The organism is Mycobacterium asiaticum DSM 44297, assembly GCF_000613245.1.
GTDB classification, from domain to species: Bacteria; Actinomycetota; Actinomycetes; order Mycobacteriales; family Mycobacteriaceae; genus Mycobacterium; species Mycobacterium asiaticum.
The window spans coordinates 949,560-1,006,774 of record NZ_HG964937.1 but is presented as its reverse complement, the minus strand read 5'-3'; the positions used below and the strand labels follow the sequence as shown (position 1 = coordinate 1,006,774).

At 66.2% G+C, this 57,215-nt stretch carries 53 protein-coding genes, 1 tRNA gene and 2 pseudogenes (2 of these 56 cut by a window edge); 29 read left to right on the top strand and 27 right to left on the bottom strand.

The window, feature by feature from the left end:
- The 6 genes from BN972_RS15065 to BN972_RS15040 form a co-directional block, all read right to left on the bottom strand.
- A protein-coding gene (locus BN972_RS15065; protein ID WP_036359298.1) for a MarR family winged helix-turn-helix transcriptional regulator crosses the window boundary here: on the bottom strand, positions 1-95 show its 5' portion. Its footprint begins 400 nt before the window's first position; 95 of the gene's 495 nt are visible here — the first part of the coding sequence; the start codon lies at positions 93-95; its stop codon lies off the left edge, out of view.
- 257 nt (positions 96-352) lie between these two features.
- The gene (locus tag BN972_RS15060; protein WP_036359295.1) at positions 353-613 is read right to left on the bottom strand and encodes a hypothetical protein; all 261 of its coding nucleotides are present in this window, start codon (positions 611-613) and stop codon (positions 353-355) included.
- A 546-nt stretch (positions 614-1,159) separates the two neighbouring features.
- Positions 1,160-1,234 (bottom strand) — tRNA-Val (locus BN972_RS15055).
- Between the two features lie 49 nt (positions 1,235-1,283).
- Positions 1,284-1,745, bottom strand: coding sequence for a peroxiredoxin (locus BN972_RS15050; protein WP_036359291.1), 462 nt, complete (start codon positions 1,743-1,745; stop codon positions 1,284-1,286).
- Positions 1,745-2,155 carry a DUF3052 domain-containing protein gene (locus tag BN972_RS15045; protein WP_036359286.1) on the bottom strand — a complete coding sequence of 137 codons (411 nt, stop codon included), beginning with the start codon at positions 2,153-2,155 and terminating at the stop codon, positions 1,745-1,747. Before BN972_RS15045 ends, BN972_RS15050 begins: the two co-directional genes overlap by 1 nt.
- Positions 2,156-2,231: 76 nt before the next feature.
- Positions 2,232-2,732, bottom strand: a complete 501-nt coding sequence (locus BN972_RS15040) for a hypothetical protein (protein WP_036359283.1) — start codon at positions 2,730-2,732, stop codon at positions 2,232-2,234.
- Positions 2,733-2,948: 216 nt separating this feature from the next.
- On the opposite strand from BN972_RS15040, the gene aceE reads away from it, so the two are divergent.
- The 8 genes from aceE (at position 2,949) to BN972_RS14995 (ending at position 13,987) form a co-directional block, all read left to right on the top strand.
- The gene (gene aceE / locus BN972_RS15035) at positions 2,949-5,741 is read left to right on the top strand and encodes a pyruvate dehydrogenase (acetyl-transferring), homodimeric type (protein WP_036359280.1); all 2,793 of its coding nucleotides are present in this window, start codon (positions 2,949-2,951) and stop codon (positions 5,739-5,741) included.
- A 183-nt stretch (positions 5,742-5,924) separates the two neighbouring features.
- On the top strand, positions 5,925-7,256 hold the full coding sequence (locus tag BN972_RS15030; protein ID WP_036359277.1) for a PucR family transcriptional regulator: 1,332 nt from the start codon (positions 5,925-5,927) through the stop codon (positions 7,254-7,256).
- Positions 7,257-7,393: 137 nt separating this feature from the next.
- Positions 7,394-8,302 carry an ACP S-malonyltransferase gene (locus BN972_RS15025; protein ID WP_036359274.1) on the top strand — a complete coding sequence of 303 codons (909 nt, stop codon included), beginning with the start codon at positions 7,394-7,396 and terminating at the stop codon, positions 8,300-8,302.
- Between the two features lie 75 nt (positions 8,303-8,377).
- A complete protein-coding gene (gene acpM, locus BN972_RS15020; RefSeq protein ID WP_036359271.1) occupies positions 8,378-8,725 on the top strand; it encodes a meromycolate extension acyl carrier protein AcpM in 348 nt (115 codons plus the stop codon).
- On the top strand, positions 8,722-9,972 hold the full coding sequence (gene kasA, locus BN972_RS15015) for a 3-oxoacyl-ACP synthase KasA (RefSeq protein WP_036359268.1): 1,251 nt from the start codon (positions 8,722-8,724) through the stop codon (positions 9,970-9,972). Before acpM ends, kasA begins: the two co-directional genes overlap by 4 nt.
- Positions 9,973-10,050: 78 nt before the next feature.
- Complete coding sequence (kasB, locus tag BN972_RS15010; RefSeq protein ID WP_036359265.1) at positions 10,051-11,304, top strand: 3-oxoacyl-ACP synthase KasB; 1,254 nt, start codon at positions 10,051-10,053, stop codon at positions 11,302-11,304.
- Between the two features lie 74 nt (positions 11,305-11,378).
- Complete coding sequence (locus BN972_RS15005; protein WP_036359262.1) at positions 11,379-12,800, top strand: acyl-CoA carboxylase subunit beta; 1,422 nt, start codon at positions 11,379-11,381, stop codon at positions 12,798-12,800.
- A gap of 638 nt (positions 12,801-13,438) precedes the next feature.
- Positions 13,439-13,987 (top strand): TetR/AcrR family transcriptional regulator, encoded by a 549-nt coding sequence (locus BN972_RS14995; protein WP_036359259.1) that lies wholly within the window; start codon positions 13,439-13,441, stop codon positions 13,985-13,987.
- Positions 13,988-14,051: 64 nt separating this feature from the next.
- On the opposite strand, the gene BN972_RS14990 is transcribed toward BN972_RS14995, so the two are convergent.
- From BN972_RS14990 to BN972_RS14980, 3 genes are all read right to left on the bottom strand, one after another.
- Entirely contained in the window at positions 14,052-15,380 is a 1,329-nt protein-coding gene (locus BN972_RS14990; protein ID WP_036359257.1) for an MFS transporter, read from the bottom strand.
- A 125-nt stretch (positions 15,381-15,505) separates the two neighbouring features.
- Positions 15,506-17,044, bottom strand: a complete 1,539-nt coding sequence (locus tag BN972_RS14985) for a glycerol-3-phosphate dehydrogenase/oxidase (protein ID WP_099051092.1) — start codon at positions 17,042-17,044, stop codon at positions 15,506-15,508.
- Positions 17,044-17,616: a TetR/AcrR family transcriptional regulator gene (locus tag BN972_RS14980; RefSeq protein ID WP_036359253.1), complete on the bottom strand. Its 573-nt coding sequence runs from the start codon at positions 17,614-17,616 to the stop codon at positions 17,044-17,046. The genes BN972_RS14985 and BN972_RS14980 overlap by 1 nt, the downstream gene beginning before the upstream one ends.
- Positions 17,617-17,663: 47 nt before the next feature.
- Between BN972_RS14980 and BN972_RS14975 the strand changes: the two genes are divergently transcribed.
- The 5 genes from BN972_RS14975 to BN972_RS27755 all read left to right on the top strand — a co-directional run bounded on the left by BN972_RS14975 (position 17,664) and on the right by BN972_RS27755 (position 24,766).
- The gene (locus BN972_RS14975; protein WP_099051136.1) at positions 17,664-19,244 is read left to right on the top strand and encodes an FAD-binding oxidoreductase; all 1,581 of its coding nucleotides are present in this window, start codon (positions 17,664-17,666) and stop codon (positions 19,242-19,244) included.
- Positions 19,241-20,182, top strand: coding sequence for a diacylglycerol kinase (locus tag BN972_RS14970; RefSeq protein ID WP_036359248.1), 942 nt, complete (start codon positions 19,241-19,243; stop codon positions 20,180-20,182). Before BN972_RS14975 ends, BN972_RS14970 begins: the two co-directional genes overlap by 4 nt.
- A gap of 152 nt (positions 20,183-20,334) precedes the next feature.
- The gene (locus BN972_RS14965; protein ID WP_080696853.1) at positions 20,335-22,032 is read left to right on the top strand and encodes a PE family protein; all 1,698 of its coding nucleotides are present in this window, start codon (positions 20,335-20,337) and stop codon (positions 22,030-22,032) included.
- Between the two features lie 89 nt (positions 22,033-22,121).
- Complete coding sequence (locus BN972_RS14960) at positions 22,122-22,640, top strand: Rv2253 family sensor-like surface protein (RefSeq protein WP_036359242.1); 519 nt, start codon at positions 22,122-22,124, stop codon at positions 22,638-22,640.
- A gap of 152 nt (positions 22,641-22,792) precedes the next feature.
- Positions 22,793-24,766, top strand: coding sequence for a PE domain-containing protein (locus BN972_RS27755; protein ID WP_051545481.1), 1,974 nt, complete (start codon positions 22,793-22,795; stop codon positions 24,764-24,766).
- A 66-nt stretch (positions 24,767-24,832) separates the two neighbouring features.
- Here the strand turns inward: BN972_RS27755 and BN972_RS14945 are convergent, their stop codons facing one another.
- From BN972_RS14945 to BN972_RS14935, 3 genes are all read right to left on the bottom strand, one after another.
- Positions 24,833-25,345, bottom strand: a complete 513-nt coding sequence (locus BN972_RS14945; RefSeq protein WP_036360928.1) for a DUF3145 domain-containing protein — start codon at positions 25,343-25,345, stop codon at positions 24,833-24,835.
- A gap of 144 nt (positions 25,346-25,489) precedes the next feature.
- Positions 25,490-26,305 (bottom strand): serine hydrolase domain-containing protein, encoded by an 816-nt coding sequence (locus BN972_RS14940; protein ID WP_036359239.1) that lies wholly within the window; start codon positions 26,303-26,305, stop codon positions 25,490-25,492.
- The gene (locus BN972_RS14935; protein ID WP_036359236.1) at positions 26,305-27,375 is read right to left on the bottom strand and encodes a class I SAM-dependent methyltransferase; all 1,071 of its coding nucleotides are present in this window, start codon (positions 27,373-27,375) and stop codon (positions 26,305-26,307) included. Before BN972_RS14935 ends, BN972_RS14940 begins: the two co-directional genes overlap by 1 nt.
- A gap of 61 nt (positions 27,376-27,436) precedes the next feature.
- Here BN972_RS14935 and BN972_RS14930 point away from each other — a divergent pair, with 61 nt between their 5' ends.
- Positions 27,437-28,534, top strand: coding sequence for an S-(hydroxymethyl)mycothiol dehydrogenase (locus BN972_RS14930; RefSeq protein ID WP_036359233.1), 1,098 nt, complete (start codon positions 27,437-27,439; stop codon positions 28,532-28,534).
- Positions 28,534-29,157, top strand: a complete 624-nt coding sequence (locus BN972_RS14925) for an MBL fold metallo-hydrolase (protein WP_036359230.1) — start codon at positions 28,534-28,536, stop codon at positions 29,155-29,157. The genes BN972_RS14930 and BN972_RS14925 overlap by 1 nt, the downstream gene beginning before the upstream one ends.
- A 13-nt stretch (positions 29,158-29,170) precedes the next feature.
- Here BN972_RS14925 and BN972_RS14920 read toward each other — a convergent pair whose 3' ends face one another.
- Positions 29,171-29,902 (bottom strand): SHOCT domain-containing protein, encoded by a 732-nt coding sequence (locus BN972_RS14920; RefSeq protein WP_036359227.1) that lies wholly within the window; start codon positions 29,900-29,902, stop codon positions 29,171-29,173.
- Between the two features lie 139 nt (positions 29,903-30,041).
- Here BN972_RS14920 and BN972_RS14915 point away from each other — a divergent pair, with 139 nt between their 5' ends.
- The 3 genes from BN972_RS14915 (at position 30,042) to BN972_RS30460 (ending at position 32,936) form a co-directional block, all read left to right on the top strand.
- Complete coding sequence (locus BN972_RS14915) at positions 30,042-30,995, top strand: SDR family oxidoreductase (RefSeq protein ID WP_036359224.1); 954 nt, start codon at positions 30,042-30,044, stop codon at positions 30,993-30,995.
- 7 nt (positions 30,996-31,002) lie between these two features.
- Positions 31,003-32,103 carry a class I SAM-dependent methyltransferase gene (locus BN972_RS14910; RefSeq protein WP_036359221.1) on the top strand — a complete coding sequence of 367 codons (1,101 nt, stop codon included), beginning with the start codon at positions 31,003-31,005 and terminating at the stop codon, positions 32,101-32,103.
- Positions 32,104-32,183: 80 nt separating this feature from the next.
- The gene (locus BN972_RS30460) at positions 32,184-32,936 is read left to right on the top strand and encodes a hypothetical protein (RefSeq protein ID WP_036359219.1); all 753 of its coding nucleotides are present in this window, start codon (positions 32,184-32,186) and stop codon (positions 32,934-32,936) included.
- A 5-nt stretch (positions 32,937-32,941) separates the two neighbouring features.
- Here BN972_RS30460 and BN972_RS14900 read toward each other — a convergent pair whose 3' ends face one another.
- Entirely contained in the window at positions 32,942-34,819 is a 1,878-nt protein-coding gene (locus BN972_RS14900) for an Hsp70 family protein (protein ID WP_036359216.1), read from the bottom strand.
- A 134-nt stretch (positions 34,820-34,953) separates the two neighbouring features.
- Positions 34,954-36,049, bottom strand: a pseudogene (locus BN972_RS14895) (NAD(P)H-dependent amine dehydrogenase family protein).
- A 95-nt stretch (positions 36,050-36,144) separates the two neighbouring features.
- Here BN972_RS14895 and BN972_RS14890 point away from each other — a divergent pair.
- Positions 36,145-36,495, top strand: coding sequence for an MmpS family transport accessory protein (locus tag BN972_RS14890; protein ID WP_036359214.1), 351 nt, complete (start codon positions 36,145-36,147; stop codon positions 36,493-36,495).
- A gap of 29 nt (positions 36,496-36,524) precedes the next feature.
- Positions 36,525-37,835: a cytochrome P450 gene (locus tag BN972_RS14885; protein WP_036359211.1), complete on the top strand. Its 1,311-nt coding sequence runs from the start codon at positions 36,525-36,527 to the stop codon at positions 37,833-37,835.
- Positions 37,836-37,884: 49 nt separating this feature from the next.
- Here the strand turns inward: BN972_RS14885 and BN972_RS14880 are convergent, their stop codons facing one another.
- Entirely contained in the window at positions 37,885-38,577 is a 693-nt protein-coding gene (locus BN972_RS14880; RefSeq protein ID WP_235192462.1) for a class I SAM-dependent methyltransferase, read from the bottom strand.
- Between BN972_RS14880 and BN972_RS14875 the strand changes: the two genes are divergently transcribed.
- On the top strand, positions 38,507-39,802 hold the full coding sequence (locus BN972_RS14875) for an MFS transporter (RefSeq protein WP_051545479.1): 1,296 nt from the start codon (positions 38,507-38,509) through the stop codon (positions 39,800-39,802). The genes BN972_RS14880 and BN972_RS14875 overlap by 71 nt on opposite strands.
- Before the next feature lie 81 nt (positions 39,803-39,883).
- Here BN972_RS14875 and BN972_RS14870 read toward each other — a convergent pair whose 3' ends face one another.
- The 5 genes from BN972_RS14870 to BN972_RS14850 all read right to left on the bottom strand — a co-directional run bounded on the left by BN972_RS14870 (position 39,884) and on the right by BN972_RS14850 (position 44,667).
- Entirely contained in the window at positions 39,884-40,609 is a 726-nt protein-coding gene (locus tag BN972_RS14870) for a potassium channel family protein (protein WP_036360925.1), read from the bottom strand.
- 4 nt (positions 40,610-40,613) lie between these two features.
- Positions 40,614-41,315, bottom strand: coding sequence for a haloacid dehalogenase type II (locus BN972_RS14865; protein ID WP_036359205.1), 702 nt, complete (start codon positions 41,313-41,315; stop codon positions 40,614-40,616).
- A 218-nt stretch (positions 41,316-41,533) separates the two neighbouring features.
- A complete protein-coding gene (locus BN972_RS14860) occupies positions 41,534-43,009 on the bottom strand; it encodes a protein kinase domain-containing protein (RefSeq protein ID WP_455709860.1) in 1,476 nt (491 codons plus the stop codon).
- Positions 43,010-43,055: 46 nt separating this feature from the next.
- Positions 43,056-43,988: a serine hydrolase gene (locus tag BN972_RS14855; protein ID WP_142277136.1), complete on the bottom strand. Its 933-nt coding sequence runs from the start codon at positions 43,986-43,988 to the stop codon at positions 43,056-43,058.
- Complete coding sequence (locus BN972_RS14850; RefSeq protein WP_036359200.1) at positions 43,918-44,667, bottom strand: Rv3717 family N-acetylmuramoyl-L-alanine amidase; 750 nt, start codon at positions 44,665-44,667, stop codon at positions 43,918-43,920. Before BN972_RS14850 ends, BN972_RS14855 begins: the two co-directional genes overlap by 71 nt.
- 152 nt (positions 44,668-44,819) lie before the next feature.
- On the opposite strand from BN972_RS14850, the gene BN972_RS14845 reads away from it, so the two are divergent.
- Both BN972_RS14845 and BN972_RS29560 read left to right on the top strand, forming a co-directional pair.
- Positions 44,820-45,242 (top strand): DUF6636 domain-containing protein, encoded by a 423-nt coding sequence (locus BN972_RS14845; protein ID WP_036359197.1) that lies wholly within the window; start codon positions 44,820-44,822, stop codon positions 45,240-45,242.
- A gap of 10 nt (positions 45,243-45,252) precedes the next feature.
- The gene (locus BN972_RS29560; RefSeq protein WP_051545477.1) at positions 45,253-45,747 is read left to right on the top strand and encodes a PNPOx family protein; all 495 of its coding nucleotides are present in this window, start codon (positions 45,253-45,255) and stop codon (positions 45,745-45,747) included.
- Between the two features lie 8 nt (positions 45,748-45,755).
- Here BN972_RS29560 and BN972_RS14835 read toward each other — a convergent pair whose 3' ends face one another.
- Positions 45,756-46,085, bottom strand: a complete 330-nt coding sequence (locus tag BN972_RS14835; protein WP_036359193.1) for a hypothetical protein — start codon at positions 46,083-46,085, stop codon at positions 45,756-45,758.
- Between the two features lie 784 nt (positions 46,086-46,869).
- Between BN972_RS14835 and BN972_RS14830 the strand changes: the two genes are divergently transcribed.
- Complete coding sequence (locus BN972_RS14830; RefSeq protein ID WP_036360919.1) at positions 46,870-48,819, top strand: serine/threonine-protein kinase PknD; 1,950 nt, start codon at positions 46,870-46,872, stop codon at positions 48,817-48,819.
- A gap of 14 nt (positions 48,820-48,833) precedes the next feature.
- Here the strand turns inward: BN972_RS14830 and BN972_RS28295 are convergent, their stop codons facing one another.
- Positions 48,834-49,100 (bottom strand): hypothetical protein, encoded by a 267-nt coding sequence (locus BN972_RS28295; RefSeq protein WP_235192461.1) that lies wholly within the window; start codon positions 49,098-49,100, stop codon positions 48,834-48,836.
- Between the two features lie 63 nt (positions 49,101-49,163).
- The gene (locus tag BN972_RS14820; RefSeq protein WP_036359188.1) at positions 49,164-49,616 is read right to left on the bottom strand and encodes a VOC family protein; all 453 of its coding nucleotides are present in this window, start codon (positions 49,614-49,616) and stop codon (positions 49,164-49,166) included.
- An 86-nt stretch (positions 49,617-49,702) separates the two neighbouring features.
- Here BN972_RS14820 and BN972_RS14815 point away from each other — a divergent pair, with 86 nt between their 5' ends.
- On the top strand, positions 49,703-50,950 hold the full coding sequence (locus BN972_RS14815; protein WP_051545475.1) for a cytochrome P450: 1,248 nt from the start codon (positions 49,703-49,705) through the stop codon (positions 50,948-50,950).
- A 54-nt stretch (positions 50,951-51,004) separates the two neighbouring features.
- The gene (locus BN972_RS14810; RefSeq protein WP_036359185.1) at positions 51,005-52,384 is read left to right on the top strand and encodes an FAD-binding oxidoreductase; all 1,380 of its coding nucleotides are present in this window, start codon (positions 51,005-51,007) and stop codon (positions 52,382-52,384) included.
- Positions 52,385-52,401: 17 nt separating this feature from the next.
- Here the strand turns inward: BN972_RS14810 and BN972_RS14805 are convergent, their stop codons facing one another.
- Complete coding sequence (locus BN972_RS14805; protein WP_036359182.1) at positions 52,402-53,913, bottom strand: serine/threonine-protein kinase; 1,512 nt, start codon at positions 53,911-53,913, stop codon at positions 52,402-52,404.
- Positions 53,914-53,985: 72 nt separating this feature from the next.
- Here BN972_RS14805 and BN972_RS14800 point away from each other — a divergent pair, with 72 nt between their 5' ends.
- Together BN972_RS14800 and BN972_RS14795 are read left to right on the top strand one after the other, a co-directional pair.
- On the top strand, positions 53,986-54,534 hold the full coding sequence (locus BN972_RS14800; RefSeq protein WP_036359179.1) for a TetR/AcrR family transcriptional regulator: 549 nt from the start codon (positions 53,986-53,988) through the stop codon (positions 54,532-54,534).
- A 25-nt stretch (positions 54,535-54,559) separates the two neighbouring features.
- Positions 54,560-55,716, top strand: a pseudogene (locus BN972_RS14795) (acyl-CoA dehydrogenase family protein).
- Here BN972_RS14795 and BN972_RS14790 read toward each other — a convergent pair.
- On the bottom strand, positions 55,713-56,417 hold the full coding sequence (locus BN972_RS14790; protein ID WP_036359176.1) for a mycothiol-dependent nitroreductase Rv2466c family protein: 705 nt from the start codon (positions 56,415-56,417) through the stop codon (positions 55,713-55,715). The pseudogene BN972_RS14795 and the gene BN972_RS14790 overlap by 4 nt on opposite strands.
- Before the next feature lie 37 nt (positions 56,418-56,454).
- The gene (locus BN972_RS14785) at positions 56,455-56,874 is read right to left on the bottom strand and encodes a protease inhibitor I42 family protein (RefSeq protein ID WP_036359173.1); all 420 of its coding nucleotides are present in this window, start codon (positions 56,872-56,874) and stop codon (positions 56,455-56,457) included.
- Positions 56,875-57,102: 228 nt separating this feature from the next.
- Between BN972_RS14785 and BN972_RS14780 the strand changes: the two genes are divergently transcribed.
- A protein-coding gene (locus BN972_RS14780) for a DUF5685 family protein (protein ID WP_036359170.1) crosses the window boundary here: on the top strand, positions 57,103-57,215 show its beginning. It continues 1,000 nt past the right edge of the window; the window shows 113 of its 1,113 coding nt (coding positions 1-113); it begins with the start codon at positions 57,103-57,105; its stop codon lies beyond the right edge, outside the window.

The window sequence follows — 57,215 nt, the reverse complement described above, 5'->3', positions numbered from 1 at the left end:
ACCTGCGACCGGTAATGACGCATCAACATGCCAACCGACCAGCCCAAATCACAATCGGCCTCCTCGCCGCTGGGCTCGCTCTCTGGTGAAGTCATGACCTCGACCCTAGAGGCCCCGACGACGCGACCTTAACTCCAAAACCAGTTGTATTGCAAATCAGTTGCATCACCAACTAATGAACGCGGCTAGCCGACAGTTTTGAAGGATCGGGATCGGGTCGCGCTCGCATGGCCCGTAAGGCGGGCGCTAGGCGCTATAAGTCGACACAGCCGTTGGACTGCTCCCGCCCGCGGCTCCGGTGCTGGTCAATGTCCCGCTCATGCGTGGCTTGGCGGTGCCCGTCTTGGGTCCGCTAGTCTCGGTACTCGGCGCGCCGCATCTGCACTGTTGGTACCCGGCGCTCGAAAAGCAGCCGGGCCACACTTGCGGGCAGATGTTCGGCATCGGTGCTTGAGGCGAAGTCGTGCACGGTCTGCGCCCGGCCATCAGTAGCGACGATGCTGCGCATCACGTTGCCGGCGGTGCGGCTGAAACCGCGCCGCATCGCGTGCGCGCCCTCGGGCCGGACATGGGTGTACTCGCTGGCCTCGCCTAGGCGCTCGTATGGGTGCACCCGTTGGGCGCCACACCGTCATCGAGCCAGCGGGCCACCACCTTGGCGTCGGCCTCTCCCCGGGCCCGCTGAAAATCGGTCAGGCCGACCAGTTTCGCGACGCTGTGCGTGTCACCCGCCAACAGCCATGTCGGGGTGCGGGTTACGTGTTCGGATTAGTACTCCCCCAACCCCCCGTCTGCTCGTGCGAGATCGTGGGTGGATCAGACCATGGTGATAGGCAGCCGTCGACGTCAGCTCGCCCTTCCAACCCGCAAAAGGCGGTTCGAGCGCGAACGAGGTCTTGTCCTCGAAGCGGTCTGGGTATAGGCCTGCTCTCTAATCAACACCCTTCGTGACCACTCGACGCAGTCAATTAGGCGGCATCCCACCCGACGACAGTCTTGACGACAACTCTGAAGACAGCTGCTGCTTGAACTAGTAGCGCCTGCTGCTTCGGGAAGCGATCGACCAGATGTGCGAACCGCGGCGGCGCATTATTGGCACAACGGGGTTTTCGGCATAGGGGTAATCTGAACCGCGTAAGTCGCTGATCTGCACAAATGATGGTGGGCGCGGACGGTATCGAACCGCCGACCGCTGGTGTGTAAAACCAGAGCTCTACCACTGAGCTACGCGCCCTTATGCCCCGGCGCAGGCTACACGCCCAAAGCCCCAGGACCCAAAACGCTCAGCCCTGCAGCGCGGCCAAGGCCTGGCGCCACAGCTGCTGATCGCGGGCCTCGCCGGGCTGCTTCATCTCGGCAAACCGGATGATCCCTGACCGGTCCACCACGAAAGTGCCCCGGTTGGACACGCCGGCCACGTCGTTGAACACCCCGTAGGCCTGGCTCACCGCACCATGCGGCCAGAAATCGGACAACACCGGAAACGTGAAGCCGCTCTGGACCGCCCAGATCTTGTGGGTGGGCGGCGGGCCGACCGAGATGGCCAGCGCCGCACTGTCGTCGTTCTCGAACTCGGGCAGGTGGTCGCGCAGCGCATCCAACTCGCCCTGGCAGATCCCGGTGAACGCGAGCGGGAAGAACACCAGCAGCACGTTCTTGGCCCCGCGGTAGTCGCTCAACGCAACCGGTTGCTGGTTCTGGTCGCGCAGGGTGAAGTCGGGGGCGGTGGCTCCGACGTCAAGCATCAGCGCTTCCCGGTCCGCGACTTCGGCTGGACCAGGCGGCTGGCACTCCAATTGCCCAGATTGACCGACGAAGTCGGCATCAGGCCCGCGGTGGGGGCCGCCTCGGCGATATCGGCGGGCAACACATGCCCGGGCCGCCCGGTTTTGGGCGTCAGCACCCAGATCACGCCGTCCTCGGCCAGCGGGCTGATCGCGTCCATCAGAATGTCCACCAGATCCCCATCGCCGTCACGCCACCACAGCAACACGACGTCAACGACTTCGTCGGTGTCCTCATCGAGCAACTCGCTACCGCACGCATCCTCGACGTCGGCGCGGATGTCGTCGTCGGTGTCCTCGTCCCAGCCCCACTCCTGCACGACTTGGTCTCGTTGGATGCCCAATTTTCGAGCGTGATCCGCCGCGACCACCGTGGAACCTCCTCAAACCAACCGCACGACAAGCGACGACCGTTATCGTCGCACAGGCATCTCGGAACTCATACGGCTAACCCATGCACAGTTTCAGCGCCTTGGTCTTGGCGTCGTTCAGCCGATCAACCCGCTTATTGAACTCGCCGGTCGGAGCATGGGTACCGATCGCGTTGGCCACCTGACGAGCCGCGTCGTTGTAGGTGTTGAACGCGTCGCGCATCTGGGCCGGCAACGCCTCGCTGTAGCTGTTCTCCACCGCTGTCGCGCTGGCATTGAGCGCCTCGATGGCCGGGCCTTCGGTGGGCCCGGTGTTCCTGCCGCCGTTGAACGCCGCGACGAAGGCGTTCACCTTGTCAATGGCTTCCTTGCTGGTCGTAGCAAGCGCATCACATGAGGTCCGCATGGCCCGCGTCGTCACCGACGCCTGGCGCTGGGACTCGCGGACGCTGGAGGTCACCGAGGACGCCGACACCGAGGCGGACACCGATGATCGGTAGGCCGGCGCCAGGCTGGTGTCGGGCGAACCGCTTCCCTCGGTGACTTTCGTACAGCCGACGATGCCGATCGCCAGCATCGCAACACAGCCGAGAGCCAGGGCGCCTCGTCTGGGGAAGTCCCCCACGTGAATCACGGGATCTGACGTTACCGGGTCACGATCCCAACTGCCCCATTAGCACCGACTTTGATCGACTGGTGACGGCAGGCGTCGCCTATCCGCGGAGCACTCCGGTGCGGCACGATAGGAGGAAGATCGATCAAGTAGCTACCCTGCCACTTACAGGAGCAGAAGTTGACGACCGAGTTCGCCCGAAACGATCTGGCCAAAACCTCAAGTAGCACAAGCGAACCCGACCGGGTTCGGGTGATCCGCGAGGGCGTGGCGTCGTATCTGCCCGACATCGATCCCGAGGAGACTTCGGAGTGGCTGGAGTCCTTCGACGAGCTACTAGCGCGATCCGGGCCGGCGCGGGCACGGTATCTGATGCTGCGGATGCTAGAGCGGGCCGGTGATCAGCGGGTCGCCATCCCGTCGCTGACCTCGACGGACTACGTCAACACCATCCCGACCGAGCTGGAGCCGTGGTTTCCCGGCGACGAGGACGTCGAACGTCGCTATCGGGCATGGATCAGGTGGAACGCGGCCATCATGGTGCACCGCGCGCAACGTCCGGGCGTGGGTGTCGGCGGGCACATTTCGACGTATGCGTCTTCGGCCGCGCTCTATGAGGTCGGCTTTAACCACTTCTTCCGCGGCAAATCACACCCCGGCGGCGGCGACCAGGTCTTTATCCAGGGCCACGCCTCCCCCGGCATCTATGCGCGCGCATTCCTGGAAGGACGGCTGAGCACCGACCGCCTCGACGGGTTCCGCCAAGAACACAGCCACGCCGCCGGCGGACTGCCGTCCTATCCGCACCCCCGGCTGATGCCCGATTTCTGGGAGTTCCCGACGGTGTCGATGGGGCTGGGCCCACTCAACGCCATCTACCAGGCGCGGTTCAACCACTACCTGCACGACCGAGGCATCAAGGACACCTCCCAGCAGCACGTGTGGTGCTTCCTCGGCGACGGCGAGATGGACGAACCGGAAAGTCGCGGTTTGGCGCACGTCGGCGCGCTGGAGGGCCTGGACAACCTGACCTTCGTCATCAACTGCAACCTGCAGCGGCTCGACGGGCCGGTGCGCGGCAACGGCAAGATCATCCAGGAGCTCGAATCGTTCTTCCGCGGCGCCGGCTGGAACGTCATCAAGGTGGTGTGGGGCCGCGAATGGGACGCCCTGCTGCACGCCGACCGCGACGGCGCACTGGTCAACCTGATGAACACCACGCCCGACGGGGACTACCAGACCTATAAGGCCAACGACGGTGCCTACGTCCGCGACCACTTCTTCGGACGCGACCCGCGCACGAAGGCCCTAGTCGAGAACATGAGCGACTCCGAGATCTGGAACCTCAAGCGCGGCGGCCACGACTACCGCAAGGTGTACGCGGCCTACCGCGCCGCCGTCGACCACCAGGGCCAGCCCACGGTGATCCTGGCCAAGACGATCAAGGGTTACTCGCTGGGCGCGCACTTCCAGGGCCGCAACGCCACCCACCAGATGAAAAAGCTTGCGTTGGAAGACCTCAAGCATTTCCGGGACGCCATGCGGATTCCGATCAGCGACGCCCAGCTGGAGGAAGACCCTTACCTGCCGCCGTACTACCACCCCGGCCCCGACGCACCGGAGATCCGCTACCTGCTGGACAGGCGCCGCACCCTGGGCGGCTTCCTGCCGGAGCGCCCGACCAAGAGCAAGGCGCTCAAACTGCCGGGACCCGAAACCTACAAGGCGCTGAAGAAGGGTTCTGGCCAGCAGGAGGTCGCCACCACCATGGCGCTGGTGCGGACCTTCAAAGGGTTGTTGCGGGACAAGGAGATCGGGCCGCGGATCGTCCCGATCATCCCCGACGAAGCCCGCACGTTCGGCATGGACTCGTGGTTCCCGTCGCTCAAGATCTACAACCGGCTCGGCCAGCTGTACACCGCGGTGGACGCCGAGCTGATGCTCGCTTATAAGGAAAGCGAAGTCGGCCAGATCCTGCACGAGGGCATCAATGAGGCCGGGTCGGTGGGCTCGTTCACCGCAGCCGGCACCTCCTATGCCACCCACAATGAGCCGATGATCCCGCTCTACATCTTCTATTCGATGTTCGGATTTCAGCGCACTGGCGACGGGTTGTGGGCCGCGGCCGACCAGATGGCCCGCGGCTTCGTGCTCGGCGCCACCGCCGGGCGCACCACGCTGACCGGCGAGGGTCTGCAGCACGCCGACGGCCACTCGTTGCTGCTGGCGGCCACCAACCCGGCAGTAGTGTCCTACGACCCGGCGTTCGCCTTCGAGATCGCCTACATCGTGAAAAGCGGCCTGCAGCGGATGTTCGGCGAGAACCCGGAGAACGTCTACTTCTACCTCACGCTTTACAACGAGCCCTATCCCCAGCCGCCCGAGCCGGACGACCTCGACGCCGAGGGGTTGTTGCGCGGCATCTACCGCTATCGCGCGGCTAAGGAAGAACGGGGCAGCACCGCCCAGATCCTGGCCTCGGGGGTGTCGGTGCCGGACGCGCTCAAGGCGGCCGACCTGCTGGCCAGGGACTGGGATGTCGCGGCCGACGTGTGGTCGGTGACCAGCTGGGGCGAATTGAACCGGGACGGGGTCGCGGTGGAGAAGCAACGGCTCCGCCATCCCGACCAGCCCGCCGGCGAGGCCTACATCACCAAGGTGCTGGCTGACTGCCGCGGCCCGGTCATCGCCGTGTCGGATTGGATGCGGGCGGTGCCCGAGCAGATCCGGCCCTGGGTGCCGGGCACCTACCTGACGCTGGGAACCGACGGGTTCGGCTTCTCCGACACCCGGCCCGCTGCCCGCCGTTTCTTCAACACCGACGCCGAGTCGGTGGTGGTCGGGGTGCTACAGGCGCTGGCCCGCGACGGCGAGATCGACTCGTCGGCGGCCGTCAAGGCCGCCCAGCAGTACAAGATCGACGAGGTCCAGGCCGCCTCTGGCCAGGAGTCCGACGCCGGCGAGGCGACTTAGCCGTCGCGCTCCCGCCTTGGCCCCGCTCCTTCTAGCCGAGCGTCACGCCAGCGTGGCATTCGACGCCGAGCGTCACCCCAGCGTGACGCTCGGCGACGGGGGGGCGGCGCGCCCGCACGCACGACGCGCTCAACGCACGGCTCTTTGGGGGAATCTTCCAGAAACAAGGCGTAGCTTTTAGGAGTGAACGACAACCAGTTTGCTCAGCTCGGCCGCTTCGGGTCTGCGACCAGATCGCCGCTGGAGATGCTGGACAGCGTTCCCGACTCGCTGCTGCGGCGGCTCAAGCAGTATTCCGGCCGGTTGGCCACCGAAGCCGTCTCGGCCATGCAGGAGCGGCTACCGTTCTTCGCCGACCTGGAAGCCTCCCAGCGCGCCAGCGTCGCGCTGGTGGTGCAGACGGCAGTGGTCAACTTCGTGGAGTGGATGCAGGACCCCCACAGCAACGTCAGCTACACCGCGAAGGCCTTCGAACTGGTCCCCCAGGACCTGACCCGACGCATCGCCCTGCGCCACACCGTGGACATGGTCCGGGTCACGATGGAGTTCTTCGAAGAGGTCGTACCGCTGCTGGCGCGCTCCGAAGAGCAATTGACCGCGCTCACGGTCGGCATCCTCAAATACAGCCGCGACCTGGCCTTCACCGCGGCAACCGCGTACGCCGACGCCGCCGAGGCGCGCGGCGCCTGGGACAGCCGGATGGAGGCCAGCGTCGTCGACGCGATCGTGCGCGGTGACACCGGGCCCGAGCTGTTGTCCCGCGCCGCTGCACTGAACTGGGATACCACCGCGCCGGCGACGGTCGTGGTGGGCACGCCCGCCCCTGGTCGCGCCGGGGCCAACGTCGACGGCAGCGAGCGGGCCAGTCAGGACGTCCGCGACATCGCCGCGCGGCATGGCCGGGCAGCCCTGACCGACGTGCACGGCACCTGGCTGGTCGCGATCGTATCGGGCCAGCTGTCGCCCACAGACAAATTCTTGAAGGACCTGCTCGGCGCGTTCTCCGACGACCCGGTGGTGATCGGGCCGACGGCGCCGATGCTCACGGCGGCGTATCACAGCGCCAGCGAAGCGATTTCGGGCATGAACGCGGTGCCGGGCTGGCGCGGGGCGCCGCGGCCGGTGCTGGCCCGCGAGCTGCTGCCCGAACGCGCGTTGATGGGCGATGCCTCAGCGATCGTCGCGCTGCACACCGACGTGATGCGCCCACTGGCCGACGCCGGGCCGACGCTCGTCGAGACTCTGGACGCTTTCTTAGATTCCGGCGGTGCGATTGAGGCTTGTGCCAGGAAGTTGTTCGTTCATCCAAACACCGTGCGCTACCGGCTCAAGCGGATCACCGACTTCACCGGGCGAGATCCCACGCAACCACGCGATGCCTACGTCCTTCGGGTCGCCGCGACGGTCGGTCAACTGAACTATCCGACCGCCAACACCATTAGCGCTAATATTCCCGTGCCTCCGCTTCCGTCCCCGGTCAGAGGCGGTATTGCGTCCAACAAGGGCGGACTGTGATTTAGCCGACAGATCGCGGGTGTATCTCAAACACGTAGCTTACGGAGCTATTTTGTAGGAGGTATACAAAAACCTAAGACAAGGTTCATAATCTGTTACACCGCGCAAACCCCGCTTCACAGTGTTCTCTTAGACACGTGATTGCGTTGCTTGCTCCCGGACAGGGTTCCCAGACCGAGGGAATGCTCGCGCCGTGGCTGGAATTGCCCGGCGCGGCGGACCAGATCGCGGCTTGGTCTCAGGCCAGCGGCCTGGATCTGGCTCGGCTGGGTACCAGCGCATCGACGGAAGAGATCACCGACACGGCGATCGCTCAACCGTTGATCGTTGCGGCGACCCTGCTGGCTCACCAGGAACTCACCCGGCGCGGCCTGCTGGCCGATCAGGACCTCATCGTTGCCGGCCACTCCGTCGGCGAAATCGCGGCCTACGCGATCGCCGGTGTGCTGGCCGCCGATGACGCCGTCATGCTGGCCGCCACCCGCGGCGCCGAGATGGCCAAGGCCTGCGCGGCCGAGCCCACCGGCATGTCCGCCGTGCTTGGTGGCGACGAGGCCGAGGTGCTGACCCGCCTCGAGCAGCTCGACCTGGTGCCGGCCAACCGCAACGCCGCCGGCCAGATTGTGGCCGCCGGTCGTCTGACCGCGTTAGAGAAGCTCGCCGAGGACCCGCCGGCCAAGGCCCGCGTCCGCGCGCTGGGCGTGGCCGGAGCGTTCCACACCGAGTTCATGGCCCCTGCCCTCGACGGTTACGCCGCCGCCGCAGCCAAGGTCAGCACGGCCGAGCCCACCGCGACGCTGCTGTCGAACTTCGACGGACAGCCAGTGGCGTCCGCCGCCGCGGCGATGCAAAGCCTGGTGTCGCAGCTGACCCGCCCGGTGCGCTGGGACCTGTGCACCGCGACATTGCGCGAACAGAATGTTTCGGCGATCGTGGAGTTCCCGCCCGCGGGCACTCTGACCGGCATCGCCAAACGCGAACTTCGGGGGGTTCCGACGCGAGCCGTCAAGTCACCCGCAGATCTGGACGAACTGGCGAATCTTTAATCCGCCGGCTTCGCGCCAGAACCACTAAGTACGTCAAATCGGTTTACACACAACATATTACGAAGGGAACTAACTGTGGCCGTCAGTCAGGAAGAAATCATCGCCGGTATCGCCGAGATCATCGAAGAGGTCACCGGTATCGAGCCCTCCGAGGTCACCCCGGAGAAGTCGTTCGTCGACGACCTGGACATCGACTCGCTGTCGATGGTTGAGATCGCCGTTCAGACCGAGGACAAGTACGGCGTGAAGATCCCGGACGAGGACCTCGCCGGTCTGCGCACCGTCGGTGACGTCGTCGCCTACATCCAGAAGCTCGAGGAAGAGAACCCCGAGGCTGCCGAGGCGCTGCGCGCGAAGCTCGAGACGGAGAACCCCGAGGCCGTCGCGAACGTCAAGTCCAGGCTGGAAGCGGAGAGCAAGTGACCAAGCCTTCCACTGCTAATGGCGGTTACCCCAACGTTGTGGTAACCGCCGTCGCGGCGACGACTTCTATCGCGCCGGACATCGAGAGCACGTGGAAGGGCTTGCTGGCCGGAGAAAGCGGCATCCACGTCCTCGAAGACGAGTTCGTCACCAAATGGGACCTACCAGCCAAGATCGGTGGCCACCTCAAGGAACCCGTCGACAACCACATGGGCCGTCTCGACTTGCGGCGCATGTCCTACGTCCAGCGGCTGGCCAAGTTGCTGAGCGGGCAGTTGTGGGAAACCGCAGGTGCTCCCGAGGTCGACCCCGACCGCTTCAGCGTCGTGGTCGGCACCGGCCTGGGCGGTGCAGAGCGGATCGTGGAGAGCTACGACCTGATGAACGAGGGCGGCCCCCGCAAGGTGTCGCCGCTCGCCGTTCAGATGATCATGCCTAACGGCGCCGCAGCCGTGGTCGGCCTGCAGCTCGGGGCCCGCGGTGGGGTTATCACTCCGGTGTCGGCCTGCTCTTCGGGCTCGGAGGCCATCGGCCACGCGTGGCGCCAGATCGTCATGGGGGACGCTGACTTCGCCGTCTGCGGCGGGGTCGAAGGCCCCATCGAGGCGCTGCCGATCGCGGCGTTCTCGATGATGCGGGCCATGTCGACGCGAAACGACGAGCCAGAGCGCGCGTCGCGGCCGTTCGACAAGGACCGCGACGGCTTCGTGTTCGGCGAAGCCGGGGCGCTGATGATCATCGAGACCGAGGAGCACGCCAAGGCCCGTGGCGCCAAGCCGCTGGCCCGGTTGATGGGTGCCGGCATCACGTCCGATGCCTTCCACATGGTGGCTCCCGACCCCAACGGCGAACGCGCCGGCAAGGCGATGACCCGAGCGATGGAGTTGGCCGGCCTGTCCCCCAACGACATCGACCACGTCAACGCGCACGGAACCGCGACACCGATCGGCGACGCTGCCGAAGCCAACGCAATCAGAGCGGCCGGCTGTGAATCCGCCGCTGTTTACGCGCCGAAGTCGGCGCTTGGGCACTCGATCGGCGCTGTTGGCGCGCTGGAATCGGTGCTGACGGTGCTGACCCTTCGGGACGGAGTCATCCCACCGACGCTGAATTATGAGACCCCCGATCCAGAGATCGACCTTGATGTTGTCGCCGGTGAGCCTCGTTACGGCGAGTACCGCTACGCGATCAACAACTCGTTCGGCTTCGGTGGTCACAACGTGGCGCTCGCCTTCGGGCGCTACTGAGCAGGGCGTCCGGCATCAACGCAGACCGCATGCGGTCGGCGAAGCTGGACAGGCACGGAAGGAACGTTTGTTACACCAATGACGGAGCTGGTCACCGGGAAATCGCTCCCGAACGTGGTCGTCACCGGCATCGCCATGACGACCGCCATAGCAACTGACGCCGAGAACACATGGAAGTGTCTGCTCGACGGTCAAAGCGGGATCCGCAAGCTCGACGACCCATTCGTCGAGGAGTTCGACCTGCCAGTCAGAATCGGCGGACACCTACTGGAGGAGTTCGATCACCACCTGACTCGGGTCGAGCTGCGCCGCACCGGCTACCTGCAGCGGATGTCCACCGTGCTGAGTCGTCGTGTCTGGGAGAACGCCGGCTCACCCGAGGTCGACCCCAACCGGCTGATGGTCTCCATCGGTACCGGGCTGGGCTCGTCGGAAGAGATGGTTTTCGCCTACGACGACATGCGCGCTCGGGGCATGAAGGCCGTCTCGCCGCTGGGTGTGCAGAAGTACATGCCCAACGGTGCCGCAGCGGCGGTGGGGCTCGAACGGCACGCCAAGGCCGGTGTCATCACTCCGGTGTCGGCGTGCGCGTCCGGTTCGGAAGGCATTGCCCAGGCCTGGCGCAACATCGTCTTCGGGGAAGCCGACATGGCGATCTGCGGTGGTGTCGAGACCAGGATCGAAGCGGTGCCGATCGCGGCGTTTGCCCAGATGCGCATCGTGATGTCCACCAAGAACGACGACCCGGTGGGTGCCTGCCGCCCGTTCGACAGGGACCGCAGCGGGTTCGTGTTCGGTGAGGCGGGCGCGCTGATGGTGATCGAAACCGAGGAGCACGCCAAGGCTCGTGGGGCCAACATCCTGGCCCGCATCATGGGCGCCAGCATCACCTCGGACGGCTACCACATGGTGGCGCCGGACCCCAACGGCGAACGCGCCGGGCACGCGATGAGCCGGGCGATTCAGCTCGCCGGGATCACCCCAGCCGAGATCGACCACGTCAACGCCCACGCCACCGGCACCTCGGTCGGCGACGTGGCCGAGGGCCGAGCGATCAACAACGCGCTGGGCGGTCACAAACCGGCCGTATACGCGCCGAAAGCCGCTCTCGGCCACTCGGTGGGTGCGGTCGGTGCAGTGGAGTCCATCCTGACCGTGCTGGCGTTGCGGGACCAGGTCGTTCCGCCGACTCTGAACCTGGAAAACCTCGACCCGGAAATCGACCTGGACGTGGTTGCCGGGAAGCCGCGGCCGGGGAATTACCGGTTCGCCATCAACAACTCGTTCGGATTCGGCGGTCACAACGTAGCGATCGCTTTCGGGCGCTACTAGAGGCCGCGCTACTAGAAAACGCCAAGGATCACCCGATACAACCAGAGCATCACTGTCGAACTAGGAGACCCGCGATGACAATCATGGCCCCCGAGGCGGTTGGCGAGTCGCTCGACCCTCGCGATCCACTACTGCGTCTGAGCAACTTCTTCGACGACGGCAGCATCGAGTTGTTGCACGAGCGTGACCGCTCTGGTGTGCTGGCAGCGGCGGGCACCGTCAACGGTGTCCGCACCATCGGGTTCTGCACCGACGGCACCGTTATGGGCGGCGCCATGGGCGTCGAGGGCTGCGCCCACATCGTCAACGCCTACGACACCGCGATCGAGGAGCAGAGCCCGATTGTGGGCATCTGGCACTCCGGCGGTGCTCGGCTGGCCGAGGGAGTGCGGGCCCTGCACGCCGTCGGGCAGGTCTTCGAGGCGATGATCCGTGCGTCCGGCTACATCCCGCAGATCTCGGTGGTGGTCGGCTTCGCGGCCGGCGGAGCCGCTTACGGGCCGGCGTTGACCGACGTCATCGTGATGGCACCCGAGAGCCGGGTGTTCGTCACCGGTCCCGACGTGGTGCGCAGTGTCACCGGCGAGGACGTCGACATGGCCTCACTCGGTGGGCCCGAGACCCACCACAAGAAGTCCGGCGTGTGCCACATCGTCGCCGACGACGAGCTCGACGCCTACGAGCGCGGTCGCCGGTTGGTCGGATTGTTCTGCCAGCAAGGTCATTTCGACCGCAGTAAGGCCGAGGCCGGTGACACCGACATCCGGGCGTTGCTGCCCGAGTCGGCGCGGCGGGCCTACGACGTGCACCCGATCGTCACCGCAATCCTGGACGAGGACACTCCGTTCGACGAGTTCCAGGCCAAGTGGGCGCCGTCGATGGTGGTCGGCCTGGGCCGCTTGTCGGGCCGGACGGTCGGCGTGCTGGCCAACAACCCGCTGCGCCTGGGTGGCTGCCTGAACTCCGAAAGTGCCGAGAAGGCAGCGCGTTTCGTGCGGCTGTGCGACGCGTTCGGTATTCCGCTGGTGGTCATCGTGGACGTGCCGGGGTACCTGCCCGGCGTCGACCAGGAGTGGGGCGGCGTGGTGCGACGTGGCGCCAAGCTGCTCCACGCGTTCGGTGAGGCCACCGTTCCGCGCGTCACGCTGGTGACGCGAAAGATCTACGGCGGGGCCTACATTGCGATGAACTCGCGCTCGCTGAACGCCACCAAGGTGTTCGCCTGGCCGGACGCCGAGGTTGCCGTGATGGGCGCCAAGGCCGCAGTGGGCATCCTGCACAAGCGCAAGCTGGCCGCCGCGCCCGAGCACGAGCGCGAAGCGCTGCACGACCAGCTGGCCGCCGAGCACGAGCGCATCGCCGGTGGGGTGGACAGCGCCATCGACATCGGCGTGGTGGACGAGAAGATCGACCCGTCGCACACTCGCAGCAAGCTCACCGAAGCGCTGGCCCAGGCGCCCGCACGCCGCGGTCGCCACAAGAACATCCCGCTGTAAGTCACCGCTTCCCGCGAGCAGACGCTGACGCCCCCGTTTCGTGCCCGAAACGGGGGCGTCAGCGTCTGCTCACCTCCAAGCAATTGGGATTGATCAAGCCGACAGCCGGGCCGCCGCAACCAGAGGTGCATGGTTCGGCCGTGGTTTCTCCTTAGGGCTGTTGCTGCCCACTGGGACAACCGCCATCCCGTGGCGTGGCCGCTGACTGCCACGTTGGCGACGGTATGTCTTCAGATACTGATCGATCTCATCCCGCCGCAACGGCGTCGCGAAGATACTGGTGTTGTTGGCGGAGTCGCCAACGCTGTGTGACTGGTCGAGCCTGCGAGAGCCGGCCCGGAACCCTGCAACCGCTACGACCAGACAAACAATCAGTCCAACGGCGGCGGCAATGGCCAGTGCGCTTTCAGCGGCGAGGGCGGCTACGAGCCCCCCGAGGAAGGCGAAAGCCAAAAGCAGCGATAAGTAAGCGAGTCCAACGACGTACACAGTCCGAAATTGCTTCAACACACACATCACCCTTTTCGATCTGAACACTGACCACCAATACTGCTACGCTACGCGTATCGTATCGATACGTTCAGTGTAGCGCATGATGGAGCAGCAATATTCCCGTCGAGCCAGAACGGTGGAGCTAGATGGTGCAGCGGCAGGCTGTCGAAGACGGCATCGCACAGTCCACGCTGGCCTTGTTGCGCGCCGGCGGTCCGCGCGCGGTTACGGTCGAGGCGGTTGCCTCGCACTCGGGCATCGCGAAGACAACGATTTACCGACGTCATCCCAATCGCCGGGACATGCTGTCCAGCGCCCTGGCACGAGTGGCCTCGCCCGAACCGCTGGATCCCCGGACGGGGGCACCCGATCGGCTTCGCTGGGTGGTCAAACATGCCGTCGAGATGATCGAGGACGGCATCGGACTTGGCGGCCTGGCGGCAATGCTCACCGAGGACGACCCCGAATTCGCCGCCTCGTTCCGACAGATCCTTTTCGACCAGCGCGCGAAACTCGCTGCCGCGATCGATCTGGGGAAAGCCGATGGTTCGATGCGGGCCGACCTCGATGCCGAGACGTTGATCGACGCGGTGGTCGGCGCCTACATCGCCGAAAGCGCCCGCACCGGATCGGTCGCGGATGGTTGGGAAGAGCGGTTGTTCAAACTTCTCTGGCCCGCCGCGCAAGCGGGGTGAGGACCACGCGCGAGCAGACGCAAAAGCCCCCGTTTCGGGTTCGAACCGGGGCTTTCACGTCTGCTCACCCAACACTGTTGCCCACCAACAACCGCGCTTCCTCCTCAGTCTCGACCGACGGCCCAGACCCCGGCAACGGCTTACCAGCTACCTCCGGCGTGAACAACAGCGTCACCACACCCACCACCCCAGCGAACATCAGCATGTACGCCGGCACCATCACGTTGCCGGTGGCCGATACCAAAGCCTGGGCGATCAGTGGCGTCACACCCCCAACCGTCGATATCGACAGGTTGTACGAAATCGCCAGCGCCCCATAGCGAACCTTGGTGGGAAACAACGCGGGCAGCGCCGACGGCGTCGTGCTGTCAAAGCACAACTCCATCAGCCCCACCAGCAGCACACCGATGAAGATCACCGGATAGGCCGAGCCGTGCAGCATCAGCAGAAACGCCGGGATCGACGCCACGATCAGCAGCCCACACCCAGTACGCATGATCGGTTTCACCCCGATCCGGTCCGACAGCTTCGCCACGAACACGATCGTCGCCATCAGCACGGCCAGCGTCGCCACGATCATCACCAGCGCGGGCGTTTCGGCAACGTGCACAACGGTTTTCAAGTAGGTGGGCAGGTAGCCGGTGACCATGAAGTCGGCAACCTGGGAGGTCAGCACCAGCGCAGCGCAGATCAGCATCGGCCGCCACTGCTCCACCACCGTGCGCCGGAACTGATTGCCTTTTTCCTCGGCCTCCGCCTCCTGATGGGCCTGCTCGAAGGCCGGAGACTCGCCCAGCCGCAACCGCATGTACAGCGCGATCAACCCCAGCGGCGCCGCCAGCAGCAGCGGCACCCGCCACCCCCAGGCCAGCCAGTCGTCGTCGGGCAGCCACGCCTGCAGCCCGGTGACCAGGAACCCGGCCACCACGAAGCCGATCAGGTTGCCCAGCGGCAGAAACCCGACCAGCATGCCGCGCTTGCGGTCCGGTGCCTGCTCTACCAAATAGGTCATCGCGCCGACGAACTCGCCGCCGGTCGACAGGCCCTGGAAGACCCGGGCGACGACAAGCAGGATCGGCGCCCAGATCCCGATCGTGCTGTATCCGGGCAGCAGGCCGCTCATCGTCGTCCCGATCGTCATCATCATGATGGTGATCACCAGGACACGCTTACGACCGATGCGGTCACCGAGCGGGCCGAAGATCATGCCGCCCACCGGACGCACCACGAACGCCGCCGCCAGCGTGCCGAAGGTGGCGATCAGATGGACGGCGCTGGCGCTGTTGCCGGGATAGAAGACCTGGGCAATCGTGGTGGCGATGTAGCCGTAGACCCCGAAGTCGTACCACTCCATGACGTTGCCGATCGCGGTGCCCGTGATTGCCCGAGACATCGCGCTGGAATCCGTCACGGTGATCTCGTCACGCGTCCACTGCTGGGGAGGCTGGGCAGGGCCAGAGGTGTTCATCGACACGTCTGTTACCCCTACTACAGCGGCTCCAACCAGCCGCGGCCGGGCTAACGCACTCCCGCCAGGAACTCCTCGGCTACCGACACAACCTTCTCGCGGTCCCTCGGCACCAGCCCGATGCGGGTGCGGCGATCGAGGATGTCGCCCACGTCCAGCGCGCCCTCGTGTGTCACGGCGTACTCGAACTCGGCCCGGGTGACGTCGATACCGTCGGCGACGGGATCGGTGGGTCGCTCGCACCGAGCCGACGCGACCACCGTCGCTGACTCGGCACCGTAGCGCGCCAGCAGGGAACCGGGTATCCCCCGGCCCGGTCCCGCCGCTGGCCCCGGATTCGCCGGCGCGCCGACCAGTGGCAGGTTGCGAGTCCGGCACGGGGCGGCGCGCAGCTGTCGCAGGCTGATGGCGCGGTTCAGCACATCCTCTGCCATGTACCGGTATTCGGTGAGTTTGCCGCCGACGACGCTGATAACGCCGGTCGGCGACTCGAAGATGGCGTGGTCGCGGGAGACGTCGGCGGTGCGGCCCGCACCGGTATCGATCAGCGGCCGCAGTCCCGCGTAGGAACCGATCACGTCGGCGGCCGAGACCTCGGTGCCCAGCGCGGTGTTAACGGTGTCCAGCAGGAAGGAAACTTCGGCCGAAGAAGGTTCCGGCACATCGGGAATTGCGCCCGGCGCGTCCTCGTCGGTCAGTCCGAGATAGATCCGGCCCAGCTGCTCGGGCATTGCGAACACGAACCTGTTCAGCTCCCCCGGGATCGGAATGGTCAGCGCCGCAGTCGGATTGCCGAACGCACTGGCATTGAACACCAAATGCGTTCCCCGGCTTGGCCGTAACTTCAGCGCTGGGTCGATGTCCCCCGCCCAAACCCCCGCGGCATTGATCACCGCACCGGCCGACAAATCGAACGACTCGCCACTGCGCTGGTCGGTCAACCGCACCGAGGTGGCGGTCGCGTCGGATGCCGCGACATAGGTGAGTATCCGCGCGCCATGCTGGGCGGCGGTGCGCGCTACTGCCGTCACCAGCCGGGCATCGTCAATCAGCTGCCCGTCGTAGTTGAGCAGTCCCCCCGCCAGGCCTTCCCGGCGCACGGTGGGCGCCATCTCGACCACGCGGCTTGCCGAGATGCGCCGCGACCGGGGTAGCGTCGACGACGAGGTACCCGCCAGCACCCGCAGCGCGTCACCGGCCAGGAAGCCGACCCGGACCAACGCACGGCTCGCATGATTCATCGACGGCAACAGCGGAACCAGTTGCGGCATCGCATGAACCAGGTGCGGCGCGTTGCGGGTCATCAGTATTCCGCGCTCGACGGCGCTGCGCCGGGCGATGCCGATGTTGCCGCTGGCCAGGTAGCGCAGGCCGCCGTGCACCAGTTTCGAACTCCAGCGGCTGGTGCCGAACGCCAGGTCGTGCTTCTCCACCAGTGCCGTCCGCAGGCCGCGCGACGCCGCGTCCAACGCGATCCCGACGCCGGTGATGCCGCCGCCGATCACGGCGACGTCCACGGGTTCACCGTCGGCCAGGGCTTGGAGTTCGGAGGTACGACGGGCAGCGTTTAACGCGGTCGGGTGATCCATCAGGACAGGTATCCGTTCAGTGAGTGGGTGAGTTCGGCGGCGAGCGCTTCGTCGTCGAGGATCGGTTTGACGATGTCGGCGGATTGGATGGTCGACTGGGCGATCAGCAACACCATGGTTGCGAGCTGACGCGGGTCGCCGGGCCGCACACTGCCCGACCGCTGCGCAACTTCCAGCCGCGCCGCCATGCCTTCGATCAGGAACAACTGGCTGGCGCCGAGCCGCTCGGTGATGTAGACGCGGGCCAGCTCCGAGTGCATCACCGACATGATCAGTTCGTCCCGGCGCAACCGGTTCGCGACCGCGACCATCTGGTTCACCAGCGCCTCACGGTCGTCACCGTCGAACGGCACCTCACGCATCACCGCGGTGATGTGGTTGGTCAGCAAGGTCGACATGATCGACTGCGTGTCCGGCCAGCGGCGGTAGACCGTCGGACGGCTCACGCCGGCGCGACGGGCGATCTCGGCGAGGGTCACCCGGTCGGCGCCGAAATTCACCACACAGCTGGCCGCCGCGGCAAGGATTCGATCCCCGGTGTCCAGATTAGGATCGTTACTCATTGACACCATGTGTAATACTGTAACGCATGACGCACCTCGAGCAACTCCTTCCGCCGATGAAATGGAACGCGTGGGGAGATCCCGCCGCCGCCAAGCCGCTGTCCGAGGGGATCCGGTCCCTGCTCAAGCAGGTTGTGGGACTTGATGATTCGGCGCCAACCGAGCTGGAAGCCGACCAGGTGACGCTGCGCCCGACCGCCCTGTCGCAGGAAGACCAGGACGGGCTCGCCAAGATCGTCGGCCCTGAGTTCTTCCGCACCGCGGATCGCGACCGCTTGTTGCACGCCGGCGGCAAGTCCACTCCGGACCTGCTGCGCCGTAAGGACCGGGGCGTCCAGGATGCTCCCGACGCGGTACTGCTACCGGGCGACGACGAGGCCGTCGCCGCCATCCTCGGTTACTGCTCCGACCGCGGCATCGCCGTCGTCCCGTTCGGCGGTGGGACCAACGTCACCGGCGGGCTCGATCCGACCCGCGGTCAGTTCGGTGCCGTGATCTCGCTGGATTTGCGGCGTTTCAACCAATTGCATTCCCTCGACGAGGTGTCCGGCATTGCCGAACTGGGCGGCGGCGTCACCGGCCCGGAGGCTGAACGGCTGCTCGGCGAGCGCGGCTTCTCGCTCGGGCATTTCCCGCAGAGCTTTGAGTACGCCACCATCGGCGGCTTCGCCGCGACCCGGTCCTCGGGTCAGGATTCAGCTGGCTACGGCCGCTTCAACGACATGATCCTCGGTCTGCGCTTGGTCACCCCGGTCGGCGTATGGGACCTGGGCAGAGTGGCGGCCTCAGCCGCCGGACCCGACCTGCGCCAGCTGGCGATCGGTTCCGAAGGCACGCTCGGCGTCATCACCAAAGTCCGACTTCGGGTACACCGGGTGCCGGAAACCGCCCGCTACGAGGCCTGGTCGTTCCCGGACTTCGCCACCGGCGTCGCGGCGCTGCGCGCCGTCACCCAAACCGGCACCGGGCCGACCGTCGTCCGGCTCTCCGACGAGGCCGAAACCGGTGTCAACCTCGCGACCCATGAAACGATCGGCGAAAATCAAAGCGGGGGTGGGTGTTTGGGTCTGACGGTGTTCGAGGGCAGTAAAGAGCACACCGAGAGCCGGCACGCCGAGACCCGCGCACTGCTGCAGGCCCACGGCGGCACATCGCTGGGCGAAGAGCCGGCCAAGACCTGGGAGCACGGGAGGTTCAGCGCACCGTACCTGCGTGACTCCTTGCTGGCCGCCGGCGCGCTCTGCGAGACGTTGGAGACCGCCACCGACTGGTCCAACATCCCCGCGCTGAAGGCCGCGGTGACCGAAGCGCTGACGTCCTCGCTGGCCGAATCCGGCACTCCGGCACTGGTGATGTGCCACGTCTCCCACGTCTACCCCACCGGCGCGTCGTTGTACTTCACCGTGGTGGCCGGCCAGCGCGGCAACCCGCTCGAGCAGTGGTGGGCCGCCAAACGGGCCGCCTGCGATGCCATCATGGCCACCGGCGGCACCATCACTCATCACCATGCGGTGGGCGCCGACCACCGCGCGTGGATGCGCGAGGAGGTCGGTGATCTGGGCGTGCAGGTGTTGCGCGCGGTCAAGACAACTCTCGACCCGGCCGGAATCCTCAACCCCGGCAAGCTAATTCCGTGACCGCAGAAGACTCGGTTACCGGCCGGCTGAGCCGGCGCGAGATCGCCAGGGTGACCGCGCTGACCAATCCGCTGTCGGGCCACGGCGCCGCTGTCAGCGCATCGCATCGAGCGATCGCCCGGCTCAAGCATCGGGGTATCGAGGTCGTCGAGATCGTCGGTGAAGACGCGGACGACGCCCGGTACCTGCTGGCCGCCGCGGTCGAGAAGGGCACCGACGCGGTCGTGGTCACCGGCGGCGACGGCGTCATCTCCAACGCGTTGCAGGTGTTGGCCGGCACCGATGTCCCGTTGGGCATCATCCCGGCGGGCACGGGCAACGACCATGCCCGCGAATTTGGTATTCCCACAAAGGATCCCGAGGCCGCCGCGGATGTCGTGGTAGACGGATGGTCGGAAACCATTGACCTGGGCCGCATTCGCGACCGAAACGGCGTCGATAAGTGGTTCGGCACGGTCGCAGCCACCGGATTCGACTCGCTGGTGACCGACCGGGCCAACCGGATGACCTGGCCGCACGGACGCCTGCGCTACTACCTCGCCATGTTCGCCGAACTGTCGCAGCTGCGCCTGTTGCCGTTCCGGATGGTGCTGGACGGAACACACGAGATCGAGGCCGATCTCACCATGACCGCCTTCGGCAACATGCGGAGCTACGGCGGTGGAATGCTGATCTGCCCCAACGCCGATCGGACCGACGGCCTGCTCGATCTGACCATGGTCAAGTCCGAGTCACGGACCAAGCTGATTCGCTTCTTTCCCACCGCCATCAAGGGCACCCACATCGGACTCGACGAGGTGACCACCGCGCGAGCCAAGACAGTCGATGTCGAGTGTCCGGGGATCAACGTCTATGCCGACGGCGACTTCGCGTGTCCGCTGCCGGCCGAGATCTCGGCGGTACCGGCGGCACTGCACGTCCTGCGTCCCCGCGGTTGAAAGTGCACAATCCGGGCGACGCCTAATGTGCAAACTGCACTGTATTTTCACGCACTTGAAGAATTCGTCGGGAAGCCACTGAGATTCAAATTGGGTGACAGTTAGTATCTGCGCGTAGTCACGGGGGGGATTACCCGGACGGAGGGCCAAGCGTGCCTAGCCTGATAGCAATCCCGGAAATGATGACAGCTGCGGCCGCGGAGCTGCAAAGTGTCAACGCAGCGCTCATCGCGGCCAACACGGCGGCGAAGTTTCCGACCGTCGGGCTTTTGGCCGCCGGCGCCGACGAGGTCTCGGCGGCAGTCACAGCGCTGTTTTCCAACCACGGGCTGACCTATCAACAGCTCAGCGCCGAAGCGGCGGTATTTCACGAGCGATTCGTGCAGGCATTGACCGGCGGCGGGGCTGCCTACGCGACGGCTGAGACCGCAAACGCTTCGCTGCAGGCCTTGCAGCAGGACTTCTTGAACGCAGTCAACGCGCCGACATATGCCCTGCTGGGCCGGCCGCTGATTGGCGACGGGGCCGACGGGGGCACGGTTGGCGGCGTGGGGCAGCCTGGTGGAGCCGGCGGCTTGCTGTACGGCAGCGGCGGGGCGGGCGGCGCAAGCACCAACGCAGGCGTGGCAGGCGGCGCCGGAGGTGCTGCGGGATTGATTGGCAATGGCGGCATGGGCGGGGCCGGAGGGCCGAATGGGGTCGGCGGAGCCGGTGGTCACGGCGGGTGGCTGTATGGCAACGGCGGAGCCGGCGGCCTCGGTGGAGACAGCAACAATCCGCTGTCCATCTTTGGCCACGGGGGTGCCGGTGGCAATGCCGGGCTGATCGGCACCGGCGGCAACGGCGGCAACGGCGGTAAGGGAATTGCCACTACCGGCGGAGCCGGCGGTCAGGGCGGATGGCTGTACGGCGACGGCGGCGCGGGGGGTGACGGCGGGTCAAGCAACGCAGGCTCGCTTGCCGGCGGGGTGGGTGGTGCCGGTGGCTCGGCCGGACTGATCGGCAACGGTGGTGCCGGTGGCCACGGCGGCACCACAACAGCCAATCGTTTCGGCGGCGACGGCGGCGACGGCGGCGCCGGCGGGTGGTTGCTGGGGAACGGCGGCCAGGGCGGCGACGGCGGGCGCGGCGAATTCGGCTCCCTGGCGGAGGGAGTCTACGGCGGCGGCAACGGCGGTGCCGGCGGCCACGCCCGAGGATTGTTCGGCGGGGGTGGCGATGGCGGAACCGGCGGCTACGGGGGCGACGGAGACTTCGCGACCACGCAAGACGGTGCGCCAGGCGGCATAGGCGGCAACGGCGGGGCCGGTGGCAACGCTGGATGGCTGTCCGGCAATGGCGGCGCAGGCGGCGCAGGCGGCGCAGGCGGAGCAGGCGGACAGCCTCTCCTCGAAGGAAATGGCGGCAGAGGCGGACCAGGCGGCAGCGGCGGGGCCGGCGGGAGGGGTGGATTGTTCTCCGGCAACGGTGGGTTCGGCGGCATTGCCGGTGCGGGCGGAGCCGGCAATAACAGCGGTGGGATCGGTGTCGCTGGAACCGGCGGCGACGGCGGATCAGGCGGCAACGGCGGTGCCGCCGGTTGGTTCTACGGCAACGGCGGCGCCGGCGGAAGCGGCGGTACCGGTGGTGCCGGCGGACTCGCCGGGGACGGCATTACCAAGGGGGCAGGTGGTGACGGCGGAAGCGGTGGCGCCGGAGGCAGCGCGCAGCTGATCGGCGATGGTGGCAACGGCGGCGACGGCGCCGCAGGGGGCGACGGCACTCCCCACGGCCTCGCCGGTAGCGGGGGCGCCGGCGGTGCCGCGGGCTCCTGGTCCGGCAAGGCCGGTGTCTCCGGCGCCGACGGCTGACGCAACCTGACCGCTCGTCTCCGGCGGCGTGTAACAACGCACCTTGGTATGACGACTTCTTTCCCAGACCTGCTGATTGGGGAGGAAAGATGTCACGGCTGCGCCGAACCGCCTCGATTTCCGCCGCAGCTGCGCCGCTGACCGCCGCGCTGTGCCTCACCCCCTTCGCCCATGCAAGCGAAGTCGCATCCTGGAACGGCGAATACGTCATGGTGCTCGGCGCCAATGCGAAGTCCGGCACCAGCATCGCGGCCGGGCAGAACGAGTTTGCCCATCGCACCAGTGTTTCCATCACTTCTAGTTGCACCGCGGGCGTATGCACCGCGACCGTCACCAACCCGCCGCCGCCCAAGAACGATTCAATGCCCAAGACCATCGAATTCACCTGGAACGGTGCGCAGTGGGTCCGCGAGATGACCTGGAATTGGGACTGTCTGCTGCCCGACGGAACCGTCGAATACGATCCGGCGAAGTCGATTACCGTCTACACGCCGGGGCAGTATGGCATTCTCACCGGTGTCTTCCACACCGATATCGCCAGCGGCGCCTGCAAGGGCAATGTCGACATGCCGGTGTCGGCGAAACCCGTGTCTGGTCCGGTTACGTAGTCACGCACCGCCCGCTCCTTCACAAACGCGGGCGGAAGATATGCGATTGGCAAAACCTCATCGAGGATTTGCTGCAAATCCGCGAAACCGTGCAATTATGAGCCGGTCACATCTTCCGATGGTCAGAATCTCTTCCAGGTGAGAGGCCCGCGATGTTGCAACTAATTGCCGCACCCGATCTGATTTCGGCAGCCGCAGCAAATGCGTCGGGCATCGGCTCCTCGATCGGGGGGGCAAACCTGGCGGCGCTGGCTCCGACCAGCACAGTGATGGCCGCCGCGGCGGACGAAGTATCAGAGGCGATCGCATCGCTGTTTTCCGGCCACGCGCTGGACTACCAGACGTTCAGTGCGCGGGTAGAGGCGTCGTATCAGCAATTCGTGCGGGCATTGAGCGCCGCCAGCGGGGCCTATGCCGCCGCCGAGGCGGCCAGCGCCGGCCCGCTGCAGCCCGTTCTCGACGTGATCAATGCGCCGACGAACTTCCTGTTGGGGCGGCCATTGATCGGTGACGGGACCAACGGCGTGGCCGGCACGGGGCAGGCCGGTGGGGACGGCGGGATCCTGTGGGGCAACGGCGGCACGGGCGGATCGGGTGGCGCTGGGCAAGCAGGTGGCCGCGGTGGCAATGCCGGTTTGATCGGCAACGGCGGCACGGGCGGCGCCGGCGGTCTGCGCGGCGGCGTGGGCGGCGCCGGCGGCACCGGTGGATGGTTGCTGGGTAACGGGGGAGCCGGTGGCACCGGGGGATTCGGCGGCAACGTGTACCCCGTCGGAACCGTTGCGGCGGGCGCCGGTGGAATCGGCGGACGCGCGTTGTCCTTCTTCGGCAGCCCGGGCGGGACCGGTGACGCCGGCACCTTCCTCCCGGTCATGTTTGCGACCCCGCAGGAGGCCGCAGCGTGGGCCTTGGCGACCCCGGACGCAAACTTCCTGCTGATCGGAACGGACGGAACGAATCTCAGCAGGGTCCTTGCCGATCCCGCCAACTTGCACTTCCGCGCTCTGATGGAGCAGAGCGTTACGTCCGCGTCGACGATCGTCGGGCACACCACCATCTCCAACCCGTCGTGGACGACCATTCAGACCGGTGTGTGGGGCGAGACGACTGGGGTGACCAATAACATCTTCACCCCCTGGACATATGACGACTGGCCGACCGTCTACAACCACCTCGAGAACGCCTACGGCGACGCCGTCAACACGACGGTCATCGCGGACTGGAAGGTCATCACCGACATCGCTGCAGCCGGCTCGAACCCGGCCGATCACTACGAATTCGTTCCGCAGGTCCCGGGCGATGCAAGCTGGGAACTCACGTCAAATCTGGTAGCTGAAAAGGCGATAGACGCGATTGGCCTGGCCGATCCTCTCAAGAGCAATTTGATCTTCGCGTACTTCACCGGCCCCGACGTCAACGCGCATGCCTTCGGCGGTGATTCGCCGCAGTACGCGGCCGCGCTGCGGAACATGGATGCCAATCTCGGTTACCACACAGTCGGCGGTGGCGGCCTGTTGGGTGCGGTGGCACAGTGGGAGTTCGAAAACCCCGGCGAGCAATTCTCCGTGATGGTCGTCACCGACCATGGCGAACTAGGACCCCCGCAACCGGGCGGCATCACGCACGGCTTCCAATCACCCATTGAGACAGCCTCATTCGTGATCTTCGACCAGGCCTTCAACGATATGTACGACGGGTACATCAATAACTCATGGCAGATCGTCAGTTCGACGCCGACGATTCTCGATCAGTTCTACCTCCCGCAGCCGGGGTATATGCAGGGCGCGCCACTGACCAGCCCTGTCTTCGCCGGCACTTATGTGAATCCCGACCCCAACCTGTTCAGTGTGGTCACCGCCGATTTCGCCGCGCAGGGCTATCCCGACATCGCAACCAACATCAACCTGACGGCGCGCACGCTCGTCTCGTCGATCCCCTACCTGGCATACGAGCCGATAGCCGGCATCATCCATTCAGTGCCGGAATTCTTGCAGGTACCGGTCTCCTGGATCGGCGCCGGCGTCTACCAAGCCCTCAACATTCCGGCACAGATGTTTGTCCGGTTCACCGGGGTGACCGGCAACGAAATCATCCCGCCGATACTCAACCCGTTCCTCACCGATTAGGCCGAGGAGACGCGAAAGCCCCCGACACGCCGGGCGTGCGGGGGCTTTCGCGTCTGCTCGCGGGACCTAGCCGACGCCGCGGCTCAGCCAGGTCACCTCGCCGGCGTCGCCGCCGTCGCGATACACCTCGAGCGCCTCGTCCCACGCCGTGCCTAGCACCGAATCCAATTCGGCGGCAAGGGTATCGGCGCCCTGAGCCATCAGCCGGCGCAACCGCATCTCCCCCACCATGATGTCGCCGTTGGCGCTCATCGCACCGCTCCACAGCCCCAGCTGCGGAGTGTGACTGAACCGCTGGCCGTCCACGCCGGGGCTGGGATCCTCGGTGACTTCAAACCGCAAGACCGACCATGAGCGCAACGCGTTCGCCAACCGGGCACCCGTCCCGACGGGACCCACCCAGTTGGTGACCGCGCGCAACTGCCCGGGCATGGCCGGCTGCGGGGTCCACACCAAGTTCGCCTTGGCTTGCAGGGTCGACGACAACGCCCACTCGACATGCGGGCATACCGCCGCTGGGGAGGCGTGGACGTACACCACACCGCCGGTCACGTCGGCAAACTGATTCGACGCACGCATCTTTTGCTCCTTCGGTTCCACGAGGGACGTCTTCCCCAACGACCTGGTGAACCCGACGAGCGAGATACTTGCTGATATTTATGTGTCCTGCGTGTCTATTGTGCCTTGTGATACCGGTGTTGCGCTAGTGTGTGTTTTTCCCGGTCACTGCGCGCCGATGACTCGGTCCGATACCGCAGGCCAGAGGTCCAACGCCCACTCACCGAAATCACGGTCGGTGAGCACCACCAAGGCCAGATCGGCTTGCGGATCCACCCAGAGGAAGCCGCCTGACTGGCCGAAATGCCCGTAGGTCCGGGCGGAATTGCTAGCCCCGGTCCAGTGCGGGGACTTCCCATCCCGCAGCTCGAAGCCCAGCCCCCAGTCGTTGGGCCGCTGCACTCCGTAGCCGGGTAGCACGCCGTTGAGCCCGGGGAACTGCACGGTCGTCGCGTTGTCGTGCATCTGCGTCGACACCGTCGTCGGCCGCAGCAGATCCCCGGCGAACGCAGCGAGGTCAGCAACCGTCGAGGTCACCCCGAATCCGGCGGCGGCGGTCCCGCCCTCGAGCGACGTATCGGTCATGCCCAGCGGCTCACACACCGCCTCGGCCAGATAGCGACCGAACTCGATTCCCGACTCGCGCTCGATCGTTTCGGCGAGCACGGTGAAGCCGTAGTTCGAATACATCCGGCGGGTGCCGGGCCGGGCCAGCGTGTCGTTGGATGACATGGCCAGTCCCGACGCGTGGGCCAGCAGGTGGCGGATCGTGGACCCGGCGGGCCCGGCCTCGGTGTCGAGGTCGACGACGCCTTCCTCGATAGCGATTTGGGCGGCCCGGGCGACGATCGGCTTGGTGACCGACGCCAACGCGAACGGGTGCCCGGTGTCGCCGTGGCTGGCCCGCACTCCGTCCGGCCCGACGACGGCCGCGGCGACGTTGGGTACCGGCCAGTCGCCAAGTCCGGAGAGCACACCCATCACTTGGTGGCGATGTAGTAGTTGTTCAGCGGGTCGGACTCGATCTCGGCCACCCGCACGTTCGCAAACCCGGCCTCGGCCAGCATCGCGGTGGCCAGCTGTGTGCCCCACGCCGTGCCCAGTCCGGCGCCGTCCAGCGCCAGCGACACCGTCATGCAATGCATCAGCGAGGTGGTGTACAGATAGGTGCTCATCGGCCGGTCGACGTTCTCTTCGAGTCGGCTCGACGCCTTGATGTCGGCCATCAACAGCACCCCGCCGGGGCGCAGCGCACGGTGGATGTTGGCCAGCACCCGGGCCGGTTGCGCCTGATCGTGAATCGCGTCGAAGACGGTGATTACGTCATACGCGCCATCCTTGTCCAGCTCTGCCAGGTTGGCGCGCTCGAAGATGGCGTTGGTCAGACCAAGTGCAACAGCCTCCCGCCCACCCGTCGCGATGGCTTCCTCGGAGAAGTCGATGCCGGTGAAGCGGCTGTCCGGAAACGCCTGCGCCATCACGTTGACGGCGTGACCGCTACCGCAGCCGAAGTCGGCGACGTCGGCGCCAGACCGCAACCGCTCCGGAAGTCCGTCGACGAGCGGCAGCACGACGTCGACAAGCGACGCGTCGAAAATCGCGCCACTCTCCTCGGCCATCAACTGGTGGAAGCGCGGGTATTCGCTGTACGGCAGCCCGCCGCCCTCCCGGAAGCAGCCGACGATCTTCTGCTCGACGTTGCCGAGCAGCGGCAGAAACTGCGCCACCACCGCGAGGTTGTTGGGCCCCGCGGCGCGGGTGATCGCCTGCGCCCGGTAGGCCGGCAGGGTGTAAGTGCCCGTGTCGGCGTCGTAGTCGACGACGTGCCCCGTGGTCACGCCGCCCAGCCACTCGCGCACGTAGCGCTCGTTCAGGCCGGCGGCCTCGGCGATCTGCGCGCTGGTCGACGGCGGCAACCCGGCCATCGTGTCAAACAGACCGGTCTGATGCCCAATGCTCAACAACAGCACCAGGCTGGCGCAGTCGATCGCGCCCACGATCCGGGCGCTGAATTCCTCGGTACTTTCGGTAGCCGACTCGGTTGTCGTCATGGTCAGCGACGCTACACCGGCCGGCCGCGCGGCTCACCGCCCCGAACACTAGGTTGAAACCATGAGTCAGACAGTGCGCGGCGTGATTTCACGGTCCAAAGGCCAGCCCGTCGAGGTGGTCGACATCGTCATCCCCGACCCCGGGCCCGGCGAGGCCGTCGTCGACATCATCGCGTGCGGTGTCTGCCACACCGACCTGACCTACCGCGAGGGCGGCATCAACGACGACTACCCGTTCCTGCTCGGCCACGAGGCCGCGGGCACCGTTGAGGCGGTCGGGCCAGGCGTCACCAACGTCGAGCCGGGCGACTTTGTGATCCTGAACTGGCGGGCGGTCTGCGGGCAGTGCCGGGCGTGCAAGCGTGGCCGGCCGCACCTGTGCTTCGACACCTTCAACGCCGAACAGAAGATGACGCTGACCGATGGCACCGAACTCACTCCTGCCCTGGGCATCGGGGCGTTCGCCGACAAGACGCTGGTGGCATCCGGTCAGTGCACCAAGGTCAACCCTGAAGCCGATCCCGCCGTGGCCGGCCTGCTCGGCTGCGGGGTGATGGCCGGGATCGGAGCGGCCATCAACACCGGCGGCGTCACCCGCGACGACACCGTCGCGGTGATCGGCTGCGGCGGTGTCGGTGACGCCGCGATCGCCGGTTCCGCGCTGGTGGGGGCGCGCAAGATCATCGCGGTCGACACCGACAACACCAAGCTGGACTGGGCACGCAATTTCGGTGCCACCCATACCATCAATAGTTCCGAGCTTCACTCGGAAAAAGACCTCGTGGAGACGATTCAGGACCTGACCGACGGGTTCGGCGTGAACGTCGTCATCGACGCGGTCGGCCGGCCGGAAACCTGGAAGCAGGCGTTTTACGCCCGCGACCTCGCAGGCACCGTGGTGTTGGTCGGGGTGCCGACACCCGACATGCGGCTGGACATGCCGCTGGTCGACTTCTTCTCGCACGGCGGGGCGCTGAAGTCGTCGTGGTACGGCGACTGCCTGCCCGAGCGGGACTTCCCCACCCTGATCGACCTGTACCTGCAGGGTCGGCTGCCGCTGGACAAGTTCGTCTCCGAGCGGATCGGCCTGGACGACATCGAGGAGGCGTTCCACAAGATGCACGACGGCAAGGTGCTGCGTTCGGTGGTGGTGCTGTAATGGTCGCCATCGACCGGGTAGTCACCCACGGCACCTTCGAACTCGACGGCGGCAGTTGGGAAGTCGACAACAACATCTGGCTGATCGGTGACAATTCCAACGTGGTGGTGTTCGACGCCGCCCACGAAGCCGATCCGATCGTCGAAGCCGTCGCCGGCCGCCATGTGGTCGCGGTGGTGTGCACTCACGGGCACAACGACCACGTCACGGTGGCTCCCGAACTCGGTGAGACGCTTGACGCGCCCGTGCTGCTACATCCCGCCGACGAGGTGCTGTGGCGAATGACGCATCCGGACAAGGAGTTTCGATCGATCGGCGACGGCGAGACGTTGAAGATCGCCGGGACCGAATTACGCGCGCTGCACACGCCCGGCCACTCTCCGGGATCGGTCTGCTGGTATGTGCACGACCTCGGGGTGGTGTTCAGCGGCGACACACTCTTCTCAGGTGGACCGGGCGCCACCGGACGCTCCTACTCCGACTTCCCGACGATCCTGCAGTCGATCTCTGAGCGCCTCGGGAAGCTGCCCGGCGACACCGTCGTGCACACCGGCCACGGTGACAGCACCACCGTCGGCGAGGAGATCGTGCACTACGAGGAATGGGTGGCCCGCGGGCACTAGGTGCCGCTACAGGCTACATCCCGTCCAAGATGCGACGCTTCTCCGTCTCGAACTCCTGCTCACTCAGTGCCCCGGAATCCCGCAGCGCGGCAAGGGTTTTCAGTCGTTCCAACCTGACACCCTGATCGCCCGGTTCGTAGGCCGTCTGCGACCGATAGACCGGCGGCGGCACCACATAGGTGCCGGGCGCCGCCGCCGCGGGTATGGCCGCCCGCTTGGCGCGACTCAGCCACACCACCGACAGGAACACATCGATGAGGCTGATCACAAAAAGGGCCACGAACACCCAGACCAGATCACCGTGGGAACTCTTGTGGCCGAAGGCGAGTCGCGGATTGATGTATCCATTGACCTGCCCGTCGGTGGCGACGTTGAAGTCGGCCTCCTGTGGCACGTGCACGTTCCACACCCGTACGTGGGCGTCATTGTTGACGGTCGTTGTGCCGCCGATGCTTTCCACCAATTCCGGCTGCGGCACCCCTTCGGGCGGCGTGATGGAAATGCGAAGCGGCGGCACCGGCAGGCCGCCATCGGAACCGATGACCAGGGTGTGCAGGCTGACGGTCGCATCTCCGGCCGGCAGGTGCACGCTGCCCGATCCGGGGATGGGCACCTCGCCGTAGGCGTTGTATTTGTCCAAGAAAAACGCGTTGAGCACCAGGGTCACGATGAATCCGACGACCGCCACCACAAGCATCAGAATGGCCAGCGCCAGCGACATCTTGGCGACCCGTCTGCTGTTCATGCACGCAGTGTGTCACGTGTCGAACACCGAGACAGTCCATCTCCGCAAGCTGATATTCGTGGGGCGATGAGCGGGAACCAGTGGGACGGAGGACACTGGTTCCGACCGAAGTGCGAGGGACCCGGAAAGGAGCCGACGCATGGCCCACAATCTGATCGCCACGGTGCCGGATCTGTCCGGCAAGGTGGCCGTGGTAACCGGATCCAACAGCGGCCTGGGACTCGGGCTGGCCAAACGACTTTCGGCGGCCGGCGCCGACGTGGTAATGGCGATTCGTAATCGCGCCAAGGGTGAGGCCGCCATCGAGCAGATCCGGTCCTCGGTGCCCGACGCGAAGCTGACCATCCGGCCGTTGGACCTCTCGTCGCTGGCATCCGTGGCGGCCCTGGGTGAACAGCTGAACGCCGACGGTCGCCCGATTGACATTCTGATCAACAACGCCGGCGTGATGACCCCGCCGGAACGGGACACCACCTCGGACGGTTTCGAACTGCAATTCGGCAGCAACCATCTCGGGCATTTCGCACTGACCGGGCATCTGCTGCCGCTGCTGCGCGCGGCGAAAAGCGCGCGGGTGGTCTCGTTGAGCAGCCTTGCCGCCCGCCGCGGCCGCATCCACTTCGACGACCTGCAGTTCGAGAAGTCCTACTCGTCGATGTCCGCCTACGGACAATCGAAGCTGGCGGTGTTGATGTTCGCCCGCGAACTGGACCGGCGCAGCCGCCAGGCCGGCTGGGGCATCGTCTCCAACGCGGCACACCCCGGCCTGACCAAGACCAATCTGCAGATCAGCGGCCCGTCGCATGGCCGAGAGAAGCCGGCGGTCATGCAGCGGTTCTACACCGCCTCTTGGCGTTTTGCCCCCTTCCTTTGGCAGGAGATCGACGAGGGCATCCTGCCCGCGTTGTATGCCGCCGTCACACCACAGGCCGAGGGCGGAGCGTACTACGGCCCGAAGGGCTTTTATGAGGCCGCCGGTGGCGGGGTCACCGAGGCGAAAGTGCCGGCGCGCGCCGCCAACGATGCTGACTGTCAACGGCTTTGGGAGATTTCGGAGCGGCTCACCGGTGTCAGTTTCCCGGCGCAGAGCTGAACCCGGCATGCGGCTGCCCGAATCCAGCATCGTGGTTCGGCCGGAGCCGATGGAAAGCGGGACCTACACGCAATCGTCGCGCCTGCAGGCCGCCGGGCTGTTGCCCGCAGTAGCGTTGTTCGAGCACGCCGCGCACCAAGTGCCGCTGCCCAGACCGCCGCAACCGATCGTGGTCGCCGACTACGGCGCTGCCACGGGCCACAACTCGCTCAAGCCGATGGCCACCGCGGTCGGAGTATTGCGGTCCCGGACCCGACATGACCACCCGATCCTGATGACGCACACAGACGTGCCGGAAAACGACTTCACCGCCCTGTTCCGCACCCTATCCGACGACCCGGACAGCTACCTGAACAACGATCCGGCGACTTTCACGTCCGCGGTGGGCCGTTCCTTCTACGACCAGATCCTGCCGACCGGCGCGGTCAACCTCGGCTGGACCTCGTGGGCGATTCAATGGCTCAGTCGGGTTCCCGCCGACGCTCCGCAGTTCACCGACCACGTGCAGGTGGCCTACAGCACGAACGTCGCGGCCCGCAAAACCTACGAGCACCAGTCGGCGATCGACTGGAACGACTTCGTGGCCTATCGGGGACGCGAGTTGTGTCCCGGTGGTCGGTTGGTGGTGTTGACCATGGCTCTGGATGACGACGGTGAATTCGGGTACCGGCCGCTCAACGAGGCATTGATGACGGCGCTGCATGATTTGGCCGATCGGGGGCTGGTGGGCGGCGAGGAGGTGGAGCGCATGGTGATCCCCGTGATCGCTCGTACCGAGAAGGACTTTCGCGCTCCCTTCTCCCCCCGTGGTTGGTTCGAGGGCCTGACGATCGATCATCTCGACATGTTCAACGCCGACGACAGGTTCTGGGCCCGCTACCAATCGGATTCAGACGCGGACGCTTTCGGTGCACAGTGGGCAGCGTTCGCGCGTGCCGCACTTTTCCCGACGCTGACGGCCGGACTGGACGGCGGCATCGCTGATCCGCGGGCAAGCGATTTCGTGCGGGCACTCGAGGCCGCCGTGGCCGATCGGCTGGCCCACGCGCCGGAACCGATGCGCATTCCCCTCGCCGCGCTTGTGCTGGTAAAACGCGGTTCGCGATAGCCGGAGGTTCGGAGCGACGCTTCAGTGGGTAACCACTGGACGGGTCGGTCGCACAGCAACTCCATAGGGGGCCAGTCAGCATGAGCGCGCACGACGATTCGGCGGACAAGGACGCCAAGGACGCCGGCGGCGGCGTGGACACTGCCGAGGCGCCGAAGGACGACTCGAAACCAAAGGACGACTCGAAACCAAAGGACGACTCCGAAGCTAAGGACGACTCCGAAGCCAAGGACGACTCCAAAGCTGAGGGCACGCCCAGCGGTGCCAACCAGACCGAGAAGCCCGAGCCTGACGAAGAGCACAAAGAAAAGGCTCAAGAGATGATGACGGCCTACGAGGACCGTCCCACTCTGGTGATGCCCGGGTCGGGTAAGACCATCGCCGGCACCGCGGTCAACGACTGGCTCGACGACGACGGCAATCCGAAGTTCGCCGAGGACGAGGATTCTCCGGCTGCCCAAGCCAAGAAGGAAAAGGGCAACGACGACTCGGGCACCGGATCGGACTCCCAATCGAACTCCGAATCGGACAAGGCTGACAGCGCGAAAGACGACTCGCAGCAAGCCGATTCACAGCAAGATGACCCGAGCGAGAAGGCCTCTGCCAAAGCTGAAAGCGGCAGCGAGGACACCGAGAAGGGTGGCACCAAGAACGAGAGCGCCCGCGCCGCAGCGGCCGACGAAAACGCCGGAGACCGCGACAAGTCGATCGAGCAGCTGAATCAGGAAGCCGAAGAGCGAGTCAAAGAGAATCTCGAGAAAGACAAAGAGTTCAACCAAGAGATCATCAAGGCGACCAAAGAAGACCGCGAACAGCACAAAGCCGAGCGGTAGCGCCGTTAAGGCGGTCCGGGAACGGCCGGGCCGTTACCCGGTAACTGCGGGAGCCCGGGGATCTGCGGCAGTTGCGGTAGCGGGTTCTGCGGGTTGTTCTGCCCCGGCAGTTGCGGTAGCTGCGGTAACTGCGGCGGCGTCGTGGGTAGCGGCGGCGGCGTGGATGGCACCGGTGGTGGACTCGAAGGCGGCGACGGCGGCGACGGCTGCTGGGTTTGCTGCGTCTCGGTGGGTTGTTGCGGCGGGGGCGCCTGAGTGGTCCGCCGCGGCGGCGGCGGAGGTTCCTGCGTCGACGGCTGCGGTGGCGGCTCCGACGATGGCGCCGGTTCGGGACTGATGCTATCGGTCTCGGTTGGCGTCGGCGCGGGCGACGAGGGCGGCGGGCTGGCCGCGCTGGACGGCGTAGCGGGCACCGTGTTCACTCGCGGTGAGTTCGTCCCATGCTTGTTTGCGGAGCTCAAGCCGATCGCGATCGCGGTCCCGACCAACAGCACGGCGACGGCGGTGCTGATGATGATCACCGCCGGCAGGCGGTACCAAGGGATCGGTGGGGACTTGCGTTCGGCTTTCGGCCGGTCTTCGCGCTCGAACTTCATCTGCGGGCGGGCCGAAGTCAGGCCCGAACCACCGTGCTCACCGTGCTCGCCGGACGCCGCGACCGGCAGCGCGCGGCTTTCGTCCTCGGCCTCCGACCACGCCAGCGCTGGCTCCATCGTCGGGGCCGGAGGGTCGGCGGGAAAGTCTGGGTACGCCGCACCCACGGCCGCGGCCGGAGCCGCCGCGGCCGCAGCGGTCGCGGCAACAGCGGCCGGCGTGAGCGTCGTCGCGCTGTTGTCACCTGGACCGCGGGCGGCACGCAACGCACCGCCGATTGCCGCGGTGAGTTGCGGTCGCGGCGTCGTGATCACTGGCACCCCAAACCGCCCGGACAGCGAGGTGGTAACCGCCGGTATGTTGGCGCCACCACCTACCGTCGCAATCGCGACGAGTCCATGAATCCCGTTGCGCTGCAACAACTGTTCCAAAGAAAGCAGGACTCCGTCCAAGGCGGGGCGGATCGTTTCCTCGAGCTCGTTGCGGGTCAACCGGATGTCACCGCGGACGCCCGGGACCTCTTCGGCCAGGGTGGTGACGGTGGTCGAGGAGAGCCGTTCCTTGGCGGTGCGGCAGGCGGCGCGTAACCGGGTGAGCGAGCCGATCGCCGCGGTCCCGGACGGATCGAACGAACCGGTCCCCGGCATTTCGGACATGACGTAGGTCAGCAGCGACTGGTCGATGAGATCGCCGGAGAAGTCGTGGTGCCGAACGGTAGGGGCGACCGGCTGGTACTCACCGCTGACATCGACCAGGGTGAGGCTGGTCCCGCTGCCCCCGAAGTCGCAGACGGCCACAATGCCGCGCGCCGGTATCCCCGGGTTGGCGCGGACGGCGAAGAGTGCGGCGGCGGCGTCTGGGAGCAGCGACAGCGGCTTGGCGCCATGCGACCATTCGGACACGCGGCTCAGCGCACCACCCAGCGCGTCGACCGCAAGTGGCGACCAGTGCGCCGGATAGGTCACCGCGACACTTTCGGGCAGAGCACGTCCTCCCGTCGCCGCATACGCCAGCGCGCGTAGGCCGTCGGCGACCAGCGCCTCGCTGCGGTGCATGGAGCCGTCGGTCGCCACAATGCCGACGTGGTCGCCGACCCGCTCCACGAAGTCGGTGATGACCAGTCCCGGCTCGTCGAGTCGGGGGTTCTCCGAGGGGATACCGACTTCGGGCGGCCGCTGCCGGTACAGGGTCAGCACGGGCTTACGGGTGATGGCGTGGTCGGCCGTTACGGCGGCCAGGTTCGTGGCACCGATCGACAGGCCCAGCGCGGGCCTAGCTCCATCTGCCATCCAGGTCCAATCCCCGGGGCTAACGCCCTATGTCTCTAGGTTTTATCCAGCTTTTCGGTGAAAGCTATAGCGTAGCTCTGACTCAGCTGAGCGCCAGCTGTATCAAGATCTCTCCCCGACCATGTTTGCGCTGGTCAGCGAATGGTCCCTGCGCCGGGGATGAGCGGTAGGTCCAGGGCTGTCACCCAACCTGGGGAAAGAGCGTTGACCGCCGGGACCGCGTTGAGGGCCCGCAGCCCGGTTGCCAGGCATCCGGCCGCGGCGGCGTCCCGGCCCGAGCCGTCCGTGAACCGAAAGGCCGTCTCCTGCGAAATGCTCGGTGTCCCTTCGATATCCACCCGGTAGACGTCGTTGTCGTTGCCGGTCGGCCAGTCGGGCGCGGCGTCGAGCCCGATGCGGTTCACGTGCTCGAGCTGGATTCGGGTCTCACCTTGATAGAGCCCATTGATGGTGAACCGGACGGCGGCCACGTTGCCCGCCTTGATAACGCCCTTCGCGGATTTGCGGTCAGTGGGGGTGACCCACTTGTCCCACGTCGTGGTCATCTCGTCCAGCATGATGCCCGCGGCATGAGCGATCATCGGCACCGTCGCGCCCCAGGCGAAGATCAGCACATCGCTGTTTTCCAGCATCGGGCTGTACTCCGGCTCCCGCCCAATGCCCATCTCCCGCTCGTAATCACCCTCATAGTTGGTGTAGTCCAGCAATTCGGAGGCTCGCACCTTGCGGACTTCGGAGCACAGGCCCATCAACGTCATCGGAAACAGGTCGTTAGCAAAACCCGGGTCGATGCCGGTGGTGAAGCAGGACGCCTCCCCCAGTTCGGCGGCCTGCGTGATGGGTTCGATCCAGTTCGGTGGGTTCAGGTGCATGGTCGGCCAGATCCACGGCGTCATCGCAGTCGAACAGACATCGATCCCGGCCCGCAGGAAACGGGTGATCAACGAGATGTTGTCCTTGGCGTGCATCGCAGTCGGCCCGTAATGGACCAGTGCGTCGGGCTTGAGCGCGATCAGGGCATCCACGTCGTCGGTGGCGGTGATCCCGGTCGGTTCGGGTAGCCCGCAGATTTCGCCGACGTCGCGGCCGACCTTGTCCGGGTTGCTCTCCGACCCCAACCAACTCGAACAGCGGGTGTTTGAGTATCTCGGGAATCACCATTCGACCCACGAATCCGGTGCCCCACACCACCACTGTCTTGGGTTCGCCGGCTACAACCGGTTGCGTCATCTGCACCTCCAGCTCAGACCAGTCCCGCGTTCACCCTAAGTTCCGTGTCAAAAGGGTCTCGTATTCGCCCCTGCGTGGTGACAACATGAACAAACATGACCACTTGTCGCGCAGCTTCTATCCTGCTTGCCATCGGCACCGCCTTTGCGGCCACCAGCGGTGTGGCCAGCGCCGTTCCCTTGCCCGGTCAGTTCCCGCAGGTCCGCTACGAGGTCAGCGGTCCAGGCGTCGCTGAATACATCTCGTTCCAGACCCAGAACGGTCAGCAACGGGCGGTGAATGTGCCGCTGCCGTGGTCCACGGAATTCCAGGCGTTCGGCGGGCAGGTGTTCGTCCTGTCCGCGCAAGGACAGGGCACCATCGCCTGCAAGATCATTCTTGACGGCAACGTGGTGAACGACGCGCATTCGACTGGGACACCGGGTAAGGCGGTTTGCTCGCACTGAGCCGGGTGCCGCGGGCATAGGAGGACCGGATGAATCTCAAGTCCCACACCGAGATCCCGACGGCACTTGCGCCCCGGGTGAACGGCACCCCGCCGCCCGATATCCCGCTGGCCGATATTGCGTTGGGCTCATTGGATTTCTGGGCCCTCGACGATGATTACCGGGACGGTGCCTTCGCCACCCTGCGGCGGGAAGCACCGATCTCCTTCTGGCCCGCGATCGAAATCGAAGGGTTCACAGCGGGCGACGGGCACTGGGCGCTGACCCGTCTCGATGACGTGCACTTCGCCAGCCGCCACCCCGAGGTGTTCAGCTCCAGCCCGAACATCGTGATCAGCGACCAGACACCGGAACTGGCCGAATATTTCGGCTCGATGATCGTCATGGACGATCCGCGCCACCAGCGACTGCGGTCTATCGTCAGCAGAGCGTTCACGCCAAAGGTGGTGGAACGCATCGAGTCGTCGGTGCGGGAGCGGGCACACCGGCTGGTCACATCGATGATTGCCAACCATCCCGACGGGCGCGCCGATCTGGTCAGCGAACTCGCCGGACCGCTGCCGCTGCAAGTCATCTGCGACATGATGGGCATTCCCGAAGCGGATCATCAGCGGGTATTCCACTGGACCAACGTGATTCTCGGCTTCGGCGACCCCGATCTCGCCACCGATTTCGAGGAATTCGCCAAGGTGTCGATGGATATCGGCGCCTACGCCACGGCGCTGGCCGAGGACCGCCGCTCAAACCACCACGACGATTTGACGACGGCGCTGGTGGAAGCCGAGGTGAACGGCGAGCGGCTGTCCTCCTCGGAGATCGCAATGTTCTTCATCCTGTTGGTGGTGGCCGGCAACGAGACCACCCGCAACGCGATCAGCCACGGCGTGCTGGCGTTGTCGCGCTATCCCGAGCAGCGCGAGAAATGGTGGGCGGACTTCGACGGCCTGGCGCACAGCGCCGGTGAGGAGATCGTGCGCTGGGCCTCACCGGTGATCTATATGCGCCGCACGCTCACCCGCGATTTCGAACTGAGCGGCACCAAAATGGCTGAGGGCGACAAGGTTACGCTGTGGTACTGCTCGGCCAACCGCGACGAGTCGAAATTCGCCGACCCCTGGACCTTCGATGTCGCGCGCAACCCCAATCCGCACGTCGGCTTCGGCGGCGGCGGTGCCCATTTCTGCCTCGGGGCCAACCTGGCGCGTCGCGAGATCCGGGTGGTGTTCGACGAGTTACGCCGCGAAATACCCGACATCACCGCAACCGCGGAACCGGCGCGGCTGCTGTCCCAGTTCATTCACGGCATCAAGAGCTTGCCGGTGGCCTGGACGGCCCGCTGAGCAGACTCCCTGCTGCAGGAACGAATTGAGTCCGGCGCTCGATTAAGGGTCAGTCCGTAGCGGGAAGCTCGTAGACGAGCAGCTCGCGCGGGTAGACCGTCCAAATGGGGGGCTGCGGAACGCGGGCCACGCAAGCGGTATTGGTGCCCAGCCAGACCAACGCCTTGCGATACTCCTCCAGGCCGGCGGGGCGGAACGGGTAATGGTGGTACAGCGCGAAGGCCTGCATGTGGGCGTAGAGTGCGGCCTTACCGAGCAACCCGTCGGGCATGTCTTCGAAAACGATGATGCGACGGCGCGCGACTCGGCGGCAATCGGCGATCAGGGCGATCGGATCATGGCTGTGGTGCAGCACCTCGCTGAGGATCACGTGATCAAATGAACCGTCCGGGAAGGGAATCGTGCGGCCGTCGAATTCGGCGAATGAAATCTCGGTGACACGAAGGTCTTTCACGTCGATCCCGGTCGGCACCGCGCCGTACATGTCCCGGAGGTAATGCGAGAGATAACCGGTGCCGCAACCGACGTCGAGAACGGTGTCACCGCCGCCGACGTATTCGCCCAGTGCCTCGGCTTGTTCGCGCAGGCGCACCGCGGGCTGCAGGACGTGGTGGAAATCGGTGAGACGACGTCGCATTGTCGGCAACGTATCACGGGCCGGGTCGGTGAGAATGCCGCAACTGTGCCTACACTCGCGCGTGGCCAATCCAGTCAGCGTCAAGCGGATCGCGTTCGCCTGCATGGTGGGCACCACCGTCGAGTTCTACGACTTCTACATCTACGGCACGGCCGCGGCGTTGGTCTTCCCCAACGTCTTCTTCCCTGAGCTCAGCCCGACGCTGGGGACGATCGCTGCCATGGGCACCTTCGCCGCGGCGTTCGTGTCCCGGCCGGTCGGCGGCGCGGTGTTCGGACACTTCGGTGATCGCCTCGGTCGCAAGGCGACGCTGGTGGCCACCATGCTGATCATGGGCCTGTGCACGGTTGCGGTGGGCCTGACGCCCGGAGCGGCGACGATCGGGATAGCCGCGCCGCTGATCGTGTTGGTCCTGCGACTGTTGCAGGGGTTCGCCGTCGGCGGCGAGTGGGCGGGGTCGGCCTTGCTGGCAGCCGAATTCGCGCCGGCCCACCGCCGTGGCAGCTACGGCATGTTCACGGCGGTGGGTGCTGGCATCGCCACTTTGCTCACCAGCCTGACTTTTCTGATCGTCAACGCCACCGTCGGCGAAAAGAGTGCGGCGTTCCTCAACTGGGGATGGCGGGTGCCGTTTCTGCTGAGCGGCTTATTGGTCGCCATCGCGTTGTACGTGCGTCTCGTCATCGACGAAACACCGGTCTTCGCAAGGCAAACGGTGCGTCCACGGGTGCCGCTGGCCGAGGTGCTGCGCCAGCAGCCGGCGCGGGTGGCGCTGGCGTCGGGCAGCTTCGTGGCGCTCTACGCATTCGTGTTCATGGCCGGCACCTATCTGACCAGTTACGCACACAGCCATCTGGGGTTGTCGCGCAATGTCATCCTGTGCGCAGGATTGCTGGGCGGCCTGGCGTGGACGGCGGTCGTGCCGCTGTCGGCGATCTTGTGTGACCGGGTCGGGCGCCGCCCGGTGATCCTGTCTGGATGGGCACTCGGCCTGCCATGGTCGTTCGTCGTGATTGCGCTGATCGACACCGACCGGCCGGTGTTGTTCGCGGCCGCGATTGTTGGGACGTACAGCATCGCCGCATTCACCTACGCCCCGATGGCGTCCTTCGTGCCCGAACTGTTCAGCACGTCGCACCGCTATACCGGCGCCGGGCTGGCGATCAATGTGGCCGGCATTGTGGGCGGGGCGCTGCCGCCGTTGCTCGCCGACCCGCTCAGCGATCGCTACGGCAGCTGGTCGATCGGGCTGATGCTGGCAGTGTTGGTGGCAGTGAGTTTGGTGTGTACCTACGTGCTGCCGGAGACCCTCGGAGGAGCGCTGGAGTAGGCCCCCTTGAGCAGACGCGAAAGCACCCGACGCCGAGCGTGCGGGTGCGTGCTTCCCGCTTGCGGGGGACTGCTCACGCAACTAGCGGCGGCCGGCCTCCGGCTGCCGCAGTTGATCGGCCAGCGCTCGGATCTCGGCGCGCAACTCCTCGATTTGCTTGGCCGTCGCGGCCTGATTCTCGGTGTCGGCGTCCGAGACCCGCTGCACGATCCACGACGCCAGCGACGCCGTCACCACACCCACCAGGCTGATGCCACCGATCATCAGCAGCGCCGCGACCACCCGGCCGGTGACGGTCACCGGATACAGGTTGCCGTAGCCGACAGTGGTCACCGTGGTGATGGACCACCACAGTGCCTTGCCGAAGGAGTCGATGGTGGCACCGGGCTGCCCGCGTTCGGCGTCCAGGATCGCCAGCGATCCCGCGTACACCAACAGGATGACCCCGGAGATCGTGTAGATGAGGATCTGACCGCGGACGGCGCGACCGACGGCCTTCTGCAGCACGCCGAGCAGGACCAGCAGCCGCAGCATCCGCAGCGGCCGCATGAATGGCAGCGCCACCATGATGAGGTCAAAGAGGTGCAGCAGGAACCATTCTCGACGGTTCTCGGCCAGGATCAGGCGAGCTACGTAGTCGACGACGAAGACGCCCCACGCCAGCCAGCACAACAGCCACAGCGCACGCGCTTCGAGTCCGTGCGGCCTGCCGAGTATCTGCACCGAATACATGGCAAGGAAGGCGACGGCGACCAGGGCGAGCGGCCACTCGGTGCGCTGCTTCCACAGTTGTTCCTTGGATTGCACACGGTCAGCGTACGAGTTGATCGGCCAGATCGACGAAATCACAAGCGCTGATGTCGAACTCGTCTTCATAGGCCACATCCGCGGTGGCACAGGCACCGAATTCCAGCGGCCGGGCCACGAAGGCCGTCTGGAAACCGAGCCGACCGGCCGCACGGATGTCGTACTTGTGACTGGCCACCATCATGATTTCGCCGGGCTGCAGGCCGAGGTAGGTGGCGGCCATCCGGTACGCGGCCGGATCGGGCTTGAACACACCGGCCATCTCCGCGGCGAAGACGGCGTCCCATGGCAGACCCGCCCGCTTGGAGATGTTGACCACCGCGCTCACGTCGGCGTTCGACAGGGTCGCCAGGGTGTACCGGGTGCGGAGCCGGGTAAGTCCCGGTATGGCGTCCGGCCACGGTCGCAGCCGCTGCCACGCCAGCGTGAGCTCCTCGCGCTCGGCGGCGGAGAGGTCGCCGGCCCCGGCGTCATCGAGAATGGCGTCGAGGGCGCGACGGTACACCGTGTGCACCGACACCCAAGTGCCCGAGCGGGCCGGCGCCGCGTTCAGCGCCGTGAAGTACTCCGCTCGCCACCGCCGAACCACGTCGGGCCAATCGACTCCCGGGTGCCGGCCGGCGCTGATCCGCCGGGCCTCATCGCACACCGTCGAGTGAAAGTCCGTCGCGGTTCCTTGCACGTCAAATAACAGCGCCTTGAGCACCCGATCGAATCTACGATGTCGCTCGAGGGCAGCGACAGAGACATCAGCGCCGTCGCCACCGAGGAGCGCGAGCCCGACCAGCGGTTCACCCTCGCCAATGAGCGGACCCTTCGATAGCTCAACTGCTGCAACACTTTGCGGCTACCAGAGGTAGACCACTGCGTCCTTGCCGCCAACGCACCTGATCCACGGGTTGGCGCCGTCACCGGCGCATTCCATCAAGAAATTCGCGGCGTTCTTCGGATCGCAGTTCGCGCCGGGCACGGTGAAACAGTCGACAGAGCCTGGCGCCGATACCGTCCGCATCCCCTCGGTGGCGTTGCCGTAGGTGTTCCAGTACGTGCGCAGCACCGTGTTGGCGAAGTAGCAGGACGTCTGCGGGGACCCCGCCCGCCGTGCGACCCGAACCCGGTCGCGTTGCTGAGTTGAAAACCCTGATCGCAGCTCTGATGGCCGGCGCTCTGATCGGGACCGGTGACCAGCGGCGGCGTGGCGTTGACCGGCCGCGACGGCAGGGGCTCCGGCGCACTGGATGACTCACCCGAGTACGGCGGGATCGTCGGCGGGACGGTTGCCGACGGCCCGACTGGCGGGGGCGAATCCGAGTCGGGTAGCAGACCGATGACGGCGCCGATCACCGCGAGCACCACCGCCGCGCAGACCGCGACGAGGGTGGGCCCCAGCCAACGCCGCCGCGGCTTGGCCGCCATCTCGGCCGACACCACGGGTTGCGGGCCCGAGGGCGGAAAGGTCTGCGGATAGACCTGTTGCTGCGGTGGCGGCATGGGCGGTCGTTGCGGGGGTGGCCACGAGGCGCCCTGCGTCGGCGCGTGTTCGACCGGGTCGATCACGGTGCGGGCACCGCTTCGCAGGGCCCGTTCGGCCGCCCGGCCGAACGCTCCGGCGCTGCCGTACCGGTCGTCGGGTTCCTTGGCCATGCCGCGGGCAATGACCTCGTCCAGCGCCGGCGGAACCCTTCGGTTGGTCAGGCTCGGTCGTGGCGGCGGTGCCGACAGGTGCGCGGCGACCAGCCCGCCCTGGGTCTGGGCCGGAAACGGCGGCTGCCCGGTCAGCGCTTCGTAAAGGACGCAGGCCAGCGAGTAGACGTCGGCGGCGGGGGTGATGTCGCTGTCGGTGAACCGTTCCGGCGCCATGTACGCCCAGGAGCCGACGCGCATGTTGGCCGCGGTGAGCCGGGTGTTCTCGCCCACCACCTCGGCGATCCCGAAGTCGACGAGGTAGGCGAAGTCGGCGGGCGTGACGAGGATGTTCTGCGGCTTGACATCCCGGTGCACCAGCCCGTCCGCGTGGGCGGCGTCCAGCGCCGCGGCGATCTGGGTGACGATGGCGACGGCGCGCGCGGGCTCAAGTGGCGCCCTGACCAGCAACGCTTCCAGGTCATTGCCGCGGACCAGGCGCATGTCGATGAACAGCGAGCCGTCGATTTCACCGAAGCCGTGGATTGGGATGACGTGCGGCTCCTGCAACGTCGCCGCGGCGTGGGATTCCCGCTCGAAGCGGGTGCGAAATTTGCGATCGTTGGCGTACTGACCCTTGATGATTTTGAGGGCGACGGTCCGGCCGATCTGGTTGTCGTAGGCCTCGTAGACCTCGCCCATGCCGCCTTTGCCAAGGACGCCGGTGATGGTGTATTTGCCGAAGGTCGTGCCGACACGCTGGTCGTCCGCTGACACCGTCATCTCCTCCCGTTAGGGATTATGCGGCACGTCGCCAGGATGTCTAAGGGTTTCCCGGGCAGCCGCCGGCGGCTAGCCGGCCGCTGTTAGCGTTCAGCCACTCTGCGACCGCGTCGAGGGCGGCCCTGCCGTCATCAAAGGATCCCGAGACCGGCTCGGCCGCAACGGCGACGGCCACCCGGCCGCCGGGAGCGGTCAGCAAGCCGAGTTGGCGGACGAGGTAATTACCGGACCGTGAGGGACCCCAACCGCCCTTGAACTGGCTGCCCGCGATGTTGCCGATTCCCCAGCGCTGTTGCGGTTCGACTTCGCCCATCAGCGAGAAGATCGGGTCGTTCGCCGGGTTGCAGACCGCGTTGGCAGTGAATCGCACCTGATTGGCCAGTGACCACTGAGTCTGACCGAAAGCGGTGAATTCCGGTCGCAGCCTTCGGGATTCGACCATGGTGGGATCGCCGGTCTGCTGCAGTACGTGTTGCACCTGCTCGGCCGCGGTCGCCGGTTCACCCAACTGCCGCCACAGAGCTTCGGCCGCCGCGTTATCGGATTCAATGATGGCGGCCTTCATTTGGTCAGTGATCACATGTTGCGCGCGGTAGGCGGCGATCACCAGGGGCACCTTGATCGTCGACCAGGCCGGTCCCTGCTCCCAGTCCCCCCACACGGTGACCGGCTGCCCGGAGCCGACGGCGGTGATGGCCAGCCCGATCCGGGCGTTCAGACGGGCGGCCAACTGAGTGAAGTCCGCGGCCAGGTCGGTGGTCGGGTTGACCGGTGGCGTAGCTCTGCCTGGCGCGGGGTTCGCGGACGGTGTCGGTGCTTGCCGCTGGGTGTAGACAGCACTGAATGTGACGATCGTGGCCGCCAGAACGAAGGTTGCCAGGACCGCGGCCAGCTTTCGGGTGCTAGCCCGGCTTGGCTTGGAGATAGTTGACGATCCCCTGCGTAACCGCGGCGGCATAGCGTGCCCGACCATCCGGGCTCTCGATGAGAGCGGCGTCTTCTGCGTTCTTCATATTGCCGAGCTCCACCAGCACCGCCGGGTATTCGGCGAAGTTCAGCCCGGCCAGGTCGGCGCGGCCGTAGAGCCCGCCGGAGCCGACATAGTTGGACGGCTGAAACCCGGCGGCGATGAGCGCACTGCGCATCGCCTCGGCGAGCTGCAGGGACGGACCGGACTGCGACGCATTGAGCGGCGGGCTGGAGTAGTTCACATGGAACCCCCGCCCGGAGGCTGGCCCGCCGTCGGCGTGGATGCTGACGATCGCGTCGGGGTGCGCGTTGTTGGCGTGCGCGGCGCGGTCGTCGATGCACGGTCCGGCCGAGCTGTCGTCACTCCGGGACAGCTGGGTGTTGACGCCCATCCCATTCAGGTTGGCGGCGACCATGTTGGTGACTTCCCAGGTGAACGCGTGCTCGGGATAACCGTCGTTGGCCGCGGTGCCTGAGGTGTTGCACGGCTTGGTGCCGCCACGTCCATTGGGGACCTGTCGGTTGATCGACGCGTCCGCAACCCCGTTGTGGCCCGGGTCGAGAAACACGCTCATCCCGGCGATGTTGGCGGCACCGGCGCGCGGACCCGAGACCAGGCCGGCCAGCACCACCGGTGCCGCGGCGGCGCATTTCAGCACGTCGCGCCTGGAAAATCGGCTCACCGCGCGATGGTAACAACCGGCCGGGCCGCACTGCCCCTCACTCCTCCGCGAACCGAACCCCACTGCGAAATCGGCCGCTCATTTTCGCAGTGCGGTTCGGTTCGCGGAAGTTACCGCTCGCCACCGACCACTTGGCGTGCTAAGACCAAGCGATGCGAATCATGCAGCTGGCGCTGATCACCACCGCCGCCGCAGCAACCATTGCGCTGCCGGCAATCGCGCATGCGGACTCCAAGTATTTCCAATCGCCGTCCGGCAACATCTTCTGCATCATCGCCGCGGACGGCGCCGCCTGCGACATCCGCGAATACACCTACACCCCACCACCGCCTCCCGAGTGCGCTCAGCACATTGCCTGGGGCAGCCGGTTCACGCTGAGCCCCGGCAAACCCGGTGCCATCGAGTGCCACGGCGACACTTTGCAGCTGCCAGGTGAGCCGGCACTCGCCTACGGGCAAACGATCTCCGCCGGCTCCATCACCTGTGCGAGCAGCGAGCAGGCCGGCATGAAGTGCACCGACAGTGCCAGCGGGCACTACTTCCGGGTCTCGCGGGACTCCTTCGACCTCGGCTAGGCCAAACCCATTGCCCGACAAGCGGTTCAGCCGCATCGCCGCCGCCGGGTCGGCGCTGGCGATCCTGCCGCTTTCGATGGTGGTGTTGCTGCGGGTGTTTCGGCGGCGTCGGGAATCGCTGCTCTCCCACAGGGCTTTCCGGCGGTTGCTCAAGACCTACAACGTGCTGACACGCCGGTTTTCCGGAACGCGAGTATCGACCGTCGGCCTGCTCACCCACGTCGGACGGCGCAGTGGCCGCAACTACCAGACGTCAGTGGGTGTGACCGGCTACGGAGACGGGTTCCTGCTGCCGTTGACTTATGGGCCCGGCACCGACTGGTACCGCAACATCAACGTCGCCGGATCGGGGACTTTGACCTGGAAAGGTCGCAACCTCGCGTTGGAGAAGCCGGAGATCGTCTCCGGCCCACAGCCGCTGCGTGCCTGGCCGATACGATCCCGAATAATGCTGCAACTGGCGGGCATTGATGATTTCGTCTGGCTGCATCGGCGCTCGCAGTAAAGGCGTGGTCAGCCAATGCGCCCAATTGCCAACTGCGCGAAGCGTTTCAGCGTGTTGCAGGACGCATAGCCCTGGGTGACCCGAAACAGCCGATCACGGTTGAGCAGCACCACCAGCGTTGTCGACGGTGGGGTGGTCGTCGATTCGTAGACGCAGGCGGCCCGAACGCCGATCCCGTCGACGCCGGTGCCGCCAGACGACGTCGCAAGCCCAAATTGGCTCGCAGCATCGACGGGAAACGCCCCGGGCACTTGTAGATCGATTTCCACGCCGTCCCCCACGTCGACGGGTTTGTCGTAGATGCAGGCGATATCGACCGATCCGGTCTGGTCGCCCAACGGTTCCGCGGTGACCGACCCGCCCAGGACTCGGCTGCTTCCGCCGCGGTCACCCAGTCACACGGCCGAAGTCCCGATGGCGCCGACGCATCGGCCTCGACCAGCTCGACCGTCACGATGCCGTGGCGGTCGACCGGAGTCCCAACGGCGGGCGAGACAGCGCTGATGCGATAAGCCTTCTCTTGGCCGTGGCTGGGCCGCGTCGGTTGGCTGAGCGGGTCGTGCCCGTCCGGGGCCACCGCCCGGATATGGTCCCAGCAGCCCAGCGAACCGTCCTTGACCTGGTAGAGGAGACGCCCGACCACGTCAGGAACGGGCCGCGGCCACTTCTGGGCATCGCACAGCTGCGCCACGGTGGTTGGCTCGACCGGCCGCGTCACCGCGGGTGGCGAGACGACTCGGTGCGTCGAACAACCCACCACCAAAATCGCAGCGCCCGCGACCGCCATTACGGTACGTGGCTTCATGCTTCACCTGCTCCCGCCTTGTGTCGACAGTCCACGGGGCCCGCCCGGCTACCGATCCCAATCTCGGACCTTGGCAGTACGCATTTCGGAATTCTCTGGGCCGCAGTGGCATTGGGAGACGGCCGGGTTCGCCGGAAGTAGGGTTGACGTAGGAACGGCCTGTCAACAGGCGATTTAATGGCGCTAAAGGTACCTCGCTGACTAAATTCATTAATGAACGGTCAGAAATCAGGCGCGGAAGGTGGCCCGTAACGTAAGAATTTGGTGTGACTTGCATGGGCCGCGTCAGGATCTGATCCTTTAGATAGGAGGGCTTGTTGGAGGGAACGCCGTTCGGGCGGTACCGGCTGATCGAGTTGATGGGCCGTGGCGGCATGGGCGAGGTCTGGCGCGCCTATGACACGGACACCGACCGGGTTGTTGCGCTCAAAATCCTGCCGACCGAGATCTCCAACGACAACGTCTTCCAGCAACGCTTCCGTCGGGAAGCCCACGCCACCGCGCGGTTGAACAGCCCACACCTCATCCCCATTCACACCTATGGCGAGATCAATGGGCGACTGTTCGTCGACATGCGCCTGATCGAAGGCCATGACCTGGAGACGGTGCTCAGTCACGGGCCGCTGCCACCGGATCGCGCGGTGCACATCATCGGGCAGACCGCCAAGGCGTTGCATGCCGCGCACAAGGACGGGCTGCTGCACCGGGATGTGAAGCCCTCCAACATCATGATCGACGCCGACGACTTCGCCTATCTCATCGACTTCGGAATCGCGCGCGCCGCAGGCGATTTGGCCCTAACGAAGGTCGGTGACGTGATCGGCACCTACCATTACATGGCGCCGGAGCGATTCAGCGGCGACAACGCCGACGCCCGCTCCGATGTCTACTCGCTGGCCTGCGTGCTTTACGAGTGCTTGACCGCCCAGTCACCGTTCCCCGGCAACACCTTGGAACAACAGATCGGCGGCCACCTGCGGACTCCCCCGCCGCGGCCGTCGAGCACGATTCCCGAGTTGCCGGCGGGCTTGGACTCCGTCATCGCCAAGGGCATGGCCAAACATCCCAACGATCGCTACAGCACCGCGGTGGAGTTCGCCCAAGCAGCCCAGAGCGCTATGACCATGCCCATCCCCACCAGGGTGCCGCCGCCGGTCCGAACCCAGCCGGCGAACAATCCGTACCACGTGCACTTCGACACCCGCTCCGATGGCCGTGGCCTGCCCCAGCGGCCACCCCCGCAAACGCCGCCCCCGCAGCCACCCCCGCCGCCGAGCCCACCACCACCGTCACCGCGGCAACTCGACCCCACCCCGACCATGGCCCGCCCGGTGCCACCGGTCTACTCGCCGCCACGGCCGGAGCCTGCCGCCCGACCGCCCGCGACGCCGCCGAAACCGGCGCGACCCTGGTGGCGGCGGAAGGCCGTGGCCATCACAGCCGCGCTGTTGGCCGTGGTGGTGGCCATCGTGACCGTGGTTTTCGTCAATCAGCCCAGTCCTAAAGGCGACGAGTTCGAGCAGGTGACGCTGCCTTTCACCGGACTGCGTGACCCTCAGGGCCTATCGGTGGACAGCGGCGGCACGGTGTACGTCGCCGACACCCCGAAGAACCGGATCCTGGCGCTGTTCGCGGGCGCCAACGAGCCAGTCGTTTTGCCCTTCGAGGGCCTGAACTATCCGACCGGAGTCACCGCGGACAACACCGGCACGGTCTACGTCAACGACGCGGGCAACAAGCGGGTGCTGGTGCTGCGCTCAGGCTCGCAGAAGCAGGAAGTACTGCAATTCCACGACCTCGGCAATCCGACCGGGCTGTCGGTGGACGGCAGCCGCACCGTGTACGTGACCGACACGGCCAACAATCGCGTGGTGGCACTGGCTGCCGGGTCGAATGCGCAAACCGAGGTGCCATTCACCGGGCTGAGCGCGCCGACCGGCCTGGTGGTCAACAGCGGCGGAACGGTGTATGTGTCCGACGGCGGCAACAACCGGGTGCTGATGTTGCCCACCGACACCAAGAAGCAAGTAGCACTGCCGTTTACCGGCCTGAAGCAGCCGGGCGGCGTCACGCTGGACAGCCAGGGTGCCGTCTACGTCACCGACACCGGCAACAGCCGGACGCTCAAACTGCCGGCCGGCTCCTCCACACAGGAGGAGTTGCATTTCACCGGACTGCAGAACCCGTGGGGTTTGGCGGTCGACAACGTGGGGACCGTCTACGTCGGTGGGCGTAACAACCAGATCGTGGCGCTCCGGAAAAAGTGAAGAAGTGCGGCGGACTAGGTCCGCCGCACCCGGGTGATCACGATGTCATCCGCCGAACACAACCGGCACGTCAGCGGGCGGATCTTCAACCGCATCCTTGATATCCGTAATGCCTTGTTGCAGAACGGGTATCGGCACCCACACGAGAGCGTTATCCACCAGTCCGCCGAATGGTCTGCCTCCCCGCAGAACTTTCGGCAGATGCACGGAATCTCGCAGTCGAAATCCAGTGCCGACAGCACCTCGAACCCTGGCAGAAGTAAGCACTCCCCGACCGTCACGAGGGAAAGGGTAAAGCTGTAGTTGAGACTTTTCGGTGAGGCGCGCTTGTCCGCGCGTCGAAATCAGGGACGCGGCGGGAGCGCGGCCAGCCACCCGTCCGCCAGTAGCTCCAACAATTGCCCGTCGGGATCGCGCACCATCGCCGACGTCACCGACTCGGTCCCGCCGACCACCTCGCCGCCGAACTCCGCCACCCGGTTCAGCACACCGCCCAGGTCGGCGACCGAGAAGGACAGATGGGTCAGACCGACATGATCCATCGCCCGGGCCGGCCCGGCATGCACCGAGCGGCCCGAGTAGTCGAGCAGCTCCAGCACCAGCCCGTCCCGCACCAGGTAGGTGGCGTGCAACCCGACCGGCGGGTCCAACTGAAGCAGCCGGTCCGTTCCGTCGTCGGGGGCATCGAGTTCCCACCAGTACTCGAAGCCCAGCAGCCCCTCGTAAAACCGCCGTGACCGCGCGCGGTCGCTGACGCACAACCCGACATGGTTGAAAACCGATCGCTGCGTTCCCATTACAGCCTCCGCTACCAGCCGGGCCCCTAACAGTGCAAAGATAGCCGAATAGCGGTAGCGCCTCGAAAAGCAGAGAAGGCGGCTGGATGGCTCGAGTCCCCACCCACGCGGACATACCGGACGATGCCATCGTCGGCTTCGACCACCACAGCGACGATTTCAACCTCAACGAGCTCGAGATCAGCGCCGAGCTCCGACGCAGCTGCCCCGTCGCGTGGAACACCAACTACGGCGGCTTCTGGTTTCTCACCAGCTATGCGGCGGTCAGCCAGGTCGCCCGGGACGGCGAGACGTTCGCGCATAAGTACGACCCGGGCTCACCGGACGGCATCGACTATCAGGGTGAGATGGGTGTCCCCCGCCCGGCAGGGCAACCAGCCCTGGGCATCGGCGAGGTCGACGGCCCTTACCATCAGGCGCTGCGGCACGGTTTGGCGCCGTTCTTCTCGCCCGGAGCCGTCCAGCGGTTGCGGCCGTTCATGGACGAACTCGCCCACGGATTCCTCGATCGGCATGTTGCCGATGGCCGAATGGACCTGGTGCTGAACTACGCCAGTCCGGTCCCCGCCATCCTCACCATGAAGCTGATAGGGCTGCCCTACGACGATTGGCAGCGCTATGCAAACCTCTTCCACTCCGTCATGGCCGTTCCCCAGGACAGCCCGGAGTACGCCGACGCGATCGCCGAGGTCCCAGGATTGATGCAAGGCGTCCTCGAGTTCGCCGCTGCCCGACGGGTCGATCCGCACGACGACGTCACCAGTTTCCTCCTGCAGTTCGAATTCGACGGCCACCGCCTCACCGACGAGCAACTGCTCGGCATCCTGTGGAATCTCATCGGCGGCGGCGTCGACACCACGACGTCACAGACCGCACTTACCCTGCTGCACTTGGGCACCCACCCGGACCTGCGCCGGCGACTCATCGATCAGCCCGAGCTCTACCGCACCGCGACGGACGAGTTCCTGCGCTTCTTCTCGGTCAACCAGCAACTGAGCCGCACGGTGACCCGCGACGTTGAGGTAGCCGGCCGACGGCTCCGGCGCAACGACCGCGTAATCATCAGCTGGCTCGCCGCCAACCACGACGAGACCGAGTTCGACAGACCCGACGAGATCGTCCTGGACCGCTCGCCTAATCGCCATCTCGCCTTCGGTCTCGGACCCCATCGGTGCATCGGATCGCATTTGGCCAGAACGATGTCCGAGGTCATGGTCAAGGCGGTCCTCGACCGGATCCCGGACTACCGAGTAGATCTCGATGGCGTTCGCCAATACTTGGGCAACCCGAGCATGACCGGCCTGGGCAAGCTGCCGGTCACCTTCACACCGTAGGGGCGTGTGCGAACGTAAAGTGAACCGCGCACAAGTGGCGAGAAGGGCAGGCCGATGAGTGACATGACGGCGCGGTTCGCAAAAATCGTGGGCGAGAACAACCTGCTGACCGGCGATTCGATCCCGGAGGATTACTCCCACGACGAAGAGCTGACACAACCACCGCAGGCGCCGGCGTATGTGGCCAAGCCGGCCAGCGCCGAGGAAGTCGCCCAACTGCTCAAGACCGCCGCAGAACACACCATCCCGGTGACGGCGCGCGGCTCGGGCTGCGGCCTGTCCGGGGCGGCGCGGCCCGAGGCCGGCGGGTTGCTGATCTCCTTCGAGCGGATGAACGCGGTGCTGGAAGTCGACACCACCAACCAGGTCGCCGTGGTCCAGCCGGGAGTGACGCTGACCGAACTCGACGCGGCGACCGACGAATTCGGACTTCGCTACATGGTGTATCCCGGCGAGCTGTCCTCCAGTGTCGGCGGCAACGTCGGAACAAACGCAGGCGGCATGCGCGCGGTCAAGTATGGGGTCGCGCGACACAACGTGCTTGGCCTGCAGGCGGTGCTGCCGACCGGTGAGATCATCCGAACCGGTGGCAAAATCGCAAAGGTGTCAACGGGTTACGACCTGACCCAGCTGATCATCGGCTCCGAAGGCACCCTGGCGTTGGCCACCGAGGTCATCGTCAAGCTCCATCCGCGGGCGGCCCACAGCGCCACCGTGCTTGCCCCGTTCGCCGACTTCGACCAGGTCATGACCGCGGTACCCGCCATCCTTGCCAGCGGACTCGCCCCCTACATACTCGAATACCTCGACAACATGACCATGGCCGGCCTGGTGCACACCCAGAACCTCGAACTAGGCATTCCGGATCGCATCCGGGACAGTTGTGCAGCCTATCTCGTTGTGGCCCTTGAGGGCAGGACGTCGGACCGGCTCGACGAAGACGTCGAGCGCACCGGTGAGCTGCTCGCCGAGTTGGGTGCCGCGGATGCTTATGTGCTCGAAGGTAGTGCGGCCCGCCGGCTGGTCGAGGCACGCGAGAAGGCATTCTGGACGGCCAAGGCGGTCGGTGCGGACGACATCATCGACACTGTGGTGCCGAGGTCAGCGATGCCCAAGTTCCTCAATGCCGCACGGGATCTGGCGGCGGCGGCCGGCGGCGCGGCAGCCGGCTGCGGACACGCCGGTGACGGCAACGTGCACCTGGCAATCCTGCTCAAGGATACCGCCAAGCGCAAGCAGTTGATGACCGAGATCTTCGCCCTGGCAATGGAATTGGGTGGAGCAATCTCCGGGGAACACGGGCTCGGCCGGGCCAAGACGCCGTACTATCTCAAACTCGAGGACCCGGCCAAGGTCGCGCTGATGCGCCGGATCAAGCAGAGCTTCGACCCGGTCGGCATCCTCAACCCGGGCGTGGTCTTCGGCGCGGGTTGAGCACGCGCGCTATTGGCTCACTTGGCCACGGCGTACTGCAGCACGGGTTCGGCCGAGTCGACGTGACCGCCGCTGCGGATGGTGAGTCGTTGCGGACGAACCTCGTAGCGGACACCGTTGGCGGGGTTGGTCACGTCGAAGCCGCCGGACGACCGCACCGCGTTGGCGAGTTCGATGTTGGCGCCGTCCCGGATGCGCTCACCGCGGTAGTAGAAGCTGTCCGGGCCGGCCTGGCAGATCACGGCCAGCGACTGCGCGGTTCGCAGCACCGCGGCCGGCGGGTTTCCGGCGTCGCACCGCGCCGGATGGCCGATGAAGCCCAACCCGTCGGCGCCGTCGACCGGCTGTGACAGGGCGGGGGTCGGCGACGCCGTCGGCGGCTGGGGTGCCGGTGCCGCGACGTCGCGCGTGGGCCGATTGCCAACGGCCAATACAACCGCCAGTACCGCCGCCACCACCAACATGGCGGCCGCGACGCCACCGACCAGCACCGGCATGCGACCCAAATCCCGCGCGCGACGCGGGACGGGTTGGGACCGCGATGGCGGGTATGGACTGTATCCGGTGTCGTTCGGATTCTCGTAGCTGACCGGGAACGGCCTGGTCCGCACCGGTTGCCCCGGTGTCGGACCCGGCGTCGGCCCCGGTCTCGCTGTGGGCACTGGGGGCGGGGCCGGTGCCGGCGCCAGCCCGGAACCTGCGGCCTCGCGCACCGCCATCGCCAGTTCCCCCGCCGAGCTGAATCGAGCCGCGGGTTGCTTGGCCAGGCCGGTGGCGACGATCCCGTCGAAAGCCCGATCGATCCCTCGGCGCATGATGCTGGGGCGGGGCGGCACCGAGAGCATGTGCGCGCTGATCAACTGCTGGATTTCGGCATGTTCGAAAGGCGGCTGGCCGGTGAGGCACTCGTAGAGCACGCACGTCAGCGAGTACACGTCGGTCTGCGGCCCCACCCAGCCGTCGCTGAATCGCTCCGGTGCCATGTAGGCGCACGACCCCATCAGCCAACCGCCCGCCGTCACCCGCGGATCAGCACTGCTACGAGCGATGCCGAAGTCGGCCAGGTAGGCGAAATGATCGGCTGTCAGCAGCACGTTCTCCGGCTTCACATCACGGTGCACCAGCCCGTCGGCGTGCGCGGCATCCAGCGCGGAGGCGACCTGAGCGATGATCGCCGCCGTCTGTGCGGGATCCAGCGCACCGCGCGCCTGCAGCAGGTCCCGTAGCGTTTCGCCCTCGACCAGGCGCATGTCGATGAACAACACCCCGTCGATCCGGCCGAAGTCGTGCACCGGGATGACATGCGGCTCCTGCAACCGGGCGGCCAGTTCACACTCGCGCCGAAAGCGCTCCTGAAACCCGGGGTCCGCGGCCAGGTCGGCGCGCAGCAACTTGAGTGCAACCATCCGGCCCTTGGATGTGTCGTAGGCCCGGTACACCTCGCCCATCCCACCGCTGCCGATCAGCGACCGCAGTTCATAGGGACCGAACCGGGTGCCCGGACGCCGGACCCGGAGCCGCGAAGTCATGCATGATCCTTTCTCGATGGTCACCCCAGGGTTTCCCGTCTACGTAGCCATGTAACCCGTAAGCTGCGCTCCATGGCGACCAACAGCCGCCTGTCGGTGAACGATTGGCTGCAAGCCGGCTACGCGATCGTGGCCGAGGAGGGACTCAACGCGCTCAAGCTCGATCGGTTGTGCGGTCGACTCAATGTGACGAAAGGCAGCTTCTACTGGCATTTCGCCGACATGGCAGCCTACCGCCGTGCGCTGATCGAGTCCTGGGCGCAGCTAAAGGACGAAGACCGCAGCGAGATCGAGCAGATGCGCGATGTCGAGCCCAGGGAGCGGCTGTCGCGCATGATGGCCTCGCTGGTACGGCCTCGACAGTGGTCACTGGAGCGCGCCATGCGGGAGTGGGCCCGCTCCGACGAAACAGTTGCCGCCGCCGTTCGGGCGGCCGACCGCCGGCTCCTCAAAGCAGTCCGACAAGCGTTCTCGGACTTCGGTTTCGAATCCGAGGACGCCGAGTTGCGCGCTCAGGCCACCTTTGCAGCTGGCGTCGGGCTGCTGCATCTGTCTGGCCCCGCACCCAAGAAGGAAGCGCTGCAACGCGAAAGGTTCCTGGACTTCCTGCTGCGACCCTGACCATACTAAACGGTATGGTGCCTAAATGACCGTAGCCACAGCCGTTGTGCCCGATGCCCTCGTCGAGCGGCTGCGGCAACGCGCCCGACGAGCCGAGGAGCTACGGCGGCTACCGGCCGAAACCATGGCCGAACTGGATGAGTCCGGGCTTTTCAATCTGCTGAAGCCGGCCCGCTACGGCGGCCGGCAGGCCGAATTTCGGTCCCTCCTGGCACCCGTCCGGCGTCTGGCGCACGGCTGTGCCTCGACGGCTTGGACCGCCGGCTTCTTCGCCCTGCACAACTGGATGCTGGCGCTGTTCGACCGGGAAGCCCAAGAGGAGGGCTTCGCAAGCAAGCCATTCCTGGCATCGTCGCCGCTGGCCCCACCGGGCGCGGCACCCCCGTCGACGGTGGCGTCCGACTCACCGGGCGCTGGTCCTGGGCCACTGGCGTGATGGAGGGCAACTGGACCGTCGTCGGCGCACTCTGCGGCCCCGACGACGGGATCTACCCCGCGCTCGCGCTGCTGCCCGCCACCGACTTCACGGTGGTCGACGTCTGGCAGACCGACGGCATGCGCGCCACCGGCTCCAACGACGTCGTCGTGAGCGACGTGTTCGTGCCGGCGCACCGGCTGGTCAAAGTCACCGACATCTACGCCGGCACCACACCGGGGGCGGACCTGCACGACGCCGATCTGTACCGCTGGCCGATGGTGCCCGCACTGTCGCTTCTGGCCGCCATGCCGGCATTGGGAACGGCCGAGCGCGTGCTCGAACTGTTCACCGAACGCCTCTGCGAGCGTGTCATCGCCTACGAGGGCAGCCGTCAGAAAGACAAACCGATAGCTCAGGCACGCCTGGGCGAAGCACGCGTCCGCTTGGGTGCCTTGCCGGGATTACTGGACGACAACATCGAGCGCATCGAGGCGATCCTCGCGGCCGGAGATCGGGTGCCGCGCGCCGTGCGCGCCGACGCCCGCCTTGCCGCGGCGCACATCGTCAAGGAATCTCGCAGCGTGATCGGCAACCTGCTCGAGGCCTCCGGGGCCAGCGCACACTTCCTGGACAACCCCCTGCAGCGGGCTAAGCGAGACATCGACGTGCTGAGCGGACACGTCATCTTCGACTACGACACCAGCCGAGAACTGGCCGGCGCGTTGGCAATTGGGGCGAAGGTCTCACCGTTCGCGATGGTCTAGCGGCCGGCGAGCCGATCGACGTCGACGACCTCGCCGCGATTGATGCTGACCCAGTCCCGGCCGTCGAGATAGGGCCGCAGGCTGCGGCCGATCAGTTCGGCGTCCGCCGCCGACTTCGGCCGCTGCAGTTCATATACATGCGGAAACTCGGCCATGCCGGTCACGACTTGCCACAGTTTGACCGCGTCCGCGCCTGTCGGGGGATTCACCAGCACCGGACCGAACAAGCACTGCCCGTTGACGAATAGCGTCGGGACCCCGAAGCCGCCCGCGTCGACCACCCGCTGATGCTCGGCACGCACCTCGTCGTGGGTGGTCGGATCGTCAAGTGCCGCATCAAAAGTCGCCGGGGCGGCACCGATTTCCCCGAGCAACCGGCGGGCGACTTCGGGATCGTGCGGTTTGCCCCCGCGGTCGTGCAGTTCGCGTCCGATCACGGCATACCACTGGTCGAGCAACGCCATATCCGTTCGGCGCAGCAGCGCGCCGATCCGCATCAACGACCACCCATAGGACCAGTCGCGCTCCCACGGATGCTTCTTACCTTCGACCCTGTTGACCTCTTCCAGGCTGAAGAACCGCCAGTTGACGGTGAGGTCCACCTGCTCGCGGACCGCGCGCATCCATACCGAGGTTTGATAGGCGAACGGGCACATCGGATCGAAGTGGAACTCCACCACAGTCTCGACTGGCACTGCCATCCCTTCCTCCTAAGTCGCAAAGCTGTTGCGCTGGAATCTATTGCACCGTCACATTGGCGGTGAAGACGCACGTCGGGGCGGCGTCACCCACGATGCTGCCGTAGCTGGCGACGATGGTCGTCTTGCCGGGGCGCAGTGAGCTGAACATCCAGACCTCGGTACCTGGGGCACCAACCCGGTCGGTGTCCGCGTGGATGTACTCGTGGCCGGTCTGCTTCAGAACGGCGGTGTCAGCGATCTTCGGATCGGGTGTCCAGCGGTACGGCGTGCTGTGATTGGCCCCCAACGAGACCTTCAGCGTCTCCCCGACCGCCAACGTGACGTCGCGGCTGATGGCGCTCTGGTTCAACACGTCGTCGATCGGGACATCGACGCTCTTGGTCGCCGTCTCGTTCCCGCCCGTGCACCCCGCCAGCAGCAGCAACGCTGCCATTGACGTCAGCAACCTGACCTTCATCCCAGCACCATAGCCCCCTGGCCGCCGTCCGCCGAGACCTTCGGCAGCGCAATGCAAATGGACTGCGTGCGGCCGGCTCTGCGAGCGCATCCAGGGGCCGGAGCTCAGCATGCTACGCACGTCCAAAGCTCTATCGGCACATCAGCTTTCACCACCGGCCAACACACCGCGCCACACCCGAAGTCCGATTTCGGCGCACTGCAGCAAACCGTCCGGTAGCTTCAATGCGTGTTTGGCATCATTCGGCCGTGCCGGCATCGGCTCGGCGGCGAACTCACCGCGGCCTGGCGAGCTCAGTTGTGCGGCCTGTGCCTGGCGCTGCGGGACGACTACGGGCAGGC

What these genes read in the sequence shown, in the direction of transcription:
- kasB (WP_036359265.1), top strand. Translation starts at nt 10,051, where the DNA reads ATGACGGAGCTGGTCACCGGGAAATCGCTCCCGAACGTGGTCGTCACC.
- BN972_RS14820 (WP_036359188.1), bottom strand. Translation starts at nt 49,616, where the DNA reads ATGGGAACGCAGCGATCGGTTTTCAACCATGTCGGGTTGTGCGTCAGC.
- BN972_RS14960 (WP_036359242.1), top strand. Translation starts at nt 22,122, where the DNA reads ATGTCACGGCTGCGCCGAACCGCCTCGATTTCCGCCGCAGCTGCGCCG.
- BN972_RS27755 (WP_051545481.1), top strand. Translation starts at nt 22,793, where the DNA reads ATGTTGCAACTAATTGCCGCACCCGATCTGATTTCGGCAGCCGCAGCA.
- BN972_RS14810 (WP_036359185.1), top strand. Translation starts at nt 51,005, where the DNA reads ATGAGTGACATGACGGCGCGGTTCGCAAAAATCGTGGGCGAGAACAAC.
- BN972_RS30460 (WP_036359219.1), top strand. Translation starts at nt 32,184, where the DNA reads ATGAGCGCGCACGACGATTCGGCGGACAAGGACGCCAAGGACGCCGGC.
- BN972_RS14815 (WP_051545475.1), top strand. Translation starts at nt 49,703, where the DNA reads ATGGCTCGAGTCCCCACCCACGCGGACATACCGGACGATGCCATCGTC.
- BN972_RS14890 (WP_036359214.1), top strand. Translation starts at nt 36,145, where the DNA reads ATGACCACTTGTCGCGCAGCTTCTATCCTGCTTGCCATCGGCACCGCC.
- BN972_RS14990 (WP_036359257.1), bottom strand. Translation starts at nt 15,380, where the DNA reads ATGTCTCGGGCAATCACGGGCACCGCGATCGGCAACGTCATGGAGTGG.
- BN972_RS14900 (WP_036359216.1), bottom strand. Translation starts at nt 34,819, where the DNA reads ATGGCAGATGGAGCTAGGCCCGCGCTGGGCCTGTCGATCGGTGCCACG.
- BN972_RS14945 (WP_036360928.1), bottom strand. Translation starts at nt 25,345, where the DNA reads ATGCGTGCGTCGAATCAGTTTGCCGACGTGACCGGCGGTGTGGTGTAC.
- BN972_RS14800 (WP_036359179.1), top strand. Translation starts at nt 53,986, where the DNA reads ATGGCGACCAACAGCCGCCTGTCGGTGAACGATTGGCTGCAAGCCGGC.
- BN972_RS14855 (WP_142277136.1), bottom strand. Translation starts at nt 43,988, where the DNA reads ATGGTCGGGCACGCTATGCCGCCGCGGTTACGCAGGGGATCGTCAACT.
- BN972_RS14940 (WP_036359239.1), bottom strand. Translation starts at nt 26,305, where the DNA reads ATGGGTGTGCTCTCCGGACTTGGCGACTGGCCGGTACCCAACGTCGCC.
- BN972_RS14920 (WP_036359227.1), bottom strand. Translation starts at nt 29,902, where the DNA reads ATGAACAGCAGACGGGTCGCCAAGATGTCGCTGGCGCTGGCCATTCTG.
- BN972_RS15040 (WP_036359283.1), bottom strand. Translation starts at nt 2,732, where the DNA reads ATGCTGGCGATCGGCATCGTCGGCTGTACGAAAGTCACCGAGGGAAGC.
- BN972_RS14935 (WP_036359236.1), bottom strand. Translation starts at nt 27,375, where the DNA reads ATGACGACAACCGAGTCGGCTACCGAAAGTACCGAGGAATTCAGCGCC.
- BN972_RS14885 (WP_036359211.1), top strand. Translation starts at nt 36,525, where the DNA reads ATGAATCTCAAGTCCCACACCGAGATCCCGACGGCACTTGCGCCCCGG.
- BN972_RS14790 (WP_036359176.1), bottom strand. Translation starts at nt 56,417, where the DNA reads ATGGCAGTGCCAGTCGAGACTGTGGTGGAGTTCCACTTCGATCCGATG.
- BN972_RS14925 (WP_036359230.1), top strand. Translation starts at nt 28,534, where the DNA reads ATGGTCGCCATCGACCGGGTAGTCACCCACGGCACCTTCGAACTCGAC.
- BN972_RS14875 (WP_051545479.1), top strand. Translation starts at nt 38,507, where the DNA reads ATGCCGCAACTGTGCCTACACTCGCGCGTGGCCAATCCAGTCAGCGTC.
- BN972_RS14995 (WP_036359259.1), top strand. Translation starts at nt 13,439, where the DNA reads ATGGTGCAGCGGCAGGCTGTCGAAGACGGCATCGCACAGTCCACGCTG.
- BN972_RS14985 (WP_099051092.1), bottom strand. Translation starts at nt 17,044, where the DNA reads ATGGATCACCCGACCGCGTTAAACGCTGCCCGTCGTACCTCCGAACTC.
- BN972_RS14805 (WP_036359182.1), bottom strand. Translation starts at nt 53,913, where the DNA reads ATGACTTCGCGGCTCCGGGTCCGGCGTCCGGGCACCCGGTTCGGTCCC.
- BN972_RS14785 (WP_036359173.1), bottom strand. Translation starts at nt 56,874, where the DNA reads ATGAAGGTCAGGTTGCTGACGTCAATGGCAGCGTTGCTGCTGCTGGCG.
- BN972_RS14910 (WP_036359221.1), top strand. Translation starts at nt 31,003, where the DNA reads ATGCGGCTGCCCGAATCCAGCATCGTGGTTCGGCCGGAGCCGATGGAA.
- BN972_RS14880 (WP_235192462.1), bottom strand. Translation starts at nt 38,577, where the DNA reads ATGCAGGCGAACGCGATCCGCTTGACGCTGACTGGATTGGCCACGCGC.
- BN972_RS15050 (WP_036359291.1), bottom strand. Translation starts at nt 1,745, where the DNA reads ATGCTTGACGTCGGAGCCACCGCCCCCGACTTCACCCTGCGCGACCAG.
- BN972_RS14980 (WP_036359253.1), bottom strand. Translation starts at nt 17,616, where the DNA reads ATGGTGTCAATGAGTAACGATCCTAATCTGGACACCGGGGATCGAATC.
- BN972_RS15005 (WP_036359262.1), top strand. Translation starts at nt 11,379, where the DNA reads ATGACAATCATGGCCCCCGAGGCGGTTGGCGAGTCGCTCGACCCTCGC.
- BN972_RS14915 (WP_036359224.1), top strand. Translation starts at nt 30,042, where the DNA reads ATGGCCCACAATCTGATCGCCACGGTGCCGGATCTGTCCGGCAAGGTG.
- BN972_RS14975 (WP_099051136.1), top strand. Translation starts at nt 17,664, where the DNA reads ATGAAATGGAACGCGTGGGGAGATCCCGCCGCCGCCAAGCCGCTGTCC.
- BN972_RS14845 (WP_036359197.1), top strand. Translation starts at nt 44,820, where the DNA reads ATGCGAATCATGCAGCTGGCGCTGATCACCACCGCCGCCGCAGCAACC.
- BN972_RS14930 (WP_036359233.1), top strand. Translation starts at nt 27,437, where the DNA reads ATGAGTCAGACAGTGCGCGGCGTGATTTCACGGTCCAAAGGCCAGCCC.